Here is a 57,671-nt window from a genome sequence, read left to right as displayed (position 1 = left end):
GCCGCGCTCGTGCACGCGCAACGCCGCGACGATGTCCCCTCAGTCCACGCTGAGCGCGCGGCGGCGGTTCTCCAGCTCCATCAGGGCCGCGAACACGTCGGCGTAGGCCGGGTCGTTCGGGTCGGTGCGCTGCAGCCGTCCCTTGACGTCGGCGATCTCGCGGGTCAGGCCCATCCGGATCAGGGCCACGAGCACGCCGCGGGCGTAGCCGGACAGCGCCTCGGGCCGGTCCTCCGGCAGCGGGGCCACGGCCAGCTCGGTGATCACGCCGGCCACCGGGCCGACGGCGTTCTCGCGGACCTGCTCGGCCCACCAGCCCGCCGCGTGCCGGGCGGCGTCCCCGCCGGGGTGCTGGGCCGCGTAGCGCTCGACCTCCTGGCCGTACGCGAGGGTGCCCCCCGCGGCGCGGATGGCGTCGTGCACCCCCCGGTAGGCCGGGACGGTGAAGGTGTCCGGGGCGAGGTCGTCGAAGCCGGCGCCGAGGGCGTGCTGGGGCAGCTGGAGGACCACCTCGAGCACCTGCCGCTCGAGGCGGGCGACCGGGTCCTCCCGGGGCGGGCGCTGGCCGCCGGGCATCGTGCCCGGCGCGGTCGCACGGTCCGGGTAGCCGCGGTCCTGGAAGGAGGGGCGGCCGCCGTCCCGGAAGCCGCCGTCGCGCCCGCCCGGGCCGTCCCGGAAGCCACCCTCGCGGCCGCGGAACCCGCCGTCGCGCCCGGCCCGGCCCGGTGCCCCGCCCCGAGCCGCCTGCCGGCCGTCCCAGCGGCCCTCGGGGCGGCCGCCCGGGGCGCCCTGACGGCGCCCGCCGAACCCCCCGCCGGGACCGCCGTCGGGCGGGGGCGGCGTGAGGTCGACCCGCCCCTGGGCCCGCTCCGCGGCGTGGACGGCGCTGCGCACGGTCGGCTCGTCCATGCCCAGCCACCCGGCGAGCTCGCGGGTGTACTCCCAGCGCAGCGCCTGGTCGCGGATGCCGGCGACCACGGGCGCGGCCGCGCGCAGGGCGGCCACCCGGCCCTCCGCCGTCGCCAGGTCGAGCTGGCCCAGGACCGACCGGATCGCGAAGGCGAACAGCGGCTGCCGGCCGGCGATGAGCTCGCGCACCGCGGCGTCGCCGCGCTGCAGGCGCAGGTCGCACGGGTCCAGCCCGTCGGGCCCGACGGCGACGAACGTCTGGGACGCGAAGCGCTGGTCCTCCTCGAAGGCGCGCAGCGCGGCCTTCTGCCCGGCGGCGTCGCCGTCGAAGGTGAAGATCACCTCGCCGCCCCGGGTGGCGCCGGAGGCGAAGATCACCCCGGCGGCGACGTCGGCGGTGTCACCCAGCAGGCGGCGGACGATCTTGACGTGGTCGGTGCCGAACGCCGTCCCGCACGTGGCCACGGCGGTGCCGACGCCCGCCAGGTGGGCGGCCATGACGTCGGTGTAGCCCTCGACGACGACGACGCGCCGCTCCTTGGCGATGGTGCGCTTGGCCAGGTCCAGGCCGTAGAGCACGTGCGACTTCTTGTAGATCGGCGTCTCGGGGGTGTTGAGGTACTTGGGCCCCTGGTCGTCGTCATAGAGGCGGCGGGCGCCGAAGCCGACCGTCTCCCCGGTGATGTCGCGGATCGGCCAGACGAGGCGGCCGCGGAAGCGGTCGTAGATCCCCCGGTTGCCCTGCGAGACGAGCCCGGAGGCGGTCAGCTCGGCCTCGGTGAAACCGCGCCCGCGCAGGTGGCGCAGCAGGTGGTCCCAGCCCTTGGGGGCGTAGCCGACGCCGAAGGTCGCCGCGGCCTGGCGGTCGAAGCCGCGCTCGGCGAGGAACCGGCGCCCGGCCTCGCCCTCGGGGCTGTCCAGCTGGCCGGCGAAGAACTCCTCGGCGACGCGGTGGGCGTCGACGAGGCGCTGGCGCCGCCCCGGTTCCTCCCGGGGCCGGCCCGTGCCGCCGTCCTCGTATCGCAGCTGGACGCCGACCTTCCCGGCCAGCATCTCCACCGCCTCGGTGAAGGACAGGTGGTCGATCTTCTGCACGAAGGAGATGACGTCGCCGCCCTCGTCGCAGCCGAAGCAGTGCCACAGGCCGAGCTGGGGGCGGACGTGGAAGGAGGCGGTGCGCTCGTCGTGGAAGGGGCACAGGCCCTTCATCGAGCCCACGCCGGCGGACTTGAGGGTGACGTAGGTGCCGACGATCTCCTCGATCCGGGCGCGCTCGCGGACCGCGTCGATGTCCTCGCGTCGGATCAGGCCTGCCATGGCGTCAGTGTAGGTGGCGATACCGACGCACCCGGGCGCGTGTCCCCGGGGGTGGCGCAACCCATGACGCCTCGTGACGGACTTGACGTCTCGCGCACTACTTGACGTCTCGCCGGCGGGGCGGGGCGTCAGAAGACCTCCGAGAGCATCCCGCGCAGGCGGGCGTGCCACTGGTTCGCCGAGGTGTCGGTGAGCGAGGCCACCTGGTCGACGACCACCCGCAGCCGCGCGGCGTCCTCGGCCGCGGCGCGGAAGTCACCGACGAAGGGCGGCTCGAGGTGCCGGTCGCCGGTCTCCAGCAGCGCGTCGACCAGGTCGAAGATGATGGTGCGCTGGGCCAGGTACAGCGGCTCGAGCTCGCGCGGGGCCATGACGTACAGGGCCGCGACGCCCTTGAGCACGACGATCTCGGCCAGCGTCTCCGGCGGCACGACCAGGTCGGCGGCGTAGCGGGTGAGCCGCCCCTCGCCGTAGGTCGCGCGGGTGGCGGCCTCGGCCGCGCCGCAGAACCGGCCGATGAGCTGGCTCGTCATGTTCTTGATGCCGGCCAGGTCGCGCCGCGAGCCGTCGAAGGCGGGCATCCAGATCGGCAGGCCCACCAGCCGGTCGAGGGCCGCCCCGAGGGTGTCGTCGTCGACCGGCGGGTCGTACCAGGCCCGCACCTGGCCGACCACGCGCTCCTGCTCCCCGGCCCGGCGCAGCCGCGCCAGGTCCACCCGGCCGCCGACGATGGCGTCCTCGACGTCGTGCACGCTGTAGGCGATGTCGTCGGCGAGGTCCATGACCTGCGCCTCGAGGCAGCGCCGCCCGGCCGGGGCCCCCTCGCGCAGCCAGTCGAAGACCGGCAGGTCATCCTCGTAGACGCCGAACTTGGGCGTCGGGGTGCCGTCGGCGCGGGGTGGCCCGTCGCCGCGGCGCCACGGGTACTTGGTGGCCGCGTCCAGGCTCGCGCGGGTGAGGTTGAGGCCGGCGCTGGTGCCGTCCTCGCCGACGGTCTTCGGCTCCAGCCGGGTCAGCAGCCGCAGGGTCTGGGCGTTGCCCTCGAACCCGCCGATCCCCGCCGCGACCTCGTCCAGCGCCCGCTCGCCGTTGTGGCCGAAGGGTGGGTGGCCCAGGTCGTGGGAGAGGCACGCGGCGTCGACGACGTCGGGATCGCAGCCCAGCGCCTTGCCGAGCTCGCGACCCACCTGGGCGACCTCGAGCGAGTGGGTCAGCCGGGTGCGGACGAAGTCGTCGCTGGTCGGGCCCAGCACCTGAGTCTTGGCGCCCAGGCGGCGCAGCGCCGAGGAGTGCAGCACCCGCGCCCGGTCCCGCTCGAAGGCCGTCCGCCGGGGGTTCTTCGCCGGCTCGGACCAGCGGCGCTCGCGATCGCGGCGGGTGTAGGCCTCGGGGCGGCGGGGCTCGGCGGAGGCGTGAGCCCGGACGCCATGATCGAGGGCTGACGACTCCTGGGGCACGCCAGGAGCCTACGGGATGGCGGGTGCGCCGGCGGCGCGTGGTCCACAATGGCGCCGTGACGGACCACGAGACGACGGCGCAGGCGACGCCCGGCGAGCAGGCGCCCGACCGGCGGGCGCCCCGGCTCGGCGACGTCACCACGACCACCGTGGTCCACCGCAGCACCCGGCGGCCCACCGCCTGGTGGCAGCACGCCGTCGTCCTCCAGGTGCGCGGCGAGGCGGACCTGGCCGGCCTGGAGGCGCTGACGGCGGAGATCTCGCACGTGGCGCGGCTGGGCGCTGACGCCATCGAGGTGCACTGCCCGGGCCTGGACCCCGGCACCGAGCCGGCGCGCGGGGTCGTCGAGGCGTTCGTGCGCCGCGCCCACCAGCGCGGCATCAAGGTCCTCGTCGCCCTGGCCGGCACCGACGCCCCGCCGCAGACCGACGCCGCCGCCTGGCACCTCGCCCGGTGCACCGCGTGGCTGCACCGGGGCATCGACGGCATCGACCTCATCTCCGCGACCCGCCCGGTGCCCCCGCTCGGCCCGCACAGCCACGCGGGCATCGAGCTCGGTGCGCTGCACGCGCTCATCGCCGAGCACGGCGAGGACGTCATCCTCACCGGCGGCGGCACCGCCCGGGACCGCGCCGCCCTGGCCGCCCACCTGCACGAGGACTGGCTCCACGTCACCCGCGACGACCGCCTCGTCGTCACCCCGTGGCGCCCGCAGGCGCTGCGGGCCGCGATCACCGACGCCTACACGCTGCGCGACCCGGTCGGGGCGCCGGCGGGCTGGACGCTGGCGACCGCGGCGCTGTCCGCCCCCGCCGAGTGGGGCGACCTCGACGCCGCCGCCCTGGAGCGCCGCCACGACGCGGCCGCGGCGCTCATGCTCGCCCTGCCCGGCACCGCCTACCTGCACCTGGGCGAGGCGGTGGGCCTGCGCCAGGCGGGCGACGTCGCCGCGGCCGTGCGGGCGACCGCCGCGGCGGTCGCCGCGCAGAAGGGCCGGGCCGACTCCCGCTTCGAGCGCTACCGCCGCGGGCTGCGCCTGCGCGACGAGCTGCGGCTGGGCACCGGGCCGGTGGGCTGGATCGACGCCCCTGCGGGCACGCTGGCCTTCCTCAACCGCGAGGTGCTCGTGCTGGTCAACCTCGGCGTCGAGGCGGTGGTCGTCCCCGCCGAGCGGGAGATCCTCCACGCCAGCGCGGACCTGCCCGCGCCGGTGGGCGGGGAGGCGACGGTGCCGCCGGACACCACGGTGTGGCTGGCGATGTCCTGAGCGCGGCCGGTGACGGGGAGGGCGCTCAGCCCTTGACCGACCCGGTCGTCAGCCCCCCGACGATGAAGCGCTGGAGGAGCTGGAACAGCACGAGCACCGGCAGCGCGGAGATGACCGCGCCGGCGGCGAACAGCCCCCAGTTCGCCTCGAGGAGCTCCGAGACCCACCCGTACAGCCCCACCGCCAAGGTCCAGTTGCGCTCGGACTGCAGCACCACCCGGGCGATGATGAACTCGTTGAGGGTGAAGATGAACGACAGCAGGCCCACGATGGCCAGCATCGGCGCCACGAGCCGCAGCACGATCGTCCAGTAGATCTGGGCGTGGCTGGCGCCGTCGATCCGCGCTGCCTCGTCGAGCTCCTTGGGGACGGTGTTGAAGAACCCGTACATGAGGAAGGTGTTCACGCCCATCGCCCCGGCCAGGTAGACGCAGATCAGCGCGAGCTTGCTGTTCAGCCCGAGGATCGGCACGACGTTCCCGAGCCCGAGCAGCAGCAGGAAGATCGCGATGAAGGCGAGCATCTGCGGGAACATCTGGATGACGAGCATCGCCGTGAGGCCGGCTCGCCGGCCGGTGAACCGGAAGCGGGAGAAGGCGTAGGCCGCCGCGGCGCCCATGAGCACGGTGCCGACCGCCGTCGTCCCGCCGATGAACAGGGTGTTGAGCATCCACGTCCAGAACGGCGAGTCGTTGAGGGCGGCGTAGTTGCCCAGGCTCACCTCCTCGAAGAGGGCGTTGGACCCGGTCAGCGTGCCGCCCTCGCTCAGCGACGCCGAGAGGACGTAGACCAGCGGGAAGGCGGCGAAGACGACGGCGAGGACGCCGACGACGTGGCGCCAGCCGATCTCGGAGAACCAGCGGCGCCGGCCCATGCGGTTCGCGGCGGGGTGGCCCGGGGCGCGGCCGGCGGTGCGGTCGGCGGCGCGGGCGAGGTCGGTGGCCATGTCAGTTGTACTCCTCGAGCTTGCGCGTCTGCCGGAACGCGAGGGCGGAGATCAGGCCGACGATGAGGAAGATGACGATCGACAGCGCGCTGGCCAGCCCGTAGTTCTTCGGGGCCGAACCGTCCACGCCGGAGACCGAGTACACCATCGAGATGAGGATGTCGGTGTGCCCCAGGGGCACGGAGGCGTCGGCGAAGCGCGGCCCCCCGCCGGTGAGCATGTAGATCAGGCTGAAGTTGTTGAAGTTGAAGGCGAAGGAGGAGATGAGCAGCGGCGCGGTGGAGACCAGCAGCAGCGGCAGGGTGATCCGGCGCCAGGTGGTGAACCGGCCGGCGCCGTCGATCGCGGCGGCCTCCATGACGTCGGCCGGGATCGACTGCAGCGCGCCGGTGCAGATGAGGAACATGTAGGGGAAGCCCACCCACAGGTTGACCAGCAGCACCGCCGCCTTCGCCAGCCACGGGTCGGTCAGCCACGGGACGTCGGCGCCGCCGAGCAGCACCTGGTTGACGAACCCGAACCGCTCGTTGAGCATCCCGCGGAACATCAGGAAGGCGAGGAAGGAGGGGAAGGCGTACGGCAGGATCAGCAGGGTCCGGTAGAGCCGCCGCCCGCGCACCCGCCCGTCGTTGAGCACGATGGCCAGGAAGAGCCCGAGGAGGAAGGTGCTGACGACGGAGAGCAGCGCCAGCGCGAAGTTCCACACCAGGATCTTCACGAACGGCTGGGCGTACCGCTCGTCGCCGAACGCGGTCACGAAGTTCTCGAACCCGACGACGACGCGCCACCCCACCGGCAGCACCGAGCCGTCCGCGGCCTCGAACTGGCCCTCGTCGTTGGGCCGGTAGACGGTCCCGGTGGCCGTGTCCGTCATGGTGTCGGCGGCCTCGTCGTACTCCAGGGTGGAGAGGTAGACGTACCCGTTGCGCGCGTCCTGGGTGCGGACCGACCCGTCGGCCGGGTCGTCGGAGACCGGCACCCGCAGGGCGGTCACGTCGGCCTGCCGCCGCAGGATCTCCTGCCGGTCCAGCACCTGGTAGCCCGGCACCGCGGTGACGGTCCCGTCGGCCGTCGTGGCGTCGTGGACGGTCTCGAGCGGGGCGTCCGCGCTGCCCACGCGCACCTCGCCGTCCCGGGTGACGACGGCGAAGGCGAGCTGCTCGCCGTCGGCCAGGACGGTCAGCGGGTAGGCGTCGGAGCCCTCCACCCGGCGCTCGTTCTGGACGAGCAGCGCCTCGACGGCGTGGGCCTTGGTGGAGTTGTGCCCGTCGCCGTAGTTGGTGAAGGCGACGTAGGCGGTGTAGACGGCGACGAAGATCTGGAACACCAGCAGGAAGGCCAGGCCCGGCAGCAGGTACTTGGCCGCGAGCATCCGGCGGCCGAAGTACACGTAGTTGGTGACCAGGAGCAGGCCCACCATCGCCCAGAGGATCCCGTAGGACTCCTGCGCCCAGGCGGCCAGCACCACGTAGACGCCCAGCGCGTCGACGAGGCCCACGAGGAACAGCTTCACGAGGAAGCCCGGCGCGAAGTTCCGCGCGTGGGAGAGCGGGCCGCGCCGGTCGGGCCGCCACCGGCGGCGCGGGATGGTGGGCAGGGGCTGGGGGGTCATCGGTCCTCCGTCGGGCCGCGGCGTCGCGGCCGGCCAGGGTGGCGCCGACGTCGCCGCCCGGAGGGGCGGCGGGGCGCCGGCAGCGGGGTGCGGCGAGGGCGTGCGGCCGCCAGGCCGCACGCCCTCGGGTCGGTCAGGCGCCGAGCGCGCCCTGGATGTCGGCGACCATCTTCTCCCAGGCCGCGACGGGCTCCTGGGCGCCGCTGACGATGGCGGCCTCGGTCACGCCCCAGAACTCCCACACCGAGCCCATCTCGGGGATGGACGGCATCGGCAGGGCGTCGGCGCCGACGTCCCGGAACCCGGCGGTGACGGGGTTCTCGGACGCGGCGTCGGCCGCGGCGATCAGGGCGGGCGGGCGGTCGCCGGCCTCGTAGAGGGCCAGCTGCGCCTCCTCGGTGGCCATGTAGTTGACGAGGAAGTCGTTGGCGAGCAGGGAGTTGTCGCTCTGGGCGTTGACGTAGAAGCCGGCGACGCCGACGAACGGCTGGGCGGGCTGGCCGCCGGCGCTCGGGATGGGGTCGATGGCCAGGTCGAGGTCCTTGAAGCTGGCGATCATCCACGGCCCGCCGACGATGAACGGCGACTCGCCCTTGGCGAAGGCCTCGACGGCGATGTCGTAGGTGATGGCCGGGTCGAGCACGCCCGCGGCGCCCTGCGCGGCGAGGAACTGCGCGAAGGCGTTGCCCGCCTCGCCGCCCAGCGCCAGCTCGGGCTTGTACGTGCCGTCGTCGTTCTGGGTGAACACCGGGGCGCCGAAGGAGGTCTGCAGGGGGTACATCGTGTACGGGTCCCCCTCCTCGCCCATCTGCAGCAGGATCGGGTAGGTGGTGCCCGCGGCCTTGCCGGCCGCGACGGCGTCGTCCCAGGTCGCCGGCGCCTCCGCGGCGAGGGCGGTGTTGCGGATGAGGGCGATGTTCTCGACGGCGTAGGGCAGGCCGTACACCTGGCCGTCCTTGCTGAACGCCTCCACGGCCACCGGCTCGAACTCCGCGGCCTTGTCGCCCAGCTCGATCGGGGCGGCCACGCCGTTCGCGGTGAGCTCCCCGAGCCAGTCGTGGGCGCCGACGGTGATGTCCGGGCCCTTGCCGGTGGGCACCTGGGCGTTGAAGTCGGCGCGGATGTCGTCGAAGTTCTTGAGGACGGTCTCGACGCTGGCGCCGGTCTCCTCCTCGAACTTCGCCGCGGCGGCCTCCACGGCCGGCTGGCGCGTCTCGTCGACCCAGATGGTCAGGGAGCCGCCGTCGGCGGCGGCGCTGGTCTCCTCCGCGGCCGGGCTGGCGGAGGAGTCGTCGGTGGAGCCGCCCGAGCAGGCGGCCAGGGCCAGGGTCGCACCGACCGCGGCCACGAGGGTGATGCTTCGTCGCATCTTCAGCTCCTGTAAGAGAATGTTGTCCGTTTCATCCGCGAAATGCCCCGTCAACGCTGCTCAAGGGCAATTTCGGATGGGTTCGACAGTAGAAGAGTGGTGGCGCCGGTGCAACCACTTGCAGTAACTTTCAGGCATCAGTTTCCATCGTGCGCAGGGACGCGCACACCCGAGCAAGAAGTAGGACCAGGATGCAAGGGCGCACCAGGCTCACCGACGTCGCCGAGCAGGCCGGCGTCAGCACCGCGACTGTCTCGCGCGTGCTCAACGGCAAGCCCGGCGTGGCCGCCGAGACCCGCCGGGCGGTGCTCGCCGCGCTGGACCTGCTCGGCTACGAGCGCCCCGACAAGCTCGGCGCGCGCTCGGCCGGCCTGGTCGGCCTCGTGGTGCCCGAGCTGTCCAACCCGGTGTTCCCGGCCTTCGCGCAGGCGGTGGAGTCGATGCTCGCCATCGACGGCTACACGCCGCTGCTGTGCACGCAGTCCCCCGGCGGGACCACCGAGGACGCCTACGTCGAGATGCTCCTCGAGCACGGCGTCGACGGCATCGTGTTCGTCTCCGGGCTGCACGCCGACACCCACGCCGACCCCTCCCGGTACCTGCGGCTGCGGGAGCGCGGGCTGCCGTTCGTGCTGCTCAACGGGCACAACCCGGCCATCGACGCGCCGTCGTTCTCCACCGACGACCGCGGCAGCATGGACCTCGCCGTGCGCCACCTCGCCTCCCAGGGCCACCGCACGGTCGGGCTGGCCGTCGGGCCGGACCGGTTCGTGCCGGCCCAGCGCAAGCGCGACGGGTTCCGCGAGGCCATGGCGACCTACCTCGAGGTCGCCGACCCGGCCGTGGTGACCACCCTGTTCACCGTCGAGGGCGGGCTCAGCGCCGGCTCGATGCTCCTCGACGCCGGGTGCACCGCCGTCATCTGCGGCTCGGACCTGATGGCGCTCGGCGTGGTCCGGGCGGCCCGCTCGCGCGGGCTGCGGGTGCCGGAGGACCTGTCCGTGGTCGGCTACGACGACTCGGCGCTCATCGCCTTCACCGACCCGCCGCTGACCACCATCCGCCAGCCGGTCGGCGCGATGTGCCAGGCGGCCGTGACCACGCTGGTGGCCGAGATCGGCGGGGAGGCGGTGCCGCGCAGCGACCTGCTGTTCGTGCCCGAGCTCATCGTGCGCGGGTCCACGGCGGCGGCGCCCGGACTCACCGGCACGCTGATCTGAGCGGCGCGGCGCCCGCCTGGACACCCGGTCGCCGCCCGACATAGCGTGCGAAGCGGACAGCGGCGACGTCGCGTACCCAGGGTGGCCGGAGCGGTCAGGGGCATTCGCGGGGTACCGGAGGCCGTGCCCGACCCGCGGGTTGCCGGCCCGGTGGGCCGGTCGCGTCGCGCGGCCGGCGGACCACTCCCGCCGGGCCACACGCCGCCCCTGCACGACCGCGCGCCACCCGGCACGCCTGCACGACCGCGCGCCACCCGGCGCGCCCCGCGCCGCCCGGCGCACCGACCACCGCACCACCCGTGTCTCCGCCGACCGCGCCACACGTGCGCCCGACCCGCCTGGAGAACCGTGACCGTCGAGACCACCGCCACCAGCACCCTCGTCCACCCCGCCACCGCCGACGCTCAGTGGTGGCGACAGGCGGTGATCTACCAGGTCTACCCGCGCTCGTTCGCCGACTTCGACGGTGACGGCATGGGCGACCTGCGGGGCATCACGGCCCGGCTGGACCACCTGGCGCGCCTGGGCGTCGACGCCCTGTGGCTCTCGCCGTTCTACCGCTCGCCCCAGGCCGACGGCGGCTACGACGTGGCCGACTACCGCGACGTCGATCCCCGCTTCGGAACCCTGGCCGACGCCGACGCGCTGCTCGCCCGCGCCCACCAGCTCGGCCTGCGGGTGATCGTCGACCTCGTCCCCAACCACACCTCGGACCAGCACGCCTGGTTCCGCCAGGCCCTCGCCGCCGGCCCGGGCAGCCCCGAGCGGGCGCGCTACGTGTTCCGCGAGGGCCTCGGCGAGACCGGCGAGGAGCCGCCGAACAACTGGGAGTCGGTCTTCGGCGGTCCGGCGTGGACGCGGGTGTGCGACCGCCCCGACGCCGCCGGCTCGGCCTGGGCCGGCGACGGGCAGTGGTACCTCCACCTCTTCGACGCGGCCCAGCCGGACCTCAGCTGGGAGAACCCCGAGGTGCACGCCGAGTTCGAGGACGTGCTGCGGTTCTGGCTCGACCGCGGCGTCGACGGCTTCCGCGTGGACGTCGCCCACGGCCTGGTCAAGGCCCAGGGCCTGCCCGACTGGTCCGGCCGCGTCACGATGGTCGAGGGCGCCGACGACGACGCCCCGGCCGCCTCCGCCCACGAGGGCACCCGGCCGCCGATGTTCGACCAGGACGGGGTCCACGAGATCTACCGCGCCTGGCGGCGGGTGGTCGACGAGTACCCCGACGAGCGCATCCTCGTCGCCGAGGCGTGGGTCGACCCGCTCGAGCGCCTCGCCCGCTACGTCCGGGCCGACGAGATGCACCAGGCGTTCAACTTCGCCTTCCTCGTCTCGCGGTGGCACGCCGAGGAGCTGCGTGAGGTGGTCGAGGCCTCCTTCGCCGCCAACGACGCCGTCGGCGCCCCGACCACCTGGGTGGTGTCCAACCACGACGTCGTGCGCCACGCCTCCCGGCTGGGGCTGGAGGCCACCGGCAAGGGCCCCAACGGCATCGGCGCCGAGGACCCGCAGCCCGACGCCGAGCTCGGGCTGCGCCGCGCCCGCGCCGCGACGCTGCTCATGCTCGGCCTGCCCGGCTCGGCCTACCTCTACCAGGGCGAGGAGCTGGGCCTGCCCGAGCACACCGCGCTGCCCGACGACGCCCGTCAGGACCCCGCCTTCTTCCGCACCCAGGGCGCCGAGAAGGGCCGCGACGGGTGCCGGGTGCCGCTGCCCTGGGAGGCGGACGCCCCCGCGTACGGCTTCTCCCCCACCGGCGCCGCCTGGCTGCCGCAGCCGGCGGACTGGGCGCGCTACGCCGTCGACGCCCAGACCGGACGGGCGGGCTCGACCCTGGAGCTGTACCGCGCGGCCCTGCGGCTACGCCGCGAGCTCGGCCTGGCGCTGGGCTCGCTCGCCTGGGCGCCGGGCCTCGGGCCCGACGTCGTCGCGTTCGTCAACGGCCCGGCCGACGGCGCCCGCGGGGACGTCGTCGTGGTGACCAACCTCGGCGCGACGCCGGCGCGGCTGCCGGCCGGCCACCGCGTGCTCGTGGCCAGCGGCGAGCTGGTCGAGGACGGCGGCGCCACGCTCGTGCCCACGGACACCACCGTGTGGCTCACCCGCTGACCCCTCCCCCGTGAGACGTCAAGTTGGCATCGAGACGTCAAGTTGGCGTCGAGACGTCACGTGCGTCGCGAGACGTCAAGCTGGCGTCGAGATGTCACGTGCGTCGTGAGACGTCAAGTTTTCCTCCGAAGATGATGTGGAGAACTTGACGTCTCGCCGGGGGCGGTCGGGGTCAGCCTCCCGAGACCGACAGCTCGGCCTCGGCGAGCATGGCCCGCAGCCCGGCGTCCATGTCGCGGCTGGTGAGCCACCCGTCGGGCAGGTGCGGCTGCTTCGCGCTGCCCGCCCGCCCGCGCGGGCCCTCGGCGCCGGCGCCGGGATAGGGCTGGGCGAGGTCGAGGGCGGCCAGGCGGTCGTCGAGCTCGGCGAGCGAGGAGACCATGCCGAGGTCGTGACGGGTGGGCCCGCCCACGACGTAGCCCTTGAGGTACCAGGCCATGTGCTTGCGCATCTCGCGCAGCGCCCGCCCCTCCTCGCCGAAGTGCTCGACCATGAGCTCGGCGTGGCGGCGGATGACGGCGGCGACCTCCGCCAGGCCGGGCCGGACCCGGACGTCGGAGCCGTGCCCGGCGGCGACGAGGTCGGTGAACAGCCACGGCCGGCCCTGGCAGCCGCGGCCGACGACGACGCCGTCGCAGCCCGTCTGCGTCATGAGCTCCTCGGCGTCCTCGGCGGACCAGATGTCGCCGTTGCCCAGCACCGGGATGGTCGTCACGGCCTCCTTGAGGCGGGCGATGTGCTCCCACCGGGCCTGGCCGGAGTAGTGCTGGGCGACCGTGCGGGCGTGCAGGGCGACCGCGGCGACGCCCGCGCGCTCGGCGAGCCGGCCGGCGTCGAGGTAGGTGAGGTGGTCGTCGTCGATGCCCATGCGCATCTTGACGGTCACCGGCACCTCGTGGTCGCGGCCCGCGGAGGCGTCGCGGGCGGCGGCGACGGCGTCGGTGACGATGGCGTCGAACAGGTCCCGCTTCCACGGCAGCGCGCCGCCGCCGCCCTTGCGGGTGACCTTGGGCACCGGGCAGCCGAAGTTGAGGTCGACGTGGTCGGCGCGGTCCTCCGCCACGAGGATGCGGATGGCCGCGGCGATGGTGGCGGGGTCGACGCCATAGAGCTGGACCGAGCGCACCGGCTCGGCCGGGTCGGGCGTGATCATCCGCATCGTCTCGGGGGTGCGCTCGACGAGGGCGCGGGAGGTGATCATCTCCGTGACGTACAGCCCGGCGGGCGCGTGGGTGCCGTTGGCCGGCGCGGCCGTGGGGGCGGTGCCGGTGGCGGCCCGCAGCCCCTCCACCCCCGCCTCGCGGCACAGCTGCCGGAACGGCGGGTTGGTCACCCCGGCCATCGGGGCGAGGACCACCGGGCTCCCCAGGCGCACGGCGCCGATCTGCAGCTCAGTCACCGGGACATTGTCCCCGAGGCGTCCGGAGCGCCCAACCCGGCCGGGGTGTGACCTGCGACCACCATGGCTTTCTGGCCGCGAGCGGGATGGCGATCGCGCCCGGCCGCCGGGTCACGGCTCGACGACGGGAGGCGGCGCCCCGTCGCAGCTGACGCCGTGCGCGGCGGTGACCGCGGAGTCGTCCACGGGCACGCCTCGGGCCACGGTCGTGGTCGGGCCGTTCGTCGCCCGGGCTCCGTGGTCGGCGAGCTCGATGGGCGTGCGGGTCACCTCGAACCTGTCGCCGGTGGCGCTGGTGGCGTTCCACCCGACGAGCTGCAGGCCCTTGCCGACGTCCTCGCAGCTGACGCCCGTGCCGTAGCCGGTGAAGCCGAGGTCGAAGGTGTACTGGTGGCCCTGGACGTTGCGGGTGGGGACGATGGCGCAGTCGACGACGGCGTAGAGCGGCACCGCGCGGCCGGTGTCGAGCAGGATGATCGCCGAGCCGTCGGCGAGCCGCTGGCCCTGCGCCCGGGCGGCCTGAGGCGCCCCGCTGGAGAACTCCACGGAGAACACCGCCCCGGAGTGGGTGCGCACACCCAGGATCCGCGGGACCCCGGCGGAGAGCCACAGGGCGTCCGGCGCGCCGTCGCCGTCGAGGTCGACGGTCGGGGCGGAGGCGGCCCCGTCCGGCACCGCGGCGCCGGTGGCCGCGCAGCCGGTGCCGCCCGGCGGGGCCGCGGCACCGGTGCTGCCCGGCGAGGCCGCGCCGTCTGCACCGGTGCCCGCTGAGGCGGATGGTGCCGGGGCACTGGCGGAGGGCGGCGCCGGGCCGGGCCCGGCCGTCGCCGGCGAGGACTCGCTGGGGGCCGGTTCGTCGGTGCACCCCACCAGGGCGACGGCGGCCAGCAGACCCAGGGCCGCGCGAACGGCGAACCGGCGCGGGCCCGAACCTGAGACAGCCATCGCCCACACCTCCGGAGCCCAGCCGCACGTGCGCGGCCCTGTCCCCGGTGTATCACCTCGTCGGCGCGCCCGCCGACGGATCGGTGCGCGCGTTCGCGCGCACTCGGCCGGCGACCGGTCCGAGGAACCGGCCGCCGGCCGAGGCGCGGGAAGCCTGCTGCCGTCCCGCGGCGACCGGGACAACGCCCCGGCCGCGCCGAGGCGGGTCAGCAGCCGGGCAGGCGCTGAGCGAGGTAGCCGCGCACCTGGTCCAGGCCGATGCGCTCCTGGGCCATGGTGTCGCGCTCACGCACCGTGACGGCCTGGTCCTCGAGGGAGTCGAAGTCGACCGTGATGCAGAACGGGGTGCCGACCTCGTCCTGGCGGCGGTAGCGCCGGCCCACGGCGCCGGCGTCGTCGAACTCGACGTTCCAGTACCCGCGCAGCTCCTGGGCGAGGTCGCGGGCGACCGGCGAGAGGCGCTCGTTGCGCGAGAGCGGCAGGACCGCGGCCTTGACCGGGGCCAGGCGCGGGTCCAGGCGCAGCACGGTGCGCTTGTCCACCCCGCCCTTGGTGTTGGGCGCCTCGTCCTCGGTGTAGGCGTCCACCAGGAAGGCCATGAGCGAGCGGGTCAGGCCCGCGGCCGGCTCGATGACGTAGGGCACCCAGCGCTCGTTCTTGGCCTGGTCGAAGTAGCTCAGGTCCTGACCGGAGTGCTCCGAGTGCGTGGTGAGGTCGAAGTTGGTGCGGTTGGCGATGCCCTCGAGCTCGCCCCACTCGCTGCCCTGGAAGCCGAAGCGGTACTCGATGTCGACGGTGCGGGTGGAGTAGTGGGAGAGCTTCTCCTGCGGGTGCTCGTAGTGGCGCAGGTTCGCGCCGTCGATGCCCAGGTCCGTGTACCACTGCGTGCGGGCGTCGATCCAGTACTGGTGCCACTCCGCGTCCGTGCCGGGCTCGACGAAGAACTCCATCTCCATCTGCTCGAACTCGCGGGTGCGGAAGATGAAGTTGCCCGGGGTGATCTCGTTGCGGAAGGACTTGCCGATCTGGCCGATGCCGAACGGCGGCTTCTTGCGCGCCGAGGTCATGACGTTGGCGAAGTTGACGAAGATGCCCTGTGCGGTCTCCGGGCGCAGGTAGTGCAGCCCGGTCTCGTCCTCGACGGCGCCGAGGAAGGTCTTGAGCATCATGTTGAAGTCGCGCGGCTCGGTCCACTGCCCGCGGGTGCCGCAGTTGGGGCAGGCGATGTCGGCGAGGCCGTTGGCCGGGGCGTGGCCCTTCTTCTCCTCGTACTCCTCCTCCATCTGGTCCGCACGGAAGCGCTTGTGGCAGCTCAGGCACTCGGTGAGCGGGTCGGTGAACACCCCCACGTGGCCGGAGGCCACCCAGACCTGGCGCGGCAGGATGACCGAGGAGTCCAGGCCCACCACGTCGTCACGGGAGGTGACCATGGCGCGCCACCACTGCTTCTTGATGTTTTCCTTGAGCTCGACGCCCAGCGGGCCGTAGTCCCAGGCGGAGCGGGTCCCGCCGTAGATCTCCCCCGAGGGGTAGACGAAGCCCCGCCGCTTGGCGAGGTTGATGACGTTGTCGAGTCGCGAGGGTGCGGCCACGTGTTCACTCCGGTTCATGGTGCGGGCCCGCACCTGGCGGGTGCGGGCATCGGACCCGCGCCTGGCGGGCGCGGGCGACGGGCGGGACGGGCGCGAGTGCGCGGTCCCGCCCACGATGCCCCCACCTAACCATGTTGCCCGGCCCGGGTCAGATCCGGCCCGCCGGTCCCGGGCGGGACGGCGGCCTGTGCGTGGCGGCCCCCACACCTCGCGCAGTTGACGATGGTTCTCATTCGCCCTGAGAATGATCCTCATGAAGCCCTCCCGACGTGCCGCGGCCCTGCTCGCCGCCGCCGGCACGCTCCTCGCCGCGTGCGCCCCGGCGCGGGAGGCCGCCGCCGACACCGGCCCTCTCCAGGTCATGGCCGCGATCTACCCGCTGCAGTACGTCACCGCCCAGGTGGGCGGGGACCACGTGGCGGTCCGCTCCGTCACCCCGCCGGGCGTGGACGCGCACGACCTCGAGCTCTCCCCGTACACCGTCGCCCGCCTCGACTCCGCGGACCTGGTCGTCTACCTCTCCGGCTTCCAGGCCGCCGTCGACGACGCCGTGACGCAGACCAGGCCGACGGCGCTGGACGTGGCCGGCCCGGCGCAGCTGCTGACGCCCGGGGAGGAGGACGCGGCGCACGACGGGCACGGCCACGCCGAGGCGGACGGTGCGCACGACGACCACGCCGAGGCGGACGGTGCGCCCGACGACGACGCCCATGCGGACGCGCAACCGGCCCCTCAGGACGCGGCCGCCCACGACGCCCACGGGCACGACCACGGCGGCGTGGACCCCCACTTCTGGCTCGACCCGCTCCGGCTGGCCGACGTCGGGGTCGCCGTCGCCGACGAGCTGGCCCGCCTCGACCCGGCCCACGCCGCCGACTACCAGGCGAACGCCGCCCGGTTCACCGCCGAGCAGGAGGCGCTCGACGCCGAGTTCACCGCCGGGCTCGCCCACTGCGCCAGCCGCACCATCGTCGTGTCCCACCAGGCCTTCGGCTACCTCGCCGAGCGCTACGACCTCACCCAGGTCCCCGTCGCCGGGCTCGACCCCGAGTCCGAGCCCTCCCCCGCCCGCGTCGCGCAGATCGCCGCGGACATCGAGGCGCACGGCGTGCGGACCATCTTCGCCGAGCCGGGCTTCTCCGCCATCGCGACCACCCTCGCCGAGGACCTCGGCGTCCACGTCGCGCTGCTCGACCCCCTCGACGTCCAGGTCAACACCGACGTGGACTACCGCGCGGCGATGCACCACAACCTCGAGACCCTCCAGGAGGCGCTGCGATGCGCATGACCCGCCACCGCGACGGCGCCGCCGTCGCGGGCCCGCAGACCGACGGCGCCCGCCCGGACGCCGTCCCGCCCGACGACGTCCCCGTCGCCGTCGCGGAGCTGGGCGTCACCCTCGGCACCTCCACCATCCTGCGCGGGGTGTCCTTCACCGTGCGGCGCGGGGAGATCGTCGCGCTGCTCGGGGCGAACGGCTCGGGCAAGTCCACGCTCGTGAAGTCCCTGGTCGGCATCGTGCCGATCACCCGCGGGCACGCCCAGCTGTTCGGGCGGGACGTCACCGCCCGCCACGGCGCGGTGCCCTGGGACCGCATCGGGTACGTGCCCCAGCGGGTCACCTCCGGCGCGGGCGTGCCGGCCACCGCCCTCGAGGTGGTCGTCTCCGGGCTCATCGGCAACCGGCGCCTGCGGCTGCCCCGCGGGGCGCGCCAGCGGGCGCTGGCCGCCCTGGACCAGGTCGGGCTCGCCGACCGGGCCGACGACAGCGTCCAGGTCTTCTCCGGCGGCCAGCACCAGCGCGTGCTCATCGCCCGCGCCCTCGTGCGCGACCCGGACCTGCTCATCCTCGACGAGCCGCTCGCCGGCATCGACAAGCGGTCCAAGGACGCCCTGGCCGCCACCCTCGAGGCGCTGCACGGCCGCGGCACGACGATCCTCGTCGTCCTGCACGAGCTCGGCGAGCTCGGCCCGCTGCTCGAGCGGGCGATCGTGCTGCGGCACGGCCGCGTGGTCCACGACGGCGCCCGCCCCACCCCCGCGGCGGGCCACGACACCCCCGAGCACGACCACGTCCACCCGCACGCGGACGCGGGCCACCGGCCCGCGCACGTGCCCAACCTCCGCGTGGAGCTGTGATGGGCTTCTTCGACACGCTCGTGCTCATGCTGTCCACCCCGCTCATGCAGCGCGCGCTGCTGGTGGCGGTCCTCGTCGGCGTCTCCGCCCCCGTCATGGGCACCTACCTCGTCCAGCGGCGCCTGGCCCTGCTCGGCGACGGCATCGGCCACGTGGCCCTGACCGGCGTCGCCGTCGGCTGGCTCGCGGGCAGCATCGCCGGGCTGACCCCGCGCGACGTCCTCGCCGTGCCGGGGGCGATCGCCGCCGCCGTCGCCGGCGCCGTGCTCATCGAGGTGGTGCGCGCCCGCGGCAAGACGACCGGGGACCTCGCCCTCGCGCTGCTCTTCTACGGCGGCATCGCCGGCGGCGTGCTGATTATCGGCATCGCCGGCGGGACGACGGCGAACCTCAACAGCTACCTGTTCGGCTCCATCTCCACCGTGTCGGTCACGGACGTGTGGCTCACCGTCGGGCTCGCGGTGCTCATCCTCGGCGCCGGCCTCGGCCTGCGCCCGGCGCTGTTCGCCCTGAGCCACGACGAGGAGTACGCCCGGGCCAGCGGGCTGCCGGTGCGCGGGCTGAACATCCTCGTCGCGGTCATGGCCGCGATGACCGTGTCCGTGTCGATGCGGGTGGTCGGGGTGCTGCTGGTCTCGGCGGTGATGATCGTGCCGGTGGCGATCTCCCAGCTCCTGGCCCGCTCCTTCCGGGCCACGATGACCGTGGCGATGGTCATCGGGGCCGTGGTGAGCGTCGTCGGGCTGACCGTGACCTACTTCCTGCCGCTGTCCCCCGGGGCGACGATCGTCGTGCTGGCCGTGCTGACCTACGCCGTCGTCGCCACGCTGCGCCCGGTGCTGGTGCGCGCGCCGCGGGCCGCGGAGCCGCACGTGGACGTGGAGGACGACGTCGAGGTCAAGGAGGCCGTGTGATGTTGAGGATGACGCGCCAGCGCTCGGCGGTGAGCGACCTGCTCGCCCAGACCCAGGACTTCCGCAGCGCCCAGCAGCTGCACGAGATGCTGCGCGAGGGCGGGCAGACGGTGGGGCTGGCCACGGTCTACCGCACGCTGCAGTCGCTGGCCGAGACCGGCGAGGTCGACGTGCTGCGCATGGACGACGGCGAGAGCCTGTACCGGCGCTGCGAACGCCAGGAGCACCATCACCACCTCGTGTGCCGCTCGTGCGGGCGCACGGTGGAGGTGGGCGGCGAGGCCGTGGAACGCTGGGCGGCACGCATGGCGCGCGAGCACGGCTTCGTCGCGGTCGACCACACCGCCGAGCTGTTCGGCACCTGCGCGGCGTGCGCCGCGCAGGAGTACCAGAGCTGAGGGCGGGCGGGGCCCGGAAGGAGGAGCGAGTGCCGGACTTCCTGGCGAGCTGGCCGTTCTGGCTGGTCTTCGTGTTCCTGTACCTCGGCGCCACGCTGCGCGGCCAGGGGACCTACTGGCTCGGGCGGGTGGTGACGGAGCAGGCGCTGCGGCGCACCCGCCCCACCGGCGGGTGGCGGCTGCGCGCGCACGCCTGGCTGCAGGGCGAGGGCACCGAGCGCGGCATCGCGGCCATCCGGCGCTGGGGGCTCGTCGTCGTCCCCTTCTCCTACCTCACCGTGGGCTTCCAGACGATGGTCAACGCCGGCGCGGGGGTGCTGCGCATCTCCTGGCCGCGCTACTCCCTCGTGCAGGTGCCCGGCGCGCTGGCCTGGGCCGCGATCTACTCCACGATCGGCTTCGCCGTGTGGGAGGCGGCCCTCGCCGCGGCGGCCGGCTCGCCGTGGGGCCTGGCGGGCATCGCGGCGCTGGCCGTGGTCGTCGTCGCGACCGTGCTGGTGCGGCGCCGCCACCGCGCCCCCGGCGCGGCCGATCCCGCACTCCCCCCTCGCGAGACGTCAAGTAGTGCGCGAGACGTCAGCTAGCGCGCGACCGGCTTGTCGACGGCGCCGCCGTAGCGCCGGTCGCGCCGGGCGTAGGTCTCCACCGCCCGCCACAGGGTGCGCCGGTCGACGTCGGGCCAGGCGTCGTCGATGAAGACCATCTCGGCGTAGGCGGACTGCCACAGCATGAAGTTGCTCGTGCGCTGCTCCCCGCCGGTGCGCAGGAACATGTCGACGTCGGGCAGCTCCGGCTCGTCGAGGTAGCGGGCGACGGTCTTCTCCGTCACCTTCGCCGGGTCCAGCCGGCCCGCGGCGACCTCCTGAGCGATGGCCTTGGCGGCGTCGGCGATCTCGGCCCGCCCGCCGTAGTTCACGCACATCGTCAGCGTGCAGACGCTGTTGTCCCGGGTCTGCTCCTCGGCCCGCTCGAGCTCGCTGATCACCGAGCGCCACAGCCGCGGACGCCGCCCGGCCCACCGCACCCGCACGCCCCAGGCGTCCATCTGGTCCCGGCGCCGGTGCAGCACGTCGCGGTTGAAGCCCATGAGGAAGCGGACCTCCTCGGGCGAGCGCTTCCAGTTCTCGGTGGAGAAGGCGTAGGCGGAGACGTGGGTGATGCCCAGCTCGATGGCACCGGCGACGACCTCGAGCAGCGCGGCCTCGCCGGCCTTGTGCCCCTCGGTGCGCGGCAGGCCGCGGGCGTTGGCCCACCGGCCGTTGCCGTCCATGACGACGGCGACGTGCCGGGGCACGAACCGCGGGTCCATGAGCGGGGCCCGCTCGCCCGACGGATGTGGGGGCGGGGGCACGGGGCGCCGGCGGGTGCCGTCCGGCGGGGCGCCGGGGCCCTCCGACGACGCCACGGCCGCCGGGAAGGTCCGCAGGGTGCTCTCGAACTCGTTCACGCGCGCTCCACCATCCGCAGGGAGCGCAGCTGGCGCTCGAGGTGCCACTGGAGATAGGCCGCCACCAGGCCGGAGGCCTCCTTGCGCTGGCGCGGGTCGGACAGGTCGGCGCGCGCCCAGTCCCCGGAGAGCAGTGCGCCGAGCAGCGCCACCGTCTCGCGGTCGGGGGCGGCCGAACCGGGCACGCGGCAGCTGTCGCACAGCGCCCCGCCCAGGGCGGGGTTGAACGCGCGGTGCGGGCCCTCCGCCCCGCACTGGGCGCAGTCGTAGCAGCTCGGGGCCCAGCCGGCGACGGCGAGCGCGCGCAGCAGGTAGGAGTCGAGCACCAGCGACGCGGCGTGCCGGCGGGTGGCCAGCGCGTGCAGCGCCCCGATCAGCAGGAGGTACTGCTGCGGGGCGGGCTCGCGCTCGATCTCGGTGAGCCGGCCCGCCGTCTCCACCATCGCCGTCGCCGTCGTGTACAGCGAGTAGTCCGCGCAGATCGCCCGCCCATACGGGGCGAGGGTGTCCACCTGGGTGATGGTGTCCAGGTTGCGGCCGAGGTGGAGCTGGACGTCGACGATGCCGAACGGCTCCAGGCGGGCGCCGAACTTGCTCGTCGTGCGCCTTACCCCCTTGGCCACCGCGCGCACCTGGCCGTGCTCCCGGGTGAGCAGGGTGATGATGCGGTCGGCCTCCCCGAGCTTGTGGGTGCGCAGCACCACGGCCTCGTCCCGGTAGAGCTTCACGCGTCCATCATCCCAGGTCCGCTTGCAGGCCGCCCGCAGCCCGCGCCGTCGTCACGGGCGGACGACGGCGCGGGCCGGGACGGCGCCGGAGTTGACGTCTCGTGCCCGACTTGACGTCTCGCGCCCAAGTTGACGTCTCGCGGCAGGAGGGGTCAGCGCTGGGCGCGGTTGACGGCGGAGACGATCGCCTTGAACGACGCGGTCATCGTCGAGGGGTCGATGCCCACACCCCACAGCACCTGGCCGTCCACCTCGCACTCGAGGTAGGCCGCGGCGGTGGCGTCCCCGCCCTCGGACAGGGCGTGCTCGGCGTAGTCGAGCACGTGCACGTCCACCCCGACCTCGGCCAGGGCGTTGACGAAGGCGTCGATGGGCCCGTTGCCGGTGGCGGCGACGACCTTCTCCTCCCCGCCGTCGACCAGCGTGACGGTGAGCACCGCGTCGGTGCCCTCGCCCGCCGTCGTCACCGTCGTGCCCTTGAGCGCGAAGCGGCCCCAGGGCGTCAGGCCCATGGCGGCGGTGTGCGGGAGGTACTCGTCGGCGAAGATCGACCACAGCTGCTCGGCGTCGATCTCCCCGCCGTAGGCGTCGGTGTGCTTCTGGACGATGCCGGACAGCTCGATCTGGAGGCGGCGCGGCAGGTCGAGGTGGCGGGTGGAGGACAGCAGGTAGGCGACCCCGCCCTTGCCGGACTGGGAGTTCACGCGCACGACGGCCTCGTAGCTGCGCCCGACGTCCTTGGGGTCGATCGGCAGGTAGGGCAGCTCCCAGACGACGGCGCTCTCGTCGCCGCCGGCGGCGGCCACCTTCTCCTCGCGCACCGTGAAGCCCTTCTTGATGGCGTCCTGGTGGGAGCCGGAGAAGGAGGTGTAGACGAGGTCGCCGCCGTAGGGGTGGCGGGGGTGGACGTCCATCTGGGTGCACTGCTCGACGGTGCGGCGCACGGCGTCGATGTCGGAGAAGTCGATCATCGGGTCGATGCCCTGGCTGAACAGGTTCAGGCCGAGGGTGACCAGGTCGACGTTGCCGGTGCGCTCGCCCTGCCCGAACAGGCAGCCCTCGACCCGGTCGGCGCCGGCGAGCAGGCCCAGCTCGGCGGCGGCGACGCCGGTGCCGCGGTCGTTGTGCGGGTGCAGGGACACCGCGACGGCGTCCCGGCGCGACAGGTGGCGGCACATCCACTCGATCTGGTCGGCGTAGACGTTGGGCGTGGCCCGCTCGACCGTGGCGGGCAGGTTGAGGATGAGCTCACGGTCGCCGTCGGGCTGCCAGGTGGCGATGACGGCCTCGGAGACCTCGAGGGCGTACTCGATCTCGGTGTCGACGAAGATCTCCGGCGAGTACTGGTAGCCGAAGACGGTCTCGTCGCTGAGGACCTTCTCGGCGTAGGCCAGGACCTCGCGGGTGCCCGCGACGGCCAGCTCCTTGGTGGCCTCGCGGTCGTTGCGGAAGACGATCTCGCGGAAGACCGGGGCGGTGGCGTTGTACAGGTGCACGGTGGCCCGCGGGAAGCCGACGAGCGAGTCGATGGTGCGGTGGATCAGCTCGGGGCGCGACTGGGTGAGCACCGAGACCGTGACGTCCTCGGGGACGGCGTCGTCCTCGACGAGCGAGCGCACGAAGTCGAAGTCCGTCTGCGAGGCGGCCGGGAAGCCGATCTCGATCTCCTTGTAGCCCATCCTCACGAGCAGGTCGAACATCGCGCGCTTGCGCTCGGGGTTCATCGGCTCGATGAGGGCCTGGTTGCCGTCGCGCAGGTCGGTGGACAGCCACCGAGGGGCGTGCGTGATGCGGCGGGCGGGCCACTGCCGGTCGGGCAGGCTGACCGGGTTGACCTCGTGGAAGGGGCGGTACTTCGTCACCGGCATGCCGGAGGGCTGCTGTGCGCGGATGGGGCCTTGCGTCTTCATCGTGATCGGTTCCTCGTCGTCTGTGCGGGTGGCCAGGCACAACAACCGCCGCGACGAGGAGCCGGCCTCAGGAGGCCTCGTCGCGGCACGGAAGGAGCAGCTGGTGCTGCTCGGGGCGAGCCCTGCGCACGTCTGCGAGGTTAGCGCGCGCGGCGGGTCGCGTCACGTTCCGGTCCGGCTCGTCTCAGCATCCGGGGACGACGGCGGTCGGCGCGGGCGGCCGCTCGGGTGCCTCCGCGGTCGGCGGGAGCGGCCGGCGGTGGTGGGGCCGGAGCGCCCCGGCCACCGGGCCCGGACACGCAACAGCGGTGGTCACGTCGCTCCCCCTGCGGGCGACGTGACCACCGCCGTCGGGGACTCCCCCAGGTCCGTCGCTCCCCCTGCGGGCGGCGGACCCCCGGGCCGGAGCCCGCGGTGTGTCACTGCCCTCATTGATACTCGGCCGACCCGCCCGTTGTCGCCCCTCGCGGATGGGGACAACTCCCCATCACCGCTCTGACCTGCGCAAACGCTCGCGGCGAGGTGCTTGGGCACGCGGTCGACGGTCGGGCACGGACGGGCCGGTCCGGCTCTGGCGGGGCCGCCGCAGCGAGCGGGGCGAGACCCGGGCGCGCCACCAGCGGCGTCGCCCGACGGCTCGGCCCAGGCCGGCGAGCGCCGCCGCGACGTCACGCCAGTAGCCCTCGACGGCCCCGTCGTCCGGCTCGCCCGCCGCGAAGGTACCCGCGTCGGCGCGTTCGGCCAGCTCCGCCGTCCCGGCGGCAAGCCCCGGCGGCACCGCGAGGGCGCCGGCGACCTCCCGGGCGGCCTCCAGCCGCGTGGCCCCGCGGCGCACGGGCACGCCGAGGTCTGCGGCGGCGTCGACGAGCTCGGCCCACCCGCCGGCCACGCGCTGGGAGGGGGTGCCGCTCGACCGGCGGCGGGCGCGCCGGCGCGCCTTGAGCGCCAGCACCAGCAGCAGCGGGGAGACGAGCACGAGGAGCCCGCCGACCACCCCGGCGGCGACGAGCAGCGCCTGCGGCCAGCCGGCGTCGTCCTCCGGCTCGTCATCGGTGTCGACCTCCCGCCGGTCCGACGGCGGGGCGTCCGGCGGCTCGGGCGCCGGCGGCGGGGGCTGGAGCACCTGCGGCTGCGGGCGGTTCTGCGGCGTCGGGGACTCCTGCTGCCAGATGCGGTCCTCGTCCGGGGTGGGGAAGAACGGCACCCAGCCGTGCCCCTCGAAGGGCACCTCCACCCAGGCGGTGACGTCGTCGCCGGTCAGCGCCACGCTCCCGGCCGCGTCGCCCGGCGCCTGGGCACCGGCCGGGTCGCCCGGCGCCTGGGCACCGGTCGCGCCGGCCGGCGCGGCGAAACCCATGACCACCCGGGACGGGATCCCGATGGCACGGAGCATCAGCGCCATGGCGGCGGCGTACTGCTCCTCGTCGCCGACCATCGCCTCGCCCCCGAGCAGCGCGTCGATCCGGGCCGCGCCGTGACCGGGCAGCGACGGCGTGTCGCCCTCGAGGCCGTGGGAGTAGTAGCCCTGCTGCAGGCCCGACTCGATCGCGCGGATCTGCGCGAGCGGGGTGCGGGCGTCGGCCACCATCCGGGCGGCGGCGGTGCCGGCCACCTCGGGGTAGCGCGCCGCGGGCAGCGGCACCACGGCGAGGGGCGCGCCCTCGAGCTCGGAGTCGGTCGGCTCCCGCACCGGCGCCGCGAGCAGCTCGTAGGTGTCCCCGGGGCGCAGGCCCACCGTCGTCAGCCCCGTGCCCGTGCCGCGGTTGACGTAGAACGACGCCCCGAGCCGGGGGGCGGCGAAGTCGACGTCGTAGGGTCGGCCGACCATGGGCACCCACACGCCGGCGTACTCCCCCACCGTCACGTGCAGCCGGTCGAGCCCGCCGGGCAGGTCCGGCTCGATGCGCTCCCCGACCCGCCGGAAGGTGCCGGAGGCGGCCTCGCCCGAGACGGCCCACGCGGTGCCGTCGTAGGCGTCGAGCACCGCCAGGCGCACCCGGGTGTCCGCGGGCAGCCCCGCGACGGTGAGCACCGCCTCGTCGCGGTGATCCTTGACGTAGCTGCGGAACCCGGCGAGCGGGCTGGGGTAGTCCCGCGGGTCCGGGGGCGGCTCGAGGACGTCGCGCAGCACCACCCGGGGGCCGGACGGCGGGGCCACCGCCGCCACGCCGCCGCCGGCCACCGCACCGACGAGCACCAGCACCGCCGCCGCGCGCAGCCGGCCGGCGTGCACCCGCCCGGCCCGCCACCGCGCCCACACCAGCCCGATCAGCGCCCCGCCCGTCCCCACGACCGCGGCGCCGGAGGCCTCGGCGGTGCCGAGCAGGATCGCGACGGGCAGCACGAGGCCGGGGGCGAGCACCGCCCAGGCCGGCCGGGCCGTGCGCAGCGCCACGGTGAGGGCGACGAGGGTGCCCGTGAAGGCCAGCAGGTACGGCGCGGTGAGCACGGCCCCGCCGGCGCCGAGCGGCGGCAGGACCGTGACGATCTCCTTCCAGGACGTCACCACGCCCCGCCCGACGGCGCCGACGGTGGCCAGGGTGGGGACGACGCCGCCCACCGCGGTGGTTGGCGCGGCCAGCGCGGAGCACAGCGTCAGGACGACGACGGCGGCGGCGAGCACCGTCGACGCGCCCCAGCGCAGCACCGCGCCGGCCACGGCGACGCCGGCGCCGAGCAGCGCCCCGCCGACTGTGGCCGCGACGAGGTGGCCGGTGCCGAAGGCCGGTCCGAGCGGGACGAGGGCGAGCAGAACCAGGAGCGGCAGCACGACCAGGTCGGCGCCGTGCCGGCGCAGCAGCCCGCCCACTGAGCCGGTGCTCATCGCGCGGCCGCCCGGAGCGCGCGGGGCAGGTCCTCGAGGGCGGCGACGGTGACCACCGTGACCGCCCCCACCCGGCGCACGTCGGCGCGCCCGGACTCCTCGGCGGTGCGGTGCGCCGCCGAGGAGTCCGGGGCCAGGGCGCCCTCGGCCTCCGGCCGCTCGGGCGCGTCGGTGAGAACCCGCACCGCGACCGCGCGCACGCCGACCGGCAGCACCGCGCCGGCGGCGCGCAGGTCGCGCACCGGCACGATCGAGCCGCACACCAGCACCACCAGCGAGGCGCGCTCGACCTGAGCCGCCGCGCGCGCCAGGGCCGCCACGCCGCCCGTCCCGGGCGCGGCCTGCAGCCGGGTGAGGGCGTCGAGCAGGGGCCGGGGCGCGGCGACCGGCAGCGCCCCGCCGCTGGTCAGGGCCGTGAGGTCGGCGTCCTCGGCGAACGCCTGCAGCGCGAGGGAGGCCGCGGCCGAGACCGCCACCTCCACCTCCTCGGCACCGGCGTAGTCGCGGGCGTCGCCGCTGAGCGCGAGGACGAGGTGCGTGCGGCGGCTCTCCTCGTACTGACGGACCATGAGGGTGCCGGTGCGCGCGGAGCTGCGCCAGTGCACGTGGCGGCGGTCGTCCCCGGGCAGGTACTCGCGCAGGGCGTGGAAGGACAGGTCGGAGGTGGTGACCTCGCGGGTGGGCCGGCCCTCGAGGTCGTGCAGCAGCCCGGCGGCGCGGGCGGCCAGGCGCACGGTGCGCGGGTGGACGTAGAGCTCGTGGACGTCGGTCCACGGCACGGCCCGGCGCAGGAGGCCGAACGGGTCGCCGCGCACCGAGCGGACGGGGCCGACGTCGATCACCGCCCGCCGGGCGGTGGGGATCGCGACGACCTCCTCGTGCTCGCCACCGGCCGGCAGGACCGGGAGGGCGAAGGCGGCCTCGGCGGCGCCGACGGGCAGCTCCAGCCGGGCCGGCAGCGCCGCCCGGGCGGCGGTGTTGCGCACGACGACGGCGCCCAGCGCCCGCTCCCCCACGACCACCCGGTGGGCCGAGAGGCGGAGGTCGACGGCGTAGGGCTGGCGGCCGACGGTGAACGTCAGCGCCGCGGCCAGGACGGCGAGCAGGGCCGCCCCGAGCGCCGCGAGCTCGAGCCAGCCCAGCACCCATCCGGCCGCCGTCGCGGCGACGCCGAGCGCGAGGACCGTCCAGCCCGCGGGCCGCAGGAGCCCGCTCACCGCTCGGCGGGCACCGGGACCGCGGCGAGCACCGCGTCGAGGGCCTCCGCGGCGGTGGCGCCGTCGAACTCCGCCTCGGGATCGAGCACGAGCCGGTGGGCGAGCACGGGGTGCGCCAGGTCCTTGACGTCGTCGGGCACGACGTAGCTGCGCCCGCGGGCGGCCGCCCACGTTTTCGCCGCGCGGACCAGGGCCAGGGCCCCGCGCACCGAGACCCCCAGCGCCACGCCGGGCGCGCGCCGGGTCTCCTCGGCCAGCGTCGCGACGTAGCCGAGCACGGCGGGCTCGACGTGCACCGTGCCGGCCAGGCGCACGAGCTCGGCGACGTCGTCGCCGGAGACCACCGGCTCGACGGCGGCGGCGCGGTCGCGCACGGCGGCGCCGGCGAGGATCTCGACGGCGGCGGCGTGGTCGGGGTAGCCGATCGAGGTCTTGACGAGGAACCGGTCGAGCTGGGCCTCCGGCAGGCGATAGGTGCCGGCCTGCTCGACGGGGTTCTGGGTGGCGAGGACGACGAACGGCTCGCCCACCGGGTGCGCCACGCCGTCGACCGTCACCCGGCCCTCCTCCATGACCTCCAGCAGCGCCGCCTGCGTCTTGGGCGAGGCGCGGTTGATCTCGTCGGCGAGGACGACGCCGGCGAAGACCGGCCCGCGGTGGAACGCGAAGGTCTGGGTGCGCGGGTCGAAGATCGACACCCCGGTGACGTCCGAGGGCAGCAGGTCGGGGGTGAACTGGATGCGGCTGGTGCTCGTGCGCAGGCTCTGCCCCAGCGCCCGGGCCAGCTGGGTCTTGCCGGTGCCGGGGTAGTCCTCGAGGAGCACGTGGCCGCCGGCGAGCAGCGCGGTGACCACGAGCCGGACGACGTCGTCCTTGCCGAGGACCGCGCGGCCCACGTTGTCCACGATGCGCGCGAACGACTCCCGGAACCAGGCGGCCTGGGCCGGGGTCATGACCGCTGCGGCGGTGGTCGTGGTCATCGGGTCCTTCCTGCAGGGGTGGGGCGCGACCGGAGTGCCATGCCGGCCGGGCGAGGACGCCATGGTGGCTGTGACGTTACGTCACCGGCCCGCCCCACCAGCTGAGGCTGGCGGACTCGTGCACGCCCGGACCGGTCAGGTCCACGCGCACCGTCTCGTTGGGGTAGCCGCGGTAGTGGTCGGACCGGAGGATGCCGTGGCCCTGGAGGCGGCCCGTGACGGTCGCGACCGGGCGGAGGCCCTCGCGGGAGGCGTAGAAGGTGGCGGTGTACTCCCCCGGCGGCAGGTCCCAGTACTCCACGTCCAGGTAGGCGCAGGAGGGGTGCCCGCAGCCCGGCTGCCCGCTGGCCGGGCGGGTGCGGCTCACCGCGACCCGCGGGTCCCCGGCGCGCGCCTCCGCGGCGGCGGTGGCCCGGGCGCCGTCCTCGCGCGACACCCGCACCTCGGCGCGCACGCTCGCCGCCGGCGGGGCCGGCACGGCCCGCTCCCCGGTGGCCCCGACCGGCTCCCACGGTCCCCAGCCGCCGTCGGCGGCGCGCACGCGCAGCTCGGTGGCGGTGAGCCGGCGCCCGTTCGGGTCGGGCGCGGCCCACCGGACGGTGACGCCGCCGGGGGTGCCGGCCGCCGTCAGCGTCGGGTCGGCGAGCGGGCCGAAGGGCACGGCCGGGTTGGACGGCGCCGACTCGTCCCCGGGGAAGAGGTTCACCGCCCGCACCCGGAAGGTGTAGCTCGCGCCGTCGACCAGGCCGCGGACCGTGCGGTCCGGGGCCAGCGGCTGCCACAGGCTCAGGGTGCCGCCGGAGACCCTGACCTGGTAGCCGAGGAGCGGCTCGCCGTGGTCCTCGGCGTCGGGGAAGCTGAGCCGGACCTCGCCGTCCTTGCCCGTGGGCGTCGCGGTCACCGTTCCGGGGGCGCCGGGGCGCAGGACCGTGCGCACCTTCTGGGACGGCTGCGACGCCGGGCCCCAGCCGGCCTTGTTCCGGGCGGCGACGGTCATCGTGTAGTGGGCCCCGGGCGGGGCGTCGGCGGTGAGGCGCGTCGTCGTGCCGGGCACGGTGAGCTCGCGGAACGGCGCGCCGTCGCGGTAGATGGTGGCCCGGTACTCCGAGACCGGGGCGCCGTTGGCCTCCGGCGCCCGCCAGCTGCCCTGGACCTGCGCGGCCTCGGGGTTGTCGACCCGGTCGAGGCGGGGCGGCTGGGGGGCGCCCGGCACGCCGGCCGGCACCGCGCCGGCCGACCAGGCGGACCACTCGGAGGGATCGGGGGCGGCGTTGTGGGCGCGCAGCCGCACCCGGTACTCCTGGCCGTTGGTCAGGCCGGTCCAGGTGTGGCTGGTGCCGCTGACGCGCACCTGGCCCGAGCCCACCGCCGGGGAGATCTGGAGGTCGTAGGCCTGCACCGGCGAGCCGGTGCTGGCCGGGGGCCGCCAGGTCACCCGCAGCTCGCCGTCGCCGAAGGCGACCGAGGGCGGCGCGGGCCGCTCGGGCCGCACGTCGGGGCGGGCGGGCGCGGACGGCGCCGAGGGGGCGGAGTCGCCCGCCGCGTTGGTCGCGGTGACCGTGAAGGTGTACGCGGCGCCGTTGGTGAGCCCGGTGACGGTGCAGGTGGTCGAGGCGCACCGGGTGGCCGTGCCGCCGGCACGGACGGTGTAGCCGGTGATCGCGGCGCCGTTGTCGTTCGGGGCGCTCCACGAGAGGACCACCGCGCCGTCGCGCAGCTCCTCCACCCTGGGCGGGGCGGGCCGCTCCGGGACGCCCACGACCTGCATCGTCACCCGGCCCTCGGCCTGCCGCTGCGGGTCACCGGTGGCGTCCTGGAGGGTGTAGCGCACCACCGCGCGGCCGACGAAGCCGGCGCCGGGGGTCACGAGTACCTCTCCGGCGGCCGTGCTCACCTGCGCGTCGCCGGACTCGACGCGGGCGCCGACGACGCGCAGCGGGGTGTCCGGGAAGGGGTTGAACGCCCCGGCGAGGACGTCGGCGGTGACGGTCTCGCCCTGGTCCACGGTGCCGAGGTCCACGTCGGGGGCGACGGGCAGGTCCCGGGTGGAGGCGACCACCTCGGCGCTCACGCGCCCGAGCACGGGCGGGTTGACCGGGTCGGCGACGGCGACGACGACGTCGCCGGTGGTGCCGACCGGGACGCCGGCGGGGGCGGAGACGCTGAGGAACGGGCCGTCCAGGTCTGCGTCGAAGCCCTCGGGCACCGACTCCAGCCGGTACTCCAGCCGCCGGAAGTCCCCGGCGTCGGGGTCCTCGACGAGCTCGGCGAGGTTGAGCGACGTCGGCTCCTCCGCCGCGGCGACCTGCACGGCGGTGCCACGCACGGCCGGCGGGGTGTTGCCGCCGTCGGGCAGCACGGTGATGGGCAGGGTGAGCACCGAGGTCAGGCCCTCCCCGCCGACGGGGGCGTCGGTGGCCTCGAAGGTCAGCGAGGCGGGTCCGGCGAACCCCGGCGCGGAGGTGAACTCCAGCGTGGTGTCGTCCACCCGCGCCTCCTCGCCGTCGGAGCCGGTGGCGGTGACGGTGCCGGTCTCGGTGAGCCGCACTGGCCGCCCGCTGGGCGAGACGACGTGGTCGGCCAGCGACAGGGTGACCGTCTGCCCGGTGCGCACCTCGACCGGGTCGGCGTCGGTGCGCAGGATCGGGCCGGTGTCGGCGACGCCGGGGACGTCGACGAAGGCGTAGGCGCTGTTCCCGTCGATGTCGGTGACCTGGTAGGTGAGCACCTGGCGGGTCGGCAGGACCGGGGCGCGGACCCGGTCGCCGGCCACCCGCACGCCCTCCGGGGCGTCGGGCAGGGTCACGCGCAGGGCCGCGGCGGTGCCGTCGGGGTCGTCGTCGTTGTCGAGGACCGGGACGGTGACGGCGTCGTGGTCGATGATGTCGGCGGGCTCGACGAGGTCGTCGCGCGCCAGCGGCGGGCGCAGCGGGGCGTCGGGGGCGACGTGGACGGTGAGCACGCCCGAGTCCCGGCCGCCGCGCCCGTCGGTGACGTGGTAGGCGACGGCGAAGGTGCCCGGCTGGTCCGGCGCGGTGACCTGCACCTGCCCGTCCCGGGCGGTGACGTCCAGGCCGTCGACGGGGTCGACCGGGGCGTCCTCGGCGAGGGTGAGCGCGTCGCCGTCGGGATCGGTGTCGTTGGCGAGGACGTCGACCTCGACCGTCCGGCCGGGGCGGACCTGGACCCGGTCGTTCCCCGCCTGGGGTGCGTTGTTGGTGTCCGGGGCCGGCACCACGCCGACCCGCACCTCGGCGGTGGCGACCAGGCCGAGGCGGTCGCGCACGGTGTAGCTGAACGTGTCGTTGCCCGCGCCGGTGTCGGCCCCCGCGGCGGGGCCGTAGGCCTCGTAGTCGAGGTAGCTCGGTCCGACCTCGACGATGCGTCCCAGCCGCGGGGGCTGGTTGGTGCCGAGGAGCTGGACGGAGTCGCCGTCGGGGTCGATGCCGAACAGGGGCACCTGGATGCGGACGCGCTCGCCGGCGAAGGCGCGGGTCTCCACCGGCACGGGCAACGGCGCGGAGTTCGTCGCGGCGTCGGCCTGGACGTGGACCGTGATGCGGGCGGAGTCGGACACGCCCGTGGTGTCGGTGACCGTGTAGACGGCGCTGAGGGTTCCCGGCTCCTCGGGGGCCCGGACGCGCACCGTGTCGCCGGCGACGAAGAACAGCCCCTGCTCGGGCGTCTCGGTGAGCCCGGTGATGGTGAGGTCGAGGCCGGCCGGGTGGGTGTCGTTCTGCAGCACCGGGATCGTGACGACGTCGCCGGCGCGCACGTTCGCCACGTCGGGCTGGGCGTCCGGCGGCGCGGCGGCCTCCGGCGCGACCGGCAGGACGACGACCTCGCCCTGCGCCTGCCCCGTCTCCCCGGTGACCGTGTAGCGCACGGAGGTGGCGGCGGTGAGGGCCTGCCGGGCGGTGATCTTGAGGAGGCGGTGCTCGAGGACGGCGACGACGAGGCCGGAGTCCTCGGGGACCTCGACCTGCTGGACGGCGAGGAGGCCGCCGGCGGGGTCCTCGTCGTTGGCGAGGACGTCGACCAGCGCGGTGCCACCGGCGGGGAGCAGGGCGCTGTCGCGCACGGCGACCGGGGCGCCCGGGGCGGACTCGGTGACCTCGACGCGCACCAGCCCGGTCGCGCTCGCCCCGCCGTCGTCGACGACGACGTAGGTGAGGTAGTGCGCGCCCGGGGTGTCGCTGGTGAACCGGAAGGTGCCGGCGTCGTAGTCCGGGACCACCCGCGCGTCGTCGTCGCCGGTGACGTTCGCCAGCCGGAGGGTCTCCCCGTCGGGGTCGGTGTCGTTGGCCACCGGCGCGACGACGACGGGCCGCCCGACGGTCGCCGTGACGTAGTCGAAGACCGGCACCGGCGGCAGCCCGGCCTCGGCGCGCACGTCGACGCCGACGACGACGTCGGTGCTCGCCCGCCCGTCGGAGACGGTGACGACGACCTCCTTGCGGCCCGGCGCGGTGCCGGTGTCCTCGAAGGTGAGCACGCCGTCGGGGCTGTGCCGCACGACGTCGTCGGAGGTCCAGGCGGCGCCGGTGACGACGAGCGGGTCGCCGTCGGGGTCGCGCATGTCGGCGAGGACGTTGAGGCTGCCGGTGGCCCCGGAGGTCAGGGTCAGCGTGGTGGGCCGGACCTGCTCGGGGGCGGTGTTGGCGCCCGGCGGGACGACCGTGACGGTGGCGACCGCCTCGGCCTGACCGCCGCGGCCGTCGTCGACGGTGTAGCCGAAGGAGCCGCTGCCGGTGGCGCCCGCCGGCGCCTCGATCTGCAGGGCACGGCCGCCGAGCACGGGGCGCACCGTGCCGAGGGCTGCCGGGGCGTCCTCGAACGCGGTGATGGTGAGCAGGTCGCCGTCGGGGTCGGTGTCGTTGGCCAGCAGCTCCAGGACGGTGGTGGAGCCGGGGCGCACGCCGAGGCGGTCGTCCTGGGCGACGGGCGGTTGGTTCTCCGCCTCCCGGTCCAGCGGGACCTCGTCGGTGAGGTTCTGCTGGGACTCCTCCTCCTCGGCGTCGTCGGCCTCGGGCGGGGTGACGTCGTCCCAGTTGTCGACGATGGTCATCGCGTCGTCGACGAGGTAGACGGACCCGCTGAGCGTGTCGTTGAGGACGACGAGGTCGCGGTTGGTGCGGAAGCTCAGCTCGGCCGCGCTCGCCGTGGCGGGGATCTCCGCCTGGGTGGGTGCGGCGCCGTCGCACTGGCGCAGGTAGAGCGGGCGTCCGCCGGCCCAGGCGGCGTGGGCGCAGCCGCCGACGACGACCGGCGCGGCGGGCGGGCCGAGGACCCCGGCGGGGACGACCTCGGGCTCGCCGCGGCCGAGCGGCACGCGCACCAGGGCGTCGGCGGTGGCGAGCACGACGTCGTCGCCGCGACCGCTCGGCTGCTGGAGGGCGACGGCGGTGGTGTCGAGGCCGAGGCCGGTCAGGTCGACCGGCTCGTGGCCGGGACGCAGGACGAGGAGCGCGTCGTCCGTGTGCGCGAGGACGACGGGCTCGTCGCCGACGGCGGTGACCTGGGTGTCGGCGCCGTCGAGGGTGGCGGGGTCGACACCGAGGCCTGCGGCCTCGGGCGGGGGCGGTTCCTCACCCGACGGCGGCGGCGCGGGACGCTCGGTGCCCTCGGGGACGGCGACGAGGGTGGCCTCGGCGGTGGAGACGCCGTAGGCCGTGCCGTCCTTGCCGACGGTCATGACGGCGTCGGGGCCGAGGGACGCCTGGGCGGGGGCGTCCGGCTCGCCGAGGGTGGCGACGGCGGTGGCCGGCGCGGTGCGCAGGGCGCCCGTGCCGACGTCGAGGACGCCGACGACGCCGCCGCCGAGCGCGACCTCGCGGCGGGCGGGCAGGGTGATCGCGCCGGTGGTGGACACCGTGGTGGGGTCGAGCTGCTCGAGGACGCCGGCGCCGTGGTCGACGACGAAGACGTCCTGGCCCTCCTGCAGGACGTCGAGGTCCGCGCTCGTGGCCGTCACCGCGCCGTCGAGCTGCTGGACCGGGTAGTTGACGCGGCCCACCCGCAGCTCGCTGGAGCTGGTCACCCACACGCCGCCGTCGTTGAGGTCGACGTCGGCGGTGGCGACGCCGTCGTAGAGGGTGCTGGCCACGACGACGCCGGAGACCACCAGCGACAGGGTGGCGATGCTCGCCGTGCGCCGGCGGGCGGCGCGGCGGCGGGCCGCGCGACGGGAGCCGACGGGCGCGGGGTGTCGCAGGCGCGCCCACAGTCCCACGTCGTGCTCCCCCCGGCGTCGGCCGCCTCCGCCGGCGGCTTGGTTGCTGGCCCTCTGGTGCTGCTCGTGCCGTACCGGTCTCGTGGCGGCTGGGCGCGGGCGGAGGACGTCCAGCAGGGAGACGACGGCGGGAGCTGCGGCCGCTGTGATGGTAGCGCACGGTTGTCGTCCGGATTGGGGGCTCGCCGGAGGCCGTGGCCCGTTCCCGGAGCTGTCCGCCGGCCCGGCGCGGAGGTCGGTGCACCGGTACCGCCCCGGCTGACGGCACCGCCCTGTCGACGGCTCCGCGGCACCGGCACCGTCTCACGATCCGGACGAATATCGGGCCTAAAGTAACAACGGCATAACGAAAATGTTGTCAAATCGGAAGGTAAAGAGTTCGTTCGGAGTGGCTCGCAGCCCACGAGTGATCCGCACCATTCCGCGGGTTGCGTCGGGTCTCGTCCCGGTCCGTGGTCATCGCTCGGCGTGCTCTCGCACCTGGTTGAGGCACGGAGGAGGCCTCCCTAGCGTGGCCGGGCGCCATCACCACTCGGGGTGACCCGTCCGGTGCCGCACGCCAGGACGGCGGCGGACCCGGGAGGCTCTGCCTCGTCCGACCGAAGGGACCATGATGACCACCACGACGCGCCGCAGGGCCGCGGCCGCCGTCACTGCCGGAGCGCTCGCCGTCGGGCTCGCCGCCTGCGGGAGCAGCGGCGGGGCCGCTGACGGCGGCACCGCCGCCGGCGCCGCCCTCACGCTCGACCAGCTCCGGGACAAGGGCACCGTGACCGTCGGCTTCGCCGGGGAGGCGCCGTACAGCTTCGAGGACGGCGGTGAGCTCACCGGGGCCACCGTGGCCCTGCACGAGAAGATCTGGAGCGAGCTCGGCGTGGAGAACGTCAAGGGCGTCCAGGCGGAGTTCGGCCAGCTCATCCAGGGACTGAACGCCGGCCGGTTCGACGTCATCGCCGCCGGGATGTCGATCCTTCCCGAACGCTGCGAGCAGGCCTCGTTCTCCGACCCGGAGTTCATGTACACCACTGCGCTGATGGTCCCCGAGGGCAACCCGCTGGGCCTGAGCGACATGCAGTCGATCGTCGACGCCGAGGCGCAGATGGCCGCCATGAGCGGGGCGATCGAGGCCACCTACGCCACGGACCTGGGAATCTCGCCGATGGAGGTCGGCGGCCCCCAGGACGGCATGGACGCCGTGGTCAACGGACGCGCCGACGTCTTCGCGCTCACCGGCATCTCGCTGAACTGGATGAAGGAGAACAACGTCGCCGCCCCCGTCGAGGTCACCGAGTCCTTCGTGGCCGAGATCGACGGCGAGGAGCAGGTCGGCGCCGGCGGGACCGTGTTCCGGGACGCCGACACGGAGCTGCGCGACGCGTACAACGAGGAGCTGGCGAAGATCGTCGGTGACGAGCAGTCCTACCTCGACGTCGTCGGCGACTTCGGCTTCACGGCGGCCGAGCGCCCCACCGGCGACCTGACCACCGAGCAGCTCTGCTCCGGGCAGCTGGGCTGACGTTGGACAACCTCGACGCACTGGTCGCGGCGCTGCCGAGCCTTGCTGACGGGGTGGTCATCACCCTGCAGCTGACGCTCGGCGGCGGCGCGCTGGCGTTCGTCATCGCGGTGACGCTGGGCCTGACGGCCCGCAGCGAGGTCCGGCTCGTGCGGGGCACGGCACGCGTGCTCATCGAGTTCTTCCGTGGCACGTCCCTGCTCGTCCAGCTGTTCTGGCTCTTCTACGTCCTGCCGCGCCTCGGCGTCACCCTCGACTCGCTGGTCACCGGGGTGCTCGCCCTCGGGCTCAACTACGGCGCCTACGGGGCCGAGGTGGTGCGCGGGGCGATCAACTCCGTGCCCCGCGGCCAGTGGGAGGCGGCGACCGCACTGAGCATGCGGCCCGGCCGGAAGCTCCGGAAGATCATCTGGCCCCAGGCGTGGGCGATCATGATCCCCTCGCTGAGCAACCTGTTGGTGATGCTCCTGAAGGGCACGGCGGTCGCCTACATCATCCTCATGCACGACATCACCTACGTGACCGAGCAGCTCCGCAAGACGACGCATGACACCTTCTTCTCCTACGGCGTGGGCATGGTGCTCTACTTCCTCATCGCCGGCGCGATCGTCCTCGCGGCCAACGCGATCGAGCGGCGCGCGAAGCGCCGGCTCGGCCAGGGGCCCGTCGACGTGCCGGCGCCCGTGCCGACGGCGGCCGCGCCGGCGGGGGTGATGACCCGATGAGAGACATCTGGAGCTGGGACCGTGCGGCCGATGTCCTGCCGCAGCTGTTGGAGGCGTTCGTCCAGGTCACGCTCGTCGCGACCGTGCTGGGCTCCCTCATCGCGGCCGTGCTCGGGCTGGTGGTCGCCCTCGTCCGCCGCCTGGCGCCGGCGTGGATCGCCAGGCCCGTTCACTGGGTCATGGAGTTCGTCCGGATGACGCCGATCGTCATCCAGCTGCTCTTCGTCTACTACACGTTCAACGACCTGGACGCCCTGACCATCGGCATCGCCGTCCTGGGGATCCACTACGCCACCTACATGGCCGAGGTCTACCGCTCGGGCATCGACGCCGTGCCGCGCGGGCAGTGGGAGGCGGCCACCGCGCTCAGCATGTCGCCCGCGCGCACCTGGGGAAAGGTCATCATCCCGCAGGCCCTGCGCACCACGGTCCCGGCGCTCGGCACGTGGGTGATCTCGATGTTCAAGGACACGCCGTTCCTCACGGTCATCTTCGTGGTCGAGATGGTGAGCCGGGCGGAGGTGTACGGGTCTCGCACGTTCGTCTACGTCGAGGCCTTCACCCTGGCCGGCCTGATCTTCCTCGCGGCCAGCTACCCCACGTCGGTCCTCCTCAGGAGATTGGAAGCACGCCTTGCCCGCTACTGATACCACCAGGGGGCCCGCCGGCACGGCCGTCCTCCCCGCCCTGCGGTTCGAGAACGTCGTCAAGCGGTTCGGCGACCACACGGTGCTGGACGGCCTGAACTTCGAGGTGGCGAAGGGGGAACGCGTCACCCTCATCGGCCCCTCGGGCTCCGGGAAGACGACGATCCTGCGCCTCGTGATGACCCTCGAGCATCTCACCGACGGCTTCATCTACGTCGACGGCGATCCGCTGACCCACGAGCTGCGGGGCGGTCGCCGGGTCGAGCGCCGACCGAAGGACGTCGCCCGGCTGACGACCAAGATCGGCATGGTCTTCCAGCAGTTCAACCTCTTCCCCAACATGACGGTGCTGGAGAACATCACCGAGGCGCCCGTCCACGTGCTCGGACGGTCCAAGGGCGAGGCGGAGCGGCGGGCGCGCGAGCTGCTCGACCAGGTGGGGCTGGCGGACAAGGCCCACGCGCACCCCACGCGCCTCTCGGGCGGGCAGCAGCAGCGCGTCGCCATCGCACGCGCCCTCGCGATGGACCCGGAGATCCTGCTGCTCGACGAGGTCACCTCCGCCCTCGACCCGGAGCTGGTCGGTGAGGTGCTTGGCGTGCTGCGGGACGTCGCGCGCAGCACCGACATCACGATGCTCATCGTCACCCACGAGATGCAGTTCGCCGCCGAGGTCTCCGACCGCGTGCTGATGTTCGACCAGGGACGGATCGTGGAGGACGCGCCGCCCGGAGTGATGTTCAGCGACCCTGGCGAGGAACGGACACAGGCCTTCCTGCAGGCGGTGCTGTAGGCGCCGGAGCGGGCCCCGCGCCGCCCGTCAGCGTCCGCGACTGCCGCGATGCGCCGCCTTCGCCTGGCCGCCTGTGCCGAGCGCGCGAGTCAGACGTCCCGCGCGGTCAGTCGTCGGCGACGTCGCGGGCGGCGTCCAGCAGGGGCAGCTGCTCGGGCACGACGAGCCGGGAGGCGACGGCGTGCTCGACGAGGCGGGCGCGCCGGTTGACCGCCAGCTTGCTCGGACCGCCGCGCAGGCCCCGCACGCCGTAGCGGTGCAGCTTGTCGCAGACGTTGTCGAGCTTGCGGTTGAAGCGCGTGAGGGCCCAGCCCAGCCGCTGCGCGGCCTCGGCGGAGGTGGGGATCGTCGCCGTCGAGCCGCGCCCGCTGAGCACCGGCTCGGCCAGCGCCAGGATGAGCAGGCGCTGGCTCTCCGTCAGCGTGACCGGGCCGATGGTGGTCTCCCCCACCTCGACCTCCTCGGCCGGCTGGGTGGGCAGATAGGCGGGCTCGTCGTTGACGAGGGTGAGCTCGTAGGTCGTCGGGCCCGCGGTGAACAGCACGGTGGTCCGGGCGTAGACGAGCGGGAGACGCGCGCCGGGGGCGAGCCAGGCCTGGGTGTTGCCCTCCAGGTCCGCCACCGTCGCCGACAGCCGCGAGCCGTGGTTCTCCAGCCACCACAGGTCGTCGTGGCGGGTCACCGTGAGGAAGCGCCGGTGCAGGTAGGGGTTGTCGTCGATCTCGAGGACGCCTTCGCGCCCGATGAGGAACGGCTCGTCCTCGGCGACCCGGAACCACTCACCGCAGAACTCCAGCTGCATGCCCATGCGTCCCTCCTTCCCTCTTCACACCAGGACCTACCAGCCCACCTGCCGTCGCGGCCGTCATCGAAGCGGCGTGTCCGCCAGGGGTGACCGACGGCACACGGGCTGCGCTCACGGCACGCACGCGACGGCAGGCTCGGTCGAGGTCGTGCCGTTGGGCAGGCGCACCTTGACGGCGAGGCACACCTGGCCGGCGGCGTCGTCGAGGATGACGCCGGGCTCTCTCGCCACGTGCACCTGCTGCTCGGCACCCGGTTCGGCGCGCTGCCAGGTGTAGCTCAGCCCGGTGGCGCCGGCGTGCTCGGCGGGCGCCTGCCAGGTGAAGGCGACCGTGTCGCCGTCGCGGGCGCCGCTCAGTCCCACCGGGGCGGCCACCCGCTCGGGGATGGGGATCGCGGTGCCGGCCGGGGTCGTTGGCTCCGACCCGGGGTCCCCGCGCAGCGCCCCGGCGCCGACGACGCCGCCGAGCAGGACCGCGGCCACGACCCCGGCCGCCACCAGCACCCGTCCCCGCCGCCGGGGCGGTGAGGCCGTGTGCCTGCCGGCGGTCGTCTCCGGCCCGGTGGTCGGACGTCGCACGGTGGGGCCCTCGTCGGCGGGCCGGACCGTTCCTGCCGCACCGGCGGGGACCGTGGCGTCCGGGCGGCGGTCGAGGTCGCCGTCGGCGGTGCGCACCGCACGGGTCCGCGTGGAGTCTGCGCCCGCGGGGTCCACCGTGACGACGCCGTGCACCACCGTGCGCGCGGCGGCCTCGGCGGGCGGAGCCGCGGCCATCCAGGAGGTGTCCGGCACCTCGACGTCCGTCATGGCCAGGCGCAGCTCCTGCTCCACGGCCTGAAGGGCCCGGGCCAGGTCGAGGGCCGAGGCGTAACGGCGGGCCGGCTGCTTCGCCATGGCGCGGGCGAGCACCGCCTCGAGCGAGCGGGGGACGTCGGCCCGGTCCAGGGGCGGGACCGGGTCCCGGCGGATCCGGGTCATGTGGTCGAGGCGGGTGTTCGGCCCCGCGGGGCGGTGGAAGGGGGCGCGGCCGGCGAGCAGGGTGTAGATCGTGGCCCCGAGGGAGTAGACGTCCCCGGCGACCCCGCCGGTCCCCTCGCCGTCGAGCGCCTCCGGCGGCGCCCACGGCACGGAGACGCCCGCGCCGTCGGAGGCGGCCTCCCCCGCCGCTCCCGCGATGCCGAAGTCGGTCAGGGCCGGCCGTCCGTACTCGGTGGTGAGGACGTTCGCGGGCTTGATGTCCCGGTGGACGATGCCCGCGCGGTGCGCGGTCTCGACGGCGCCCGCCAGGCGCACCCCGATGCTGAGTGCCTCGGGCACTCCGAGAGGGCGGGCCTTGACGCGCTCTGCGAGGCTGGGCAGCGGGCAGTACTGCATGACGAGGTAGGGCCGCCCGTCCCGGGCCCGACCGGCGTCGTGGACGCCCACGATCGAGGGGTGGGAGGACAGCCGGGCCATGAGGTCGGCCTCGGCGAGGAGCTGCTCGGGCGTCTGTTCGCGCAGCGCCTCGGCGGTGAGCACCTTGACCGCGACCGGACGGCGCGGCATGAGCTGGGTGTAGAGGTAGACGTCGGCGAAGCCGCCGGAGCCGAGCAGCCGCTCGTAGGAGTAGCCCGGGAGCTCCGGCGGCCGGCCGGGGGCGCGCTTCGGGCTCATCGCACCTCCGCGCGCTCGACGACGACGCGCACCTCCGCACCGAGCTCGACCACCCCGCCCGGTGGGACGGGGACGCCCGTGCCGGGCCGCAGCCGCTGCGGCGGCCGGCCGGGCAGGTGCAGGACGGTGCCGTTGGTCGAGCCGAGGTCGGTGACGACGACGTAGTCGCCGGCCGGGCGGACCTCCGCGTGCGTGGTGGAGACGCCGCGCTCGGGGTTGGGCACCGCGACCAGCCGGGGGACCTCGTCGCCCGGGACGCGGCCGGCTTCCGGCGCCCGGCCGAGGACGACCGGGCCGGTGACCGGCACGCGCGGACCCGTGGGGAGGACGAGCTCGAGGAGGGGCTCCGCGGCGAGTGCCGCGGACGGCGGGCGCGGTCCGGGCACCTGCGCGACGGCGGGAGGAAGGGGCGGTTCCGGGGCGTCGGCGGTCCGCGCCGCAGGCCCGATCGGTCCGGGCAGGCGGTCCTCCTCCGGGATGTCGATCGTGTAGGTCGCGCCAGGGAGACCGCTGGCGCGGGTCGGGACCGCGAGACCGCCGGCGAGCGGCGCCCCCGGCTCGCTCGCCCAGGTGAGGTCGGCGTCGTCCTCCGCCGGCTCGATCGCGGTGTCCTCCAGAGCGTCGCCCCCACCAGCTCCGACGAGCGCCGCCAGCGCCGGCGAGCTCGGAAGACCCGGCTCTGCATCGGCGCCTCGGAGCGCGTGCGCCCCCACCTGCCGGTGCTCGCGGGTGTCGAAGGTGCGCACCTGCGTGGCGTGCACGATCCCGCCGGCGAGCGGCAACCAGGTGGCCGCGGGGTTGGCGTCCGGCGGCGCCCCGGCGGCTGTCATCGCGAAGCCGGCCTCCCCTGGCAGCACCACGTCGTGAACAGGGGCGTGCCCCTCGCCGGTCAGGCGCGCGGAGCCGACCGTGACGACGACGTCGCCGCGGACGAGCACGCGCAGGCCCTCCGGGTGCGCCTCGACCACGGCGAAGGCCGGCAGCTCCGCCGCGTCCCGCGCGGCGAGCCGGCCCAGCCGGTCGCCGAGGCGCGCGCCCGCCCGGGCCGCCTCCCAGAGCTCGCGCGCCGCCCGGTCCCCGAGGTCGGGGTGAACGAGCGCGACGCCGCCCTCCGCGACCAGGGCGATCCAGGTCCCCGGCCGGTACTCGTGCCCGATCACGCCGCGGCTCCACCGCCCGGCGCGTCGTCGGCCACGGCGTCGACCACCACGACGGTGACGTTGTCGTTGGCTCCCCCGGTCACGGCGCGGCGCAGCAGCTCCTCGGCGGCCCGGGACGGGTCCGGCTCGTTCGCGAGCACCTCGGCGATCTCGGTGTCCTCGAGCTCGCCGATCAGCCCGTCGGTGCACAGCAGCAGCCGCTCGCCCGGCTCGATGGGCAGCAGCCAGAAGTCGACCTCGACCTCGTCGCTGGTGCCCACGGCGCGCGTGATGACGTTGCGCCGCGGGTGGGTGCGCGCCGCCGCCGGGGAGAGCGTGCCGGCGTCGACCATCTCCTGCACGAGGGAGTGGTCGACGCTGACCTGGCGCAGCTCGCCCTCGGCGAAGCGGTACACCCGGGAGTCGCCGACGTTGAGGACGAGCCAGTGCGCGACGCCGTCGCGCTCGGTGCGCACGGCACCGGCGACCGTGGTGCCGGCGACGGACTCGGGGCCGGCGAACGGGGTGGCGGTGTCGGCGGCCATCGTGGCGCGGATCTCCTGCGCGGCCCGGTCGAGGGCGTCCTCGACGTCGGACCTGCCGATCGGCTCGGCCCGCTCGGCGAGCTCGCGCAGGGCCGCGACGACCGTCCGGGACGCCATGTCCCCGCGGGCGTGCCCGCCCATGCCGTCGGCGACGACGAAGACCGGCGGCTGGGCCAGCACCGCATCCTCGTTGACGCTGCGGCGGCCGCCGGTGTCGGTGGCCACGCCCCACTGGGTCAGCATCCGTTCCCTCTCGATCGGTTGGGTCACAGCGTGCCACGCCTTCCGGTTCCGTTCCCCGGCCGTCCGTCCGTGGCGCGGCCCGGATCCCGGGCGTCACGCACCGGGGCGGCCGGGCGGCGGGCCGGCGGGCCGGCGACGTCAGGGCACCGCCGGGTACACGCCCCAGTAGGCGGCGGAGAGCAGGAGCACCACGCAGCCGAGCACGGTGCAGGCGACGGCGAGCCAGCCGACGCGGCCCATCACCACGCTGCCGCGCCGGGCCCGGGCCTGCCGCCACGCGGCGGTCACGGTGAGCACGAGCATCGTCGCGGCGAGGATGCCCACGGCCTGCACGGCGATCCATCCGCCCTGGACGAACAGGGCGTTGGTGCGGTAGTTCAGCGCGAGGTCGGCCACGCCGGCGAGGTAGGCCACGAAGATCACCCAGGTGGCCACCGTGGCGAGGGCCAGGGCGAGGGTGTAGCGACCCACGGGGGGCGCCGTCGTCGAGGCCGGCCGGCCCCACAGGCGCGGGAGCTGGCCGCCCGCCCAGGCGAGCAGCCCGAGGACGAGCAGGCCGAAGCCGGCGACGAGGGTCAGCACGATCATGTCGCCGCTGGCGTACCAGCGCGGGTTGGCGACGGGGCCGGCGCGGAACTGCTGGACCGGCTCCGCCCCGGCGACGCGGGGCTCGGCGGACGCCGTGTCCGGCAGCCCCTGCACCCACCGGGCGAGGTCCTCGGTGAAGTGCGGGGCGAGCTGGCCGTCGACCCGGATGCCGTGGTTGGCCCCGTGGTAGTACCGGATCGTGTACTGGTCGTTGTGGGCGGCCGCGAGGTCGGCGAGGAGCCGCTCCGCCCCCTGGACGATCGGCATCGAGGCGTCCGCGGTGCCGTAGACCAGGAGGACCGGCTGCCGCATGCGCTGCTGGTAGGGCGAGACGTCGAAGTCGAAGTACTCGAAGCCGCCGCCGGGGAACTGCCCGCCGACGAGCCGCGGGATGGCCCGCAGGAGCCGGTCGGGGACGCCGACCTCGCGCAGGTAGGTGTCGGCGGCGAAGGCGCCCTGCTCGCGGATGGGCAGCACCGGCGCGGAGACGAGGACGACGAAGGCGACGTCGGGGTTGTGGGCGGCGGCGATCGGGGCCGACATGGCGCCCTCGCTCTCGCCGTAGACGCCGACCCGGCCGGGGTCGACGCCGGGCCACCGGCGCAGCACCTCGAGCGAGTCGAGGTAGTCGGCCGCCATGGCGACATAGTTGCGGTCGCGGGTGGTGTAGGTGTCGGTGCGCTTGTCCGGGACCAGCGTGACGATGCCGGCGCTGGCCAGGTCGGTGGTGATGTCGGCGAAGTTCTCGTGGGTCGCGGTGCCCGCGCCGTGCATGAAGACCACGCCGGGGCGCAGGCCGCGCGCACCGACCGGCGAGGCGATCGTGGCCTTGACGCTCACCCCGTCCTCCACCCGGACGTCCACGACCTGCCGGTGGACCTCGAAGGTGCCCACCGGCGGGGTCAGCGCGTCCGAGCCGATGGCGGTGTCGGCGGTCTCCGGGACGATGGTGTGGCCCAGCGGACGCGGGTTCCACCCGGGGCCGGCCACGGTGCCGACCAGCCCGAGAAGCAGGACGACGACGATGGTCGCCGCCAGCCGCCGGTATCTCACCTGGGCAAGGGTAGTTGGTCGCGCCACACCGCCCGGGAGCGGGGTCGGTGGCGCCGCCCACACGGCGCTCGCCCGCTACGCGGGGCCGCAGGACGTCGACGCGCGCGTCCTCTCGCGCACAACTTGACCTCTCGCGCCCGACTTGACGTCTCACGCCCGACTTGACGTCTCGCCGCGGGGGCGGGGGGTCAGAACCCCAGGCGCTGGAGCAGCTTGGGGTCGCGCTGCCAGTCCTTGGCCACCCGCACGTGGAGGTCGAGGTACACCCGAGCGCCGAGCAGCGCCTCGATGCCGTGGCGCGCCCGCGTGCCCACCTCCCGCAGCCGGGAGCCGCCGCGGCCGATGACGATGGCCTTCTGGGAGTCTCGCTCGACGTAGATGTCGACCCGGACGTCGAGCAGCGGCGGGCGCTGGTCGCCCTTCTCCCGGGGCCGCTCGGTGACCTCCTCGACCACCACGGCCAGGGAGTGCGGCAGCTCGTCGCGCACGCCCTCGAGCGCGGCCTCGCGGACGAGCTCGGCGATCATGACGTTCTCCGGCTCGTCGGTCAGCTCGCCCGAGGGGTACAGCGGCGGGGACAGCGGCATCCGGGCCAGCAGCAGGTCCGTGAGGACGTCCACCTGCTCCCCGCGCACCGCCGAGACCGGGACGATCTCGGCCCACTCGCCCAGCGCCTGGATGTCCAGCAGGTGCGCCGCCAGGTCCGCGCGGGAGACCTTGTCGGCCTTGGTCGCGACGGCGATCACCGGGGTGCGTTGCTGGGTCAGCTCGCGGGCGATGAACCGGTCGCCCGGGCCGATCTTCTCGTCGGCGGGCAGGCAGAAGACGATGACGTCGACCTCGGCGAGGGTCTCGCGCACGAGGTCGTTGAGCCGCTGGCCGAGCAGGGTGCGCGGGCGGTGCAGGCCGGGGGTGTCCACCAGCACCAGCTGGCCGTGCTCGCGGTGCACCACCCCGCGCACGGTGTGCCGGGTGGTCTGCGGGCGCCCGGAGGTGATGGCGACCTTCTGGCCCACCAGGGCGTTGGTGAGCGTGGACTTGCCGGCGTTGGGCCGGCCCACCAGGCAGGCGAAGCCCGCCCGGAAGTCCTCGGGCCAGTCGTGGCCGATGAGGTGCGGCTCCAGGGCGTTGGGCCCGGCCATGAGCTCGTCGTCGGAAGGGAAGCTCATCGGTGCACCTGCGCCTCGTCGTCGGAAAAGTCGGTGCCCTCCGCGGGCTCGGGCGCGCGGGAGGCGAGGATGGTGGAGATGCGGCGCCGGCGGCCCTCGGCCCGCTCGGCCACCAGGTGCAGACCCAGGACGTCCACCTCCGCGCCCGGCAGCGGCACCTTGCCCAGGGCCTTGGCGAGCAGCCCGCCGGCGGAGTCGACGTCGTCGTCGTGGATCTCCAGCCCGAACAGCTCGCCGAGCTCGTCGACGGGCAGGCGCGCGGGCACCCGCACCACGCCGTCGTCGAGGGGCTCGACCTCGGGCTCGGCGCGGTCGTGCTCGTCGACCATCTCCCCGACCAGCTCCTCGAGCAGGTCCTCGATGGTGACCAGGCCGGCGATGCCGCCGTACTCGTCGACCACCATGGCGATGTGGATGCTGTCGGCCTGCATCTCGCGCAGCAGGTCGTCGATGAGCTTGGTCTCCGGCACGAACACCGGCTCGCGCATGACGTCGGCGACGGTCAGCCCGGAGGTGTCGTTGCGGTGGTGGACCCGCCGCATGACGTCCTTGAGGTAGAGCACCCCGCGCAGGTCGTCGGTGGACTCCCCCACCACCGGCACGCGGGAGTAGCCCGAGCGGGTGAACAGGGTGATGGCCCTGTCCAGCGGCTCGTCGGCGTCGATGGTGACCATGTCCGTGCGCGGGACCATGACCTCGCGGGTGAGGGTGCGGCCGAGCTCGAAGACGGACTGGAGGAGCTCGCGTTCCTCCTCCTCGATCTGGTCGGACTCGCTGACGCGGTCGACCATGTCGCGCAGCTCCTCCTGGTGCTCCTCGCGCTGCTCGCTCTCGGTGCGCGGGGAGCCGGGGGTGAGCGCCGCGCCGACCCGGCCCAGCGCCGTCCCGATCCCGGCGAGGACGTTCATCGCCGGCGCCAGCACGAGCAGCACCCGGTCGGGGTTGCGCCGCCCCAGCCGGCGGGGGCTGACCCCGACGACGACGGCGAGCAGCAGCGCCGTCACCGCGACCGCCACCAGCAGCACCTGCCACCAGCGCGGCAGCAGGTCGGCGACGAGGAGGGTGACCGCCACGGCGGCGGTCATGTCCGCGAGGACCCGGACGAACGCCACGGCGCGCAGGGCGACCTCGCGCCGCGCCACGAGCGCGACGACGGCGGCGCCGTTGCGGTGCCCGGAGGCCTGCAGCTCCCCCGCGTGGGTGCGGGTGATGCGTACCAGGGCGCTCTCGCCGGCGCTGAGGGTCGCGCCCACCGCGACGCCGATCAGCGCCAGCAGCGCCATGGCGCCCACCGGGACGTTGTCGATCAAACCGTCCACGCCCGCCGCCTCAGCGCTGGGCGAGGAAGGTCAGGAGCAGTCGGCGCTGGAGCGCGAACATCTCCTTCTCCTCCTCCGGCTCGGCGTGGTCGTAGCCCAGGAGGTGCAGGATCCCGTGGGTGGTGAGCAGCAGCAGCTCCTCGACGGTGGAGTGGCCGGCGTCGCGGGCCTGCTTCACCGCCACCTCGGGGCACAGCACGATGTCGCCCAGGGTGCCCGGCTGGGGCTCCTCCCCGGCGCGGCCCGGGCGCATCTCGTCCATGGGGAAGGACAGGACGTCGGTGGGGCCGGGCTCGTCCATCCACCGCTCGTGCAGCTCGGACATGACGTCGGAGGTGACGAAGAGGATGGACAGCTCGGCCTGCGGGTGGACCCGCATCTCCTCGAGGACGTACCGCGCCAGGGCGGCGAACTCCTCGCCGTCGACGTCGTAGCCGGACTCGTTGTTGATCTCGATGCTCACCGCTGGCCTCCCCGGTGCTCGTAGCGCTCCCGCTCGCCGCCGGGTCGGCGCGAGCCCTCGGCCCGCGCCCGGGCGGTGACGTCCCAGCGCTCGTACGCGTCGATGATGTCGCCCACCAGGCGGTGGCGGACGACGTCGGCGCTGGTGAGCCGGCAGAAGGTGATGTCGTCGATGTCGGCGAGGATCTCCTGGACCACCCGCAGCCCGGAGCGGGTGCCGGTGGGCAGGTCGACCTGGGTGACGTCGCCGGTGACCACGACGTGGGAGTTGAAACCCAGGCGGGTGAGGAACATCTTCATCTGCTCGGGCGAGGTGTTCTGGGCCTCGTCGAGGATGATGAAGGCGTCGTTGAGGGTCCGCCCGCGCATGTAGGCCAGCGGCGCCACCTCGATGGTGCCGGCGGCCATGAGCTTGGGGATGGACTCCGGGTCGATCATGTCGTACAGCGCGTCGTAGAGCGGGCGCAGGTACGGGTCGATCTTGTCGCTGAGGCTGCCCGGGAGGTAGCCGAGCCGCTCCCCCGCCTCCACGGCGGGCCGGGTCAGCACGATCCGGTTGACCTGCTTGGCCTGCAGGGCACCGACGGCCTTGGCCATGGCCAGGTAGGTCTTGCCGGTGCCGGCCGGGCCGATGCCGAAGACGATGGTGGAGGAGTCGATCGCGTCGACGTACTTCTTCTGCCCGAGCGTCTTGGGCCGGATGGTGCGCCCGCGGGTGGACAGGATGTTCGTGGTGAGGACCTCGGCGGGCCGCTCGGCTGACGGGGCGGTGAGCATGCCGATGGCGCGCTGGACGGCGTCGGCGCTGAGCGGCTGGCCGGCGGTCGCCACCTCGGCGAGCTCGTCGACGAGCCGCTCCGCGAGCGAGACGTCGCCGCCGGGACCGGTCAGCGTGAGCACGTTGCCGCGGACGTGGACGTCCACCGCGGGGAAGCCGTGCTCGATGGCGCGGAGCACCTCGTCTCGCTGCCCGAGAAGGGCGACCATGGGGACGTCCTCGGGGACGGTGACCTGGTGCTGGACGTGGCCGGCGCGGAGGTCACCGGTCGGGGACGGGTTCTGCGACATGGGTCGGGCGCGGGGGCCCTGCTTCTCTCCTTGGTCGGCGAGGCGGCGGACCGCCCCAGGATATCTGCCCGGGCGGCTCCGCCCCACCGGGGTGGTGGGGCGAGCGCCGGGCGGTGGGTCAGCCCCAGCGGCCGAGCCGCTGGGCGAGCACCGCCAGGGCGGCGGGCCCGGCGGTGGAGGTGCGCAGCACGTGCGGGCCGAGGAGCACCGGCTGCGCCCCGGCGGCCTCGAGCGCGGCCACCTCGGCGTCGGTGATGCCGCCCTCGGGGCCGACGACGACGAGCACCTCGGGCGCGCCGTCACCCGGGGCGGGGGCCTCGCCCGCCGCCCCGGTGGCCGGCCCGGCGGGGACCGCCGGCAGGTGCGCCGCCGCGAGCGGGGTCGTGGCCTGCTCGTGCAGCACGAGCACCGCCCCACCCCCGCCGACGGACTCCCCCACGACCGCCACCAGGCGCGTGGTCGGGACCGGCTCGCGCACCTCGGGCACCCAGGCCCGGCGGGACTGCTTGGCGGCGGCGAGGGCGACGGCGGCCCACCGCTCCCGGCCCCGGGCCACCTTCGCGCCGCTCCAGACCGAGACCGAGCGGTCCGCCTGCCACGGCACGACGGCGTCGACGCCGAGCTCGGTGGCCGTCTCCACGGCCTGCTCGTCGCGCCCGCCCTTGGCGAGCGCCTGGACGAGGACGAGCCGCACGGGCGGCGCCGGCTCGCGGGTGACCCGGTCCACGGCGACGCTCAGCGCGTCCTTGGCCGCCGCGGTGACGGTGCCCCCGGCGCGCAGCCCGGCGCCGTCGACGAGGTCGACCGCCTCGCCGGGGCGCAGGCGCCGCACCGTGGCGGCGTGGCGCGCCTCGGCGCCGGTGAGGGTGACGACGGCACCCGGGCTCACGCCGTCGAGCAGGCCGGCGGCGTGGAAGACGGCGGTGGTCATCGCTCGGTGCCCGGCCGGCTCAGCGGCCGGCGAGCTTGTCGCGGAGCTTGGAGAAGACCCCGCTGCCGGTGGCGGCCAGCCGGGGCTCGGGCTGCTCCTCCCCGCGCAGCGCGGCGAGCTCGGCGAGCAGCTCGCGCTGGCGGTCGTCGAGCCGGGTGGGCACCTGGACGTCGAGGTGGACGTGCAGGTCCCCGCGGCCGGCGCGGTTGAGGTGGCCCACCCCCAGGTCGCGCAGGGTGACGACCTGCTCGGGCTGGGTGCCGGGCTCGACATCGATCTCGCGGGAGCCGTCGAGGGTGTCGAGCTGGAGCACGGTGCCCAGGGCGGCGGCGGTCATGGGGATGGCCATGGTGCAGTGCAGGTCGTCGCCGCGGCGGACGAACACCGGGTGCGGCCGCTCGCGGATCTCGACGTACAGGTCGCCGGCGGGCCCGCCGCCGGGGCCGACCTCGCCCTGGCCGGACATGCGGATGCGGGTGCCGGAGTCGACGCCGGCGGGCACCTCCACGCGCAGGGTGCGGCGGGTGCGCACGCGGCCCTCGCCGGCGCAGTCCTGGCAGGGGTCGGGGATGATCGTGCCGTGGCCCTGGCAGGCCGAGCACGCCGTCGTCGACATGACCTGGCCGAGGAAGGAGCGGGTGACCCGCTGGACGGAGCCGCGCCCGTGGCACACCTCGCAGGTCTGCGGGTGGGTGCCGGGCCGGCAGCAGGTGCCGTTGCAGGTGGGGCAGATGACGGCGGTGTCCACCTGGAGCTCGCGGGTGGCGCCGAAGACGGCCTCGGACAGGTCGATGTCCAGGCGCACGAGCGCGTCCTGGCCGCGCCGGCCGCGGGGCACGGGCCCGCGCGGGGCGCCGGCGGCGGCGCCGAAGAAGGTCTCGAAGATGTCCTGGAAGCCGAACCCGGCCCCCGCGCCCCCGGCGCCGGAGAAGGCCCCCTCCCCGCCCAGGTCGTACATCTGGCGCTTCTCGGGGTTCGAGAGCACCTCGTAGGCGCGGGTGACCTCCTTGAACTTGTCCTCGGCGTCCGGGCCGGCGACGTCCGGGTGGAGCTTGCGGGCCAGCTTGCGGTAGGCCTTCTTGATCTCCTCCGGGCTCGCCTGGCGGGACACGCCGAGGATCTCGTAGTAGTCGTTCACCACGTCACTCTCTGCTGGGGGCTGAAGTCTTCGGGTCGGTGGGGCGGGATTGGGGGCGCGCCGCCCGGCGGCGGACCGCCGGGCGCGGTCACCCGGCGAGGATCCGCGACAGGTACCGGGCCACGGCCCGCACGGCGGCCATGGTGCCGGGGTAGTCCATCCGCGTGGGGCCGAGGACCCCGAGGCGGGCGACGCCCTCCTCCGGGCCGGTCCCACCGTAGGTGCTCGCGACGATCGACGCCTCGACGAGCCCCTCGTGGTGGTTCTCCGTCCCGATGCGCACGGCGACGGCGTCCTCCTCCATCTCGGAGAAGAGCTTGAGCAGCACCACCTGCTCCTCGAGCGCCTCGAGGACCGGGCCGATGGTCCGGGTGAAGTCCAGGTCGGCGCGCGCGAGGTTCGCGGTGCCGGCCATGACCAGGCGCTCCTCGGACTCCTCGTGGAGGGTGTCGAGCAGCTCCCGGCTCACCGCCTCCACGAGGTGGCGGTGCTCGGGCGCGAACTGCTCGGGCAGGCCGGCCAGCGGGCCGACGATCGCCTTGAGGCGCCGCCCGGCGCTGACGACGTTGAGCCGGGCGCGCAGCTCGGCGATGACGCCGGGGGAGATCTCGGCCGGGGTGTCCACCGTACGCTGCTCGACCCGGCCGGCGTCGGTGATGATGACGACGAGCAGGCGGTGCGGGCTCAGCGGGACGAGCTCGAGGTGGCGCAGCGCCGAGCGGCTCAGCGACGGGTACTGCACGACGGCGACCTGGTGGGTGAGCTGGGCGAGCAGGCGCACGGTGCGCTCGACGACGTCGTCGAGGTCGACGGCGTGGTCGAGCAGCTCCTGGATGGCGTGCCGCTCGGCCACCGAGAGCGGCTTGAGCGTGGCGATCTGGTCGACGAAGGCGCGGTAGCCCTTGTCGGTGGGCACCCGCCCGGCCGAGGTGTGGGGCTGGGCGATGTACCCGGCCTCCTCCAGCGCCGCCATGTCGTTGCGGATGGTGGCCGGGGAGACGCCGAGCTGGTGGCGCTCGACGAGCACACGGGAGCCCACCGGCTCACGCGTGCTGACGTAGTCCTGCACGATCGCCTGCAGAACCTCCAGGCGGCGCTCGTCGCTCATGTCTTCCTCCTCCCGCGGTCAGTGTGCGTCACCGCGCCACGCGCGCGGGCCAGCGGCACGCCCGGGTGTGCGGGCCCCGCGCGCCGGGCCGCCGGTGGTCGGCACGTAGCACTCCGTGGTGCTGAGTGCTAATTCTACTCGCCGGGCGGCGGGGCGCGTCGTGGCGGTCCGCACACCTCCTTAACCTGCCTGGGTGAACGACCGCTACGGATCCGACGTCCTCGCCTCCGACCCCCACCGCGCCGGGGCCTTCGCCCACCGTCCCACCACCCGCGACCAGCCGGCCGACAAGGGCCTGGTGGTCGAGGAGGTGCAGACCGGCTGGGTCGGGGCGGTGGTCCGGGTGGAGAAGTCCGGCGGGATGCACGTCGTGGTGCTCGAGGACCGCAAGGGCCGCACTCGGACCTTCCCGCTGGGGGCCGGCTTCTGGGTGGACGGCAAGCCGGTGCGGCTGGTCCCGCCGGCCCGGGCCGCCGCGCCGCGCGGGCCGGTGACGGCCGGCGGGCGCCGGCTCACGGCGTCGGGCTCGATCGCCGTGGAGCAGCAGCGCGCCCGGGTGGCGCGGGCCTCGCGCATCTACGTCGAGGGCCGCCACGACGCCGAGCTGGTGGAGAAGGTCTGGGGCGACGACCTGCGGGTGGAGGGCGTCGTCGTCGAGCTGCTCGACGGCGTGGACAACCTCGAGGCGGTGCTGCGCGACTTCCGGCCCGGCCCGTCCCGGCGCGCCGGGGTGCTGGTGGACCACCTGGTGCCGGGGTCGAAGGAGTCGCGCATCGCGGCCAAGGTGACCGCCGGCGCGGCGGGCGCGCACGTGCTCGTGCTGGGCCACCCCTACGTGGACGTGTGGCAGGCGGTGCGCCCCGAGCGGGTGGGGCTGCGGGAGTGGCCGCGGGTCCCGCGCGGGACCGACATCAAGGTCGGCACGCTCGCCGGCCTGGGCTGGCCGCACGCCGACCAGGCCGACATCGCCCAGGGGTGGAAGCGCATCCTCGGCACGGTGCGCTCCTACAAGGACCTCTCCCCCGCCCTGCTCGGGCGGATGGAGGAGCTCATCGACTTCGTCACCGCGGTGCCGGAGTGAGCGGGCGCGGAGGCGCCGGCCCCGGCGGCCCGCCAGTCCGTCGGGTCAGTCCGTCAGGGCCCGGACGACGACGTCGGCGAGCAGTCGGCCCCGCAGCGTCAGCGCGATGCGCCCGTGGCGGGCGGCGGCGAAGTCGATCAGGCCCTGGCCGATGAGGTCGGCCACGACGGGGCGCAGGTGCTCGGGCACGGCGCCGGTGCCCGGGGCCAGCTCGAGCCCCTCGGCGAGGCGCACACCGAGCATGACGCGCTCGAGCTCGCGGGTGGCGTCGTCGAGCACCTCTCGCCCGGCGGCCGGGCTCAGACCCTGCTCGAGGCGGTGGGCGTAGGTGCGCGGGTGCTTGACGTTCCACCACCGCACGCCGCCGACGTGGCTGTGCGCTCCGGGCCCCACCCCCCACCAGTCCTGCCCGCGCCAGTAGGCCAGGTTGTGCCGGCTGGCGTGCCGGGGGGCCTGGCGCGGCGCGCCGTCCCCGCCGGTCTCCCCCGGCGCCAGGCGCGCGAAGTTGCTCACCTCGTACCAGTGCAGCCCGGCGGCGGCGAGCAGCTCCTCGGCGAGCTCGTACTTGCGGGCCTCGTCGTCGTCGTCCGGCAGCGGCAGCTCGCCGCGGCGCACCTGGGCGCCCATCTTCGTGCCCGGCTCGACGACGAGGGCGTAGGCCGAGACGTGGTCCGGCTCGAGCGCGACGGCGGCCTCGACGCTGGTGCGCCAGTCCTCCAGCGACTCTCCCGGGGTGCCGTAGATGAGGTCCACCGAGACGTCCAGGCCCGCCTCCCGGGCCCAGCGCACGACGTCGGGCAGGCGGCGCGGGTCGTGGGTGCGGTCCAGGGTGGCCAGCACGGCCGGCACGGCGGACTGCATGCCGAAGGAGACCCGGGTGAACCCGGCCTCGGCCAGCGCGGCGAGCGAGGCGGCGTCGACGGAGTCGGGGTTGGCCTCGGTGGTCACCTCGGCGCCGTCGGCCAGGCCCCAGGTGCGGCGCACGCCGTCGAGCATGCGGGCGAGGTCGGCGACCGGCAGCATCGTGGGCGTGCCGCCGCCGACGAAGACGGTGGACACCCGGCGCGCCGGCAGGCCGGCCGCCGCCAGCGCCGGGTCGGCGAGGACGCCGGCGGCCAGGTCGATCTCGCGCAGGGCGGTGTCGGCGTAGCTGGCGGCGTTGGCGCCGCCGCCGAGCTCGGCGTTGGTGTAGGTGTTGAAGTCGCAGTAGCCGCAGCGCACCCGGCAGAACGGCACGTGCAGGTAGACGCCGAGGTCGCGGGTGGCGGCGCCGGTCGCGACCGAGGGCGGGAGGGCGCCGTCGTCGGGCGGCGTCTCGCCGTCGGGAAGTGCGGGCATGGGCTCTATCCTCTCCCACCATGACCACCACGGATCGGGCCGCCGACCACGAGATGCGTCACGCCGCGCCTGGTGAGCCCCGCGGCGGGCCCGGTGGCGGCGACGCCGGCACGCTCGCCCTGCACCGCCTCGACGGGCGCGACCCGGCCACCCTCGCCTGGCGGGCGGCGGCCGTGGCGCTGCGCCCGCTCGCCGCGCAGGAGCGCTTCAGCTCGCGGGCGGAGCTCACGCTGCCCGAGGCCGACCGGGAGCCGCACCGCACCGCCTTCGTCGTCGCCCGCGACGGCGAGGCCGTGGGCTACGGCGTCCTCGACGCCGTCGGCTACCTCGACCAGCTGACCGACCGCCCCCGGGAGGCGGCGCTGCTGCGGGCGTTCTACATCGACCACGCCCAGCAGGGCCGCGGGTACGGGCGCGCCGCGGGCCGGCTGCTGCCGGCCCTGGTCCGCGAGGTCGTCCCCGCCGCGCGGTGGCTGTACCTGACGGTGAACGAGAAGAACCCCGCGGCGGTGCGCGCCTACGCCGCGGCGGGCTTCGACGACGTCGGCCGGTACCTCGGCGGCTCGCACGGCCCGCAGCGGGTCATGCGCGTGGCGGTGCGCTGAGCGGCTGGCTTCGCCCGTCCCCAGTTGTGGCCACGCCTCGTTGACCGCGCCGCGGGCCGGGCCGAGAATGGGCCGTGCTTGACGGGCCGGCGGCGCGCAGCGGCGTTCGGGTGCTGACCCCGCACCGGCGCCGCGCCGCGCTTCCCGGCCCCGGGGAGGCGAACGGTCATGGCCTGGCAGCTGTCCGGCACGTACTTCGAGCACTGCCCCTGCGGCATGGTCTGTCCGTGCACGACCTCGGGCCTGACCCTGCCGGCCACCGCGGAGCGCTGCACGGTGACCCTCGCGTTCCACATCGATGCCGGCACGGTCGACGGCGTGGACATGGCGGGCCGCACCGCCGTCCTCGTGAACGACACCCCGCGGCTCATGAGCGAGGGCGGCTGGAGGGTCGGGCTCTACGTCGACGACGGCGCGACGGACGAGCAGTTCGCCGCGCTCGCCGCCGTCTTCTCCGGCCAGCGCGGCGGGATGTGGGCGGCGGTGTCGGCCCTGGTCGGTGAGATGCTCGGCGCCGAGCGGGTGCCGATCACCTACTCCGAGGAGGGGCGGACGCACCGGGTGCGCGTGGGTGACGCCGTTGACATGGAGATCGAGGACTGGGTCGTGCCCGGTGCCGACGAGGTGGCGACCGTGACGGGGATGACCTTCCCGGCGCCCGTGCTCGCGCTGGCCCGGTCCACCCGCTCCCACGTCGACGCCTTCGGCGTGCGGATGGACAGCCCGGGGACCAACGGGTTCTCGGGGCCCTTCGCCTGGGCTGCCTGAGGGACCGCCGAGCGATGGGCGCCGCGACCGCCCTCGCCGGGTGGCTCGGCCGCCGCAACGCGGTCATCGCCGTCCTCCTCGCCGCGGCGGCCCTGGCATGGGCGGTGACCGCCGCCCTGGCGCTCGGCGGCATGGGCGCCCCCGGCATGCCCGCGACCATGGGCCTGTCGGTCGGGCCCTTCCTCGGGGTGTGGGCGCTCATGATGGCCGCCATGATGCTGCCGGCCGTCGCGCCGGTCGCGGCCCTGTACCTGCGCGCCCTCGGTGCGTCGCGGCCCGGCCGCGTCGCGGGCTTCCTGGGCGGCTATCTCCTCGTCTGGGCGGCCGCGGGCCTGCCCGCCTACCTCCTGGCCCGGGCGGCGGGCCGGCTCGCCGCCGACCAGCCACGGACTGCCCAGGTGCTCGCCGTCGCGACGTTCGTCGGCGTCGCCGTCTACCAGGTCAGTCCGCTCAAGCGGGTGTGCCTGCGCAGCTGCCGCTCACCCCTCGGCCAGTTCCTGAGGTACGCGCAGGTCACCGGACCGCTGCGGGATTTGCGGGTGGGCGTGCACCACGGCCTGTACTGCCTCGGCTGCTGCTGGGCGCTGTTCGTGGCGCTCATGGCGGTCGGGCTGATGAACCTCGTGGCGATGGCGACGCTGAGCGGGCTCGTCGCGGCGGAGAAGCTGTGGTCCCACGGCGTCGCCGCCTCGCGCCTCGTCGCGGTGGGCGCCCTCGGCGTGGCGATCCTGCTGGCGGCGCGGCCCGAGCTGGCCCAGGCGCTGTGGACCGGCTCGACGACGTCGCCGATGCCCACCGACATGCCGTCGATGTGAGCGGAGGCGAGCGGCGCGGTGGTCACGCGTCAGTGCGCGGGCGACTCCGCCGCACGGACTTCGCCGCCCGCCCGGCAGGGGCGCCCTCACCTCGGAGGGCCACGGCGCGCTCGGCGAGCATGATCGTCGGGAGGTTGGTGTTGGCCGACGGCACGTCGGGGATCACCGAGGCGTCCACCACCGACAGTCCGCTCACGCCGTGCACCCGGCAGTGCTCGTCGACCACGGGCCCCATCGCGCACGTGCCCACCGGGTGGTGGTAGGTCCAGCACTCGGCGGCCACCCAGGCCTCCAGGTCGGCGGCGGCAGGCAGGGCGGGGCCGGGCCACCGCGGGTCGGTCAGCGCGCGCAGCGGTGCCGTGTCGAGCAGGCGCTCGACGTGGCGGAGGCCCTCGATGAGGCGCGGGAGGTCGTCCGGGTGGGTGAAGTAACCCAGGTCGACGTCGCCGTCGCGCACCCGTCCCCGCGACCGCGGCTTGAGCAGCGCGGCGCCGAGGAGGAACACGGGTGGCCCCCCGGGGACGCTCGCGTAGGGGCCGACCGCGAGAAGCTGGAGATCCGGCGGGTCGGTCGCCCGGTCGGCCAGCGAGCTGTGCAGGGTCGCGACCCACTGGTAGAGCGGGAGGTCGGCCACCGGCCCGGCGTAGGGCGCCTCGACGCTGACCGCGGGGTGGTCGGCGAGGTTCTCCCCCACGGCGGGCAGGTCGACGCCGGACCGGCGGAGCAGGTCCGGGGCGTGGTAGGCGCCGGCGCAGACGACGACCTCGCCCGCGGTCACGGTCCCGGCCGCGGTCTCGACGCCCCGCGCCCGGCCGCCGTGGATGATCACGCGTTCGACGGTCGTGCCGCCGCGCACGGCGAGGTTGGGCCGGTCCCGGGCGGGCTCGAGGTGAGTGAGCGCCGTGCTCATGCGCCGGCCGCCCACCGCGTTGACCGGTAGCGGTCCTGAGCCGACGGCGCCGGGGGCGTTGTGGTCGGCGAGGGCGGGGATACCGGCCTCCGCCGCGGCGGCGTGGGCCGCCGCCGCCAGCGCGGAACGCTCGGCACCGGCGTAGCGGCGGATGGGCACGGGCCCGGCATCGCCGTGGTGGGGCGCCTCCGGGAAGTCGAGGTCGTGCTCGAGGGCGGCGAAGGTGGGGACCAGCTCCGCGAACGACCAGCCGGGCATGTCCCAGGCGTCGTAGTCGCGTGGGGAGCCGCGCAGGGCGAAGGCGGCATTGACGGCGCCGG

The 57,671-nt window shown here is 75.0% G+C and carries 45 protein-coding genes (1 of these 45 only partly in view); 16 read left to right on the top strand and 29 right to left on the bottom strand.

Going from position 1 to position 57,671, the window contains the following annotated elements:
- Window positions 1-39 precede the first annotated feature (39 nt).
- Both dnaG and GD970_RS01580 read right to left on the bottom strand, forming a co-directional pair.
- Window positions 40-2,226 (bottom strand): DNA primase, encoded by a 2,187-nt coding sequence (dnaG, locus tag GD970_RS21445; RefSeq protein ID WP_193314861.1) that lies wholly within the window; start codon window positions 2,224-2,226, stop codon window positions 40-42.
- Window positions 2,227-2,354: 128 nt separating this feature from the next.
- Complete coding sequence (locus GD970_RS01580) at window positions 2,355-3,683, bottom strand: deoxyguanosinetriphosphate triphosphohydrolase (RefSeq protein WP_152199961.1); 1,329 nt, start codon at window positions 3,681-3,683, stop codon at window positions 2,355-2,357.
- Window positions 3,684-3,739: 56 nt separating this feature from the next.
- Here GD970_RS01580 and GD970_RS01575 point away from each other — a divergent pair, with 56 nt between their 5' ends.
- Window positions 3,740-4,951, top strand: coding sequence for an alpha-amylase family protein (locus GD970_RS01575; RefSeq protein WP_152199959.1), 1,212 nt, complete (start codon window positions 3,740-3,742; stop codon window positions 4,949-4,951).
- Window positions 4,952-4,976: 25 nt separating this feature from the next.
- Here GD970_RS01575 and GD970_RS01570 read toward each other — a convergent pair whose 3' ends face one another.
- The 3 genes from GD970_RS01570 to GD970_RS01560 form a co-directional block, all read right to left on the bottom strand.
- Window positions 4,977-5,897, bottom strand: coding sequence for a sugar ABC transporter permease (locus GD970_RS01570; protein ID WP_152199956.1), 921 nt, complete (start codon window positions 5,895-5,897; stop codon window positions 4,977-4,979).
- 1 nt (window position 5,898) lies between these two features.
- Entirely contained in the window at window positions 5,899-7,509 is a 1,611-nt protein-coding gene (locus GD970_RS01565) for an ABC transporter permease subunit (protein WP_152199954.1), read from the bottom strand.
- 133 nt (window positions 7,510-7,642) lie between these two features.
- Window positions 7,643-8,878, bottom strand: coding sequence for a sugar ABC transporter substrate-binding protein (locus GD970_RS01560; RefSeq protein ID WP_152199951.1), 1,236 nt, complete (start codon window positions 8,876-8,878; stop codon window positions 7,643-7,645).
- Between the two features lie 191 nt (window positions 8,879-9,069).
- Here GD970_RS01560 and GD970_RS01555 point away from each other — a divergent pair, with 191 nt between their 5' ends.
- Window positions 9,070-10,098 (top strand): LacI family DNA-binding transcriptional regulator, encoded by a 1,029-nt coding sequence (locus tag GD970_RS01555; protein WP_152199949.1) that lies wholly within the window; start codon window positions 9,070-9,072, stop codon window positions 10,096-10,098.
- A 348-nt stretch (window positions 10,099-10,446) separates the two neighbouring features.
- A complete protein-coding gene (locus GD970_RS01550; protein ID WP_226925067.1) occupies window positions 10,447-12,207 on the top strand; it encodes a glycoside hydrolase family 13 protein in 1,761 nt (586 codons plus the stop codon).
- Between the two features lie 172 nt (window positions 12,208-12,379).
- Here the strand turns inward: GD970_RS01550 and dusB are convergent, their stop codons facing one another.
- From dusB to GD970_RS01535, 3 genes are all read right to left on the bottom strand, one after another.
- A complete protein-coding gene (dusB, locus tag GD970_RS01545) occupies window positions 12,380-13,606 on the bottom strand; it encodes a tRNA dihydrouridine synthase DusB (RefSeq protein WP_152199946.1) in 1,227 nt (408 codons plus the stop codon).
- Between the two features lie 111 nt (window positions 13,607-13,717).
- Window positions 13,718-14,551 (bottom strand): hypothetical protein, encoded by an 834-nt coding sequence (locus GD970_RS01540; protein WP_152199944.1) that lies wholly within the window; start codon window positions 14,549-14,551, stop codon window positions 13,718-13,720.
- A 206-nt stretch (window positions 14,552-14,757) separates the two neighbouring features.
- Window positions 14,758-16,161: a glycine--tRNA ligase gene (locus GD970_RS01535; protein ID WP_193314860.1), complete on the bottom strand. Its 1,404-nt coding sequence runs from the start codon at window positions 16,159-16,161 to the stop codon at window positions 14,758-14,760.
- A 235-nt stretch (window positions 16,162-16,396) separates the two neighbouring features.
- On the opposite strand from GD970_RS01535, the gene GD970_RS01530 reads away from it, so the two are divergent.
- The 5 genes from GD970_RS01530 to GD970_RS01510 are packed head-to-tail and all read left to right on the top strand — an operon-like array spanning window position 16,397 to window position 20,178.
- Window positions 16,397-17,431 (top strand): metal ABC transporter solute-binding protein, Zn/Mn family, encoded by a 1,035-nt coding sequence (locus GD970_RS01530; protein ID WP_226925065.1) that lies wholly within the window; start codon window positions 16,397-16,399, stop codon window positions 17,429-17,431.
- Window positions 17,428-18,282, top strand: coding sequence for a metal ABC transporter ATP-binding protein (locus GD970_RS01525; protein ID WP_152200093.1), 855 nt, complete (start codon window positions 17,428-17,430; stop codon window positions 18,280-18,282). The genes GD970_RS01530 and GD970_RS01525 overlap by 4 nt, the downstream gene beginning before the upstream one ends.
- Entirely contained in the window at window positions 18,282-19,196 is a 915-nt protein-coding gene (locus GD970_RS01520; RefSeq protein ID WP_152199937.1) for a metal ABC transporter permease, read from the top strand. The genes GD970_RS01525 and GD970_RS01520 overlap by 1 nt, the downstream gene beginning before the upstream one ends.
- Complete coding sequence (locus tag GD970_RS01515) at window positions 19,196-19,594, top strand: Fur family transcriptional regulator (protein ID WP_152199935.1); 399 nt, start codon at window positions 19,196-19,198, stop codon at window positions 19,592-19,594. The genes GD970_RS01520 and GD970_RS01515 overlap by 1 nt, the downstream gene beginning before the upstream one ends.
- Window positions 19,595-19,623: 29 nt before the next feature.
- A complete protein-coding gene (locus tag GD970_RS01510; RefSeq protein WP_152199933.1) occupies window positions 19,624-20,178 on the top strand; it encodes a DedA family protein in 555 nt (184 codons plus the stop codon).
- Here GD970_RS01510 and GD970_RS01505 read toward each other — a convergent pair.
- From GD970_RS01505 to GD970_RS01475, 7 genes are all read right to left on the bottom strand, one after another.
- On the bottom strand, window positions 20,175-20,903 hold the full coding sequence (locus GD970_RS01505) for an isoprenyl transferase (protein WP_152200091.1): 729 nt from the start codon (window positions 20,901-20,903) through the stop codon (window positions 20,175-20,177). The two genes, GD970_RS01510 and GD970_RS01505, sit on opposite strands and share 4 nt — an antisense overlap.
- A gap of 134 nt (window positions 20,904-21,037) precedes the next feature.
- Window positions 21,038-21,769 carry a DNA repair protein RecO gene (recO, locus tag GD970_RS01500; RefSeq protein WP_152199931.1) on the bottom strand — a complete coding sequence of 244 codons (732 nt, stop codon included), beginning with the start codon at window positions 21,767-21,769 and terminating at the stop codon, window positions 21,038-21,040.
- Between the two features lie 152 nt (window positions 21,770-21,921).
- A complete protein-coding gene (gene leuA, locus GD970_RS01495; protein ID WP_152199928.1) occupies window positions 21,922-23,679 on the bottom strand; it encodes a 2-isopropylmalate synthase in 1,758 nt (585 codons plus the stop codon).
- A gap of 487 nt (window positions 23,680-24,166) precedes the next feature.
- Window positions 24,167-26,503, bottom strand: a complete 2,337-nt coding sequence (locus GD970_RS01490; RefSeq protein WP_152199926.1) for a transglutaminaseTgpA domain-containing protein — start codon at window positions 26,501-26,503, stop codon at window positions 24,167-24,169.
- Window positions 26,500-27,720: a DUF58 domain-containing protein gene (locus GD970_RS01485; protein ID WP_152199923.1), complete on the bottom strand. Its 1,221-nt coding sequence runs from the start codon at window positions 27,718-27,720 to the stop codon at window positions 26,500-26,502. Before GD970_RS01485 ends, GD970_RS01490 begins: the two co-directional genes overlap by 4 nt.
- Window positions 27,717-28,700, bottom strand: coding sequence for an AAA family ATPase (locus tag GD970_RS01480; protein ID WP_152199921.1), 984 nt, complete (start codon window positions 28,698-28,700; stop codon window positions 27,717-27,719). Before GD970_RS01480 ends, GD970_RS01485 begins: the two co-directional genes overlap by 4 nt.
- Before the next feature lie 76 nt (window positions 28,701-28,776).
- Window positions 28,777-34,932 (bottom strand): Ig-like domain-containing protein, encoded by a 6,156-nt coding sequence (locus GD970_RS01475; protein WP_152199919.1) that lies wholly within the window; start codon window positions 34,930-34,932, stop codon window positions 28,777-28,779.
- Window positions 34,933-35,542: 610 nt separating this feature from the next.
- Here GD970_RS01475 and GD970_RS01470 point away from each other — a divergent pair.
- From GD970_RS01470 to ehuA, 4 genes are read left to right on the top strand one after another with little or no spacing between them, the layout of a single operon-like run.
- Window positions 35,543-36,448, top strand: coding sequence for a transporter substrate-binding domain-containing protein (locus GD970_RS01470; RefSeq protein WP_211489780.1), 906 nt, complete (start codon window positions 35,543-35,545; stop codon window positions 36,446-36,448).
- A 2-nt stretch (window positions 36,449-36,450) separates the two neighbouring features.
- Window positions 36,451-37,173, top strand: coding sequence for an ectoine/hydroxyectoine ABC transporter permease subunit EhuC (gene ehuC / locus GD970_RS01465; RefSeq protein ID WP_226925059.1), 723 nt, complete (start codon window positions 36,451-36,453; stop codon window positions 37,171-37,173).
- Window positions 37,170-37,820 (top strand): ectoine/hydroxyectoine ABC transporter permease subunit EhuD, encoded by a 651-nt coding sequence (gene ehuD / locus GD970_RS01460; RefSeq protein WP_152199912.1) that lies wholly within the window; start codon window positions 37,170-37,172, stop codon window positions 37,818-37,820. The genes ehuC and ehuD overlap by 4 nt, the downstream gene beginning before the upstream one ends.
- Complete coding sequence (ehuA, locus tag GD970_RS01455; protein WP_152199910.1) at window positions 37,807-38,613, top strand: ectoine/hydroxyectoine ABC transporter ATP-binding protein EhuA; 807 nt, start codon at window positions 37,807-37,809, stop codon at window positions 38,611-38,613. Before ehuD ends, ehuA begins: the two co-directional genes overlap by 14 nt.
- Before the next feature lie 106 nt (window positions 38,614-38,719).
- Here the strand turns inward: ehuA and GD970_RS01450 are convergent, their stop codons facing one another.
- The 12 genes from GD970_RS01450 to hrcA all read right to left on the bottom strand — a co-directional run bounded on the left by GD970_RS01450 (window position 38,720) and on the right by hrcA (window position 51,834).
- The gene (locus tag GD970_RS01450; RefSeq protein WP_152199907.1) at window positions 38,720-39,421 is read right to left on the bottom strand and encodes an FHA domain-containing protein; all 702 of its coding nucleotides are present in this window, start codon (window positions 39,419-39,421) and stop codon (window positions 38,720-38,722) included.
- Window positions 39,422-39,529: 108 nt separating this feature from the next.
- Complete coding sequence (locus GD970_RS01445; protein ID WP_152199905.1) at window positions 39,530-41,071, bottom strand: serine/threonine-protein kinase; 1,542 nt, start codon at window positions 41,069-41,071, stop codon at window positions 39,530-39,532.
- Window positions 41,068-42,231, bottom strand: a complete 1,164-nt coding sequence (locus GD970_RS22440; RefSeq protein ID WP_152199902.1) for an FHA domain-containing protein — start codon at window positions 42,229-42,231, stop codon at window positions 41,068-41,070. Before GD970_RS22440 ends, GD970_RS01445 begins: the two co-directional genes overlap by 4 nt.
- Complete coding sequence (locus GD970_RS01435) at window positions 42,228-43,025, bottom strand: PP2C family protein-serine/threonine phosphatase (protein ID WP_152199900.1); 798 nt, start codon at window positions 43,023-43,025, stop codon at window positions 42,228-42,230. Before GD970_RS01435 ends, GD970_RS22440 begins: the two co-directional genes overlap by 4 nt.
- 111 nt (window positions 43,026-43,136) lie before the next feature.
- Window positions 43,137-44,639 carry an alpha/beta hydrolase family protein gene (locus GD970_RS01430; RefSeq protein WP_152199898.1) on the bottom strand — a complete coding sequence of 501 codons (1,503 nt, stop codon included), beginning with the start codon at window positions 44,637-44,639 and terminating at the stop codon, window positions 43,137-43,139.
- Between the two features lie 188 nt (window positions 44,640-44,827).
- Entirely contained in the window at window positions 44,828-45,808 is a 981-nt protein-coding gene (era, locus tag GD970_RS01425; RefSeq protein WP_152199896.1) for a GTPase Era, read from the bottom strand.
- Window positions 45,805-47,115, bottom strand: a complete 1,311-nt coding sequence (locus GD970_RS01420) for a hemolysin family protein (RefSeq protein WP_152200089.1) — start codon at window positions 47,113-47,115, stop codon at window positions 45,805-45,807. Before GD970_RS01420 ends, era begins: the two co-directional genes overlap by 4 nt.
- 22 nt (window positions 47,116-47,137) lie before the next feature.
- Entirely contained in the window at window positions 47,138-47,590 is a 453-nt protein-coding gene (gene ybeY, locus GD970_RS01415; RefSeq protein ID WP_152199894.1) for an rRNA maturation RNase YbeY, read from the bottom strand.
- Window positions 47,587-48,657 carry a PhoH family protein gene (locus GD970_RS01410; protein WP_152199892.1) on the bottom strand — a complete coding sequence of 357 codons (1,071 nt, stop codon included), beginning with the start codon at window positions 48,655-48,657 and terminating at the stop codon, window positions 47,587-47,589. Before GD970_RS01410 ends, ybeY begins: the two co-directional genes overlap by 4 nt.
- 118 nt (window positions 48,658-48,775) lie before the next feature.
- Window positions 48,776-49,588: a 16S rRNA (uracil(1498)-N(3))-methyltransferase gene (locus GD970_RS01405; RefSeq protein ID WP_152199890.1), complete on the bottom strand. Its 813-nt coding sequence runs from the start codon at window positions 49,586-49,588 to the stop codon at window positions 48,776-48,778.
- A 19-nt stretch (window positions 49,589-49,607) separates the two neighbouring features.
- Window positions 49,608-50,726, bottom strand: coding sequence for a molecular chaperone DnaJ (gene dnaJ / locus GD970_RS01400; protein ID WP_152199887.1), 1,119 nt, complete (start codon window positions 50,724-50,726; stop codon window positions 49,608-49,610).
- A gap of 88 nt (window positions 50,727-50,814) precedes the next feature.
- Window positions 50,815-51,834 carry a heat-inducible transcriptional repressor HrcA gene (gene hrcA, locus GD970_RS01395; protein ID WP_152199885.1) on the bottom strand — a complete coding sequence of 340 codons (1,020 nt, stop codon included), beginning with the start codon at window positions 51,832-51,834 and terminating at the stop codon, window positions 50,815-50,817.
- A 193-nt stretch (window positions 51,835-52,027) separates the two neighbouring features.
- Here hrcA and GD970_RS01390 point away from each other — a divergent pair, with 193 nt between their 5' ends.
- Window positions 52,028-52,915 (top strand): DUF3097 domain-containing protein, encoded by an 888-nt coding sequence (locus GD970_RS01390; RefSeq protein WP_152199883.1) that lies wholly within the window; start codon window positions 52,028-52,030, stop codon window positions 52,913-52,915.
- A gap of 45 nt (window positions 52,916-52,960) precedes the next feature.
- On the opposite strand, the gene hemW is transcribed toward GD970_RS01390, so the two are convergent.
- Window positions 52,961-54,253 carry a radical SAM family heme chaperone HemW gene (hemW, locus tag GD970_RS01385; protein WP_152199880.1) on the bottom strand — a complete coding sequence of 431 codons (1,293 nt, stop codon included), beginning with the start codon at window positions 54,251-54,253 and terminating at the stop codon, window positions 52,961-52,963.
- Between the two features lie 20 nt (window positions 54,254-54,273).
- On the opposite strand from hemW, the gene GD970_RS01380 reads away from it, so the two are divergent.
- From GD970_RS01380 to GD970_RS01370, 3 genes are all read left to right on the top strand, one after another.
- Window positions 54,274-54,858 (top strand): GNAT family N-acetyltransferase, encoded by a 585-nt coding sequence (locus GD970_RS01380; RefSeq protein WP_152199878.1) that lies wholly within the window; start codon window positions 54,274-54,276, stop codon window positions 54,856-54,858.
- A 168-nt stretch (window positions 54,859-55,026) separates the two neighbouring features.
- Window positions 55,027-55,626, top strand: coding sequence for a DUF1326 domain-containing protein (locus GD970_RS01375; protein WP_152199876.1), 600 nt, complete (start codon window positions 55,027-55,029; stop codon window positions 55,624-55,626).
- Window positions 55,627-55,640: 14 nt separating this feature from the next.
- Window positions 55,641-56,441 carry a DUF2182 domain-containing protein gene (locus GD970_RS01370; RefSeq protein ID WP_152199872.1) on the top strand — a complete coding sequence of 267 codons (801 nt, stop codon included), beginning with the start codon at window positions 55,641-55,643 and terminating at the stop codon, window positions 56,439-56,441.
- A gap of 22 nt (window positions 56,442-56,463) precedes the next feature.
- On the opposite strand, the gene GD970_RS01365 is transcribed toward GD970_RS01370, so the two are convergent.
- On the bottom strand, window positions 56,464-57,671 hold the 3' portion of the coding sequence (locus GD970_RS01365) for a GMC family oxidoreductase (protein WP_152199870.1). The gene runs 256 nt beyond the window's last position; only the last 1,208 of its 1,464 coding nucleotides appear in the window; its start codon lies off the right edge, out of view; the stop codon is at window positions 56,464-56,466.

This window comes from Georgenia thermotolerans (assembly GCF_009193185.1).
Taxonomy (GTDB): Bacteria; Actinomycetota; Actinomycetes; order Actinomycetales; family Actinomycetaceae; genus Georgenia; species Georgenia thermotolerans.
This window is presented reverse-complemented; position numbering and strand designations above follow the sequence as displayed.

Coding starts and splice junctions, on each gene's coding strand:
- dnaG (WP_193314861.1), bottom strand. CDS start 2,226: ATGGCAGGCCTGATCCGACGCGAGGACATCGACGCGGTCCGCGAGCGC.
- GD970_RS01570 (WP_152199956.1), bottom strand. CDS start 5,897: ATGGCCACCGACCTCGCCCGCGCCGCCGACCGCACCGCCGGCCGCGCC.
- GD970_RS01565 (WP_152199954.1), bottom strand. CDS start 7,509: ATGACCCCCCAGCCCCTGCCCACCATCCCGCGCCGCCGGTGGCGGCCC.
- GD970_RS01560 (WP_152199951.1), bottom strand. CDS start 8,878: ATGCGACGAAGCATCACCCTCGTGGCCGCGGTCGGTGCGACCCTGGCC.
- GD970_RS01555 (WP_152199949.1), top strand. CDS start 9,070: ATGCAAGGGCGCACCAGGCTCACCGACGTCGCCGAGCAGGCCGGCGTC.
- GD970_RS01540 (WP_152199944.1), bottom strand. CDS start 14,551: ATGGCTGTCTCAGGTTCGGGCCCGCGCCGGTTCGCCGTTCGCGCGGCC.
- GD970_RS01535 (WP_193314860.1), bottom strand. CDS start 16,161: ATGAACCGGAGTGAACACGTGGCCGCACCCTCGCGACTCGACAACGTC.
- GD970_RS01530 (WP_226925065.1), top strand. CDS start 16,397: ATGAAGCCCTCCCGACGTGCCGCGGCCCTGCTCGCCGCCGCCGGCACG.
- GD970_RS01525 (WP_152200093.1), top strand. CDS start 17,428: ATGACCCGCCACCGCGACGGCGCCGCCGTCGCGGGCCCGCAGACCGAC.
- GD970_RS01520 (WP_152199937.1), top strand. CDS start 18,282: ATGGGCTTCTTCGACACGCTCGTGCTCATGCTGTCCACCCCGCTCATG.
- GD970_RS01515 (WP_152199935.1), top strand. CDS start 19,196: ATGTTGAGGATGACGCGCCAGCGCTCGGCGGTGAGCGACCTGCTCGCC.
- GD970_RS01505 (WP_152200091.1), bottom strand. CDS start 20,903: ATGGACCCGCGGTTCGTGCCCCGGCACGTCGCCGTCGTCATGGACGGC.
- leuA (WP_152199928.1), bottom strand. CDS start 23,679: ATGAAGACGCAAGGCCCCATCCGCGCACAGCAGCCCTCCGGCATGCCG.
- GD970_RS01490 (WP_152199926.1), bottom strand. CDS start 26,503: ATGAGCACCGGCTCAGTGGGCGGGCTGCTGCGCCGGCACGGCGCCGAC.
- GD970_RS01480 (WP_152199921.1), bottom strand. CDS start 28,700: ATGACCACGACCACCGCCGCAGCGGTCATGACCCCGGCCCAGGCCGCC.
- GD970_RS01470 (WP_211489780.1), top strand. CDS start 35,543: ATGATGACCACCACGACGCGCCGCAGGGCCGCGGCCGCCGTCACTGCC.
- ehuD (WP_152199912.1), top strand. CDS start 37,170: ATGAGAGACATCTGGAGCTGGGACCGTGCGGCCGATGTCCTGCCGCAG.
- GD970_RS01450 (WP_152199907.1), bottom strand. CDS start 39,421: ATGGGCATGCAGCTGGAGTTCTGCGGTGAGTGGTTCCGGGTCGCCGAG.
- GD970_RS01445 (WP_152199905.1), bottom strand. CDS start 41,071: ATGAGCCCGAAGCGCGCCCCCGGCCGGCCGCCGGAGCTCCCGGGCTAC.
- era (WP_152199896.1), bottom strand. CDS start 45,808: ATGAGCTTCCCTTCCGACGACGAGCTCATGGCCGGGCCCAACGCCCTG.
- GD970_RS01410 (WP_152199892.1), bottom strand. CDS start 48,657: ATGTCGCAGAACCCGTCCCCGACCGGTGACCTCCGCGCCGGCCACGTC.
- GD970_RS01405 (WP_152199890.1), bottom strand. CDS start 49,588: ATGACCACCGCCGTCTTCCACGCCGCCGGCCTGCTCGACGGCGTGAGC.
- hrcA (WP_152199885.1), bottom strand. CDS start 51,834: ATGAGCGACGAGCGCCGCCTGGAGGTTCTGCAGGCGATCGTGCAGGAC.
- hemW (WP_152199880.1), bottom strand. CDS start 54,253: ATGCCCGCACTTCCCGACGGCGAGACGCCGCCCGACGACGGCGCCCTC.
- GD970_RS01380 (WP_152199878.1), top strand. CDS start 54,274: ATGACCACCACGGATCGGGCCGCCGACCACGAGATGCGTCACGCCGCG.
- GD970_RS01375 (WP_152199876.1), top strand. CDS start 55,027: ATGGCCTGGCAGCTGTCCGGCACGTACTTCGAGCACTGCCCCTGCGGC.
- GD970_RS01370 (WP_152199872.1), top strand. CDS start 55,641: ATGGGCGCCGCGACCGCCCTCGCCGGGTGGCTCGGCCGCCGCAACGCG.